At 69.1% G+C, this 57,671-nt stretch carries 39 protein-coding genes and 1 tRNA gene (2 of these 40 cut by a window edge); 21 read left to right on the top strand and 19 right to left on the bottom strand.

All coding sequences use genetic code 11. The annotated features are described in order from the left end of the window. The 7 genes from ACZ7OY_RS08400 to ACZ7OY_RS08430 all read right to left on the bottom strand — a co-directional run. A protein-coding gene (locus ACZ7OY_RS08400; protein WP_471910668.1) for an Hsp70 family protein crosses the window boundary here: on the bottom strand, window positions 1–99 show its 5' portion. Its footprint begins 1,662 nt before the window's first position; the window shows 99 of its 1,761 coding nt (coding positions 1–99); the start codon lies at window positions 97–99; its stop codon lies beyond the left edge, outside the window. Beyond that, window positions 96–1,271: a hypothetical protein gene (locus ACZ7OY_RS08405; RefSeq protein WP_471910669.1), complete on the bottom strand. Its 1,176-nt coding sequence runs from the start codon at window positions 1,269–1,271 to the stop codon at window positions 96–98. The genes ACZ7OY_RS08400 and ACZ7OY_RS08405 overlap by 4 nt, the downstream gene beginning before the upstream one ends. Continuing rightward, complete coding sequence (locus ACZ7OY_RS08410; RefSeq protein ID WP_471910670.1) at window positions 1,268–3,010, bottom strand: hypothetical protein; 1,743 nt, start codon at window positions 3,008–3,010, stop codon at window positions 1,268–1,270. The genes ACZ7OY_RS08405 and ACZ7OY_RS08410 overlap by 4 nt, the downstream gene beginning before the upstream one ends. Beyond that, window positions 3,010–8,475: a DEAD/DEAH box helicase gene (locus ACZ7OY_RS08415; protein WP_471910671.1), complete on the bottom strand. Its 5,466-nt coding sequence runs from the start codon at window positions 8,473–8,475 to the stop codon at window positions 3,010–3,012. The genes ACZ7OY_RS08410 and ACZ7OY_RS08415 overlap by 1 nt, the downstream gene beginning before the upstream one ends. After that, window positions 8,472–9,464: a hypothetical protein gene (locus tag ACZ7OY_RS08420; protein ID WP_471910672.1), complete on the bottom strand. Its 993-nt coding sequence runs from the start codon at window positions 9,462–9,464 to the stop codon at window positions 8,472–8,474. Before ACZ7OY_RS08420 ends, ACZ7OY_RS08415 begins: the two co-directional genes overlap by 4 nt. Further along, the gene (locus ACZ7OY_RS08425) at window positions 9,461–11,515 is read right to left on the bottom strand and encodes a hypothetical protein (protein WP_471910673.1); all 2,055 of its coding nucleotides are present in this window, start codon (window positions 11,513–11,515) and stop codon (window positions 9,461–9,463) included. Before ACZ7OY_RS08425 ends, ACZ7OY_RS08420 begins: the two co-directional genes overlap by 4 nt. 429 nt (window positions 11,516–11,944) lie before the next feature. Next, window positions 11,945–13,582, bottom strand: a complete 1,638-nt coding sequence (locus tag ACZ7OY_RS08430; protein ID WP_471910674.1) for an RNase H family protein — start codon at window positions 13,580–13,582, stop codon at window positions 11,945–11,947. Between the two features lie 333 nt (window positions 13,583–13,915). Between ACZ7OY_RS08430 and ACZ7OY_RS08435 the strand changes: the two genes are divergently transcribed. From ACZ7OY_RS08435 to ACZ7OY_RS08470, 8 genes are all read left to right on the top strand, one after another. Then, window positions 13,916–16,159, top strand: a complete 2,244-nt coding sequence (locus ACZ7OY_RS08435) for an N-6 DNA methylase (protein ID WP_471910675.1) — start codon at window positions 13,916–13,918, stop codon at window positions 16,157–16,159. Further along, window positions 16,156–18,147, top strand: coding sequence for a type I restriction-modification system subunit M (locus tag ACZ7OY_RS08440; RefSeq protein ID WP_471910676.1), 1,992 nt, complete (start codon window positions 16,156–16,158; stop codon window positions 18,145–18,147). Before ACZ7OY_RS08435 ends, ACZ7OY_RS08440 begins: the two co-directional genes overlap by 4 nt. Beyond that, window positions 18,144–19,436 carry a hypothetical protein gene (locus ACZ7OY_RS08445; RefSeq protein ID WP_471910677.1) on the top strand — a complete coding sequence of 431 codons (1,293 nt, stop codon included), beginning with the start codon at window positions 18,144–18,146 and terminating at the stop codon, window positions 19,434–19,436. Before ACZ7OY_RS08440 ends, ACZ7OY_RS08445 begins: the two co-directional genes overlap by 4 nt. Further along, window positions 19,433–22,615, top strand: a complete 3,183-nt coding sequence (locus ACZ7OY_RS08450; RefSeq protein WP_471910678.1) for a type I restriction endonuclease subunit R — start codon at window positions 19,433–19,435, stop codon at window positions 22,613–22,615. The genes ACZ7OY_RS08445 and ACZ7OY_RS08450 overlap by 4 nt, the downstream gene beginning before the upstream one ends. A gap of 157 nt (window positions 22,616–22,772) precedes the next feature. Beyond that, window positions 22,773–23,045: an ATP-binding protein gene (locus ACZ7OY_RS08455; protein ID WP_471910679.1), complete on the top strand. Its 273-nt coding sequence runs from the start codon at window positions 22,773–22,775 to the stop codon at window positions 23,043–23,045. Between the two features lie 192 nt (window positions 23,046–23,237). Next, window positions 23,238–24,830, top strand: a complete 1,593-nt coding sequence (locus ACZ7OY_RS08460) for a serine/threonine-protein kinase (protein WP_471910680.1) — start codon at window positions 23,238–23,240, stop codon at window positions 24,828–24,830. A 79-nt stretch (window positions 24,831–24,909) separates the two neighbouring features. Beyond that, the gene (locus ACZ7OY_RS08465) at window positions 24,910–27,051 is read left to right on the top strand and encodes a UvrD-helicase domain-containing protein (protein WP_471910681.1); all 2,142 of its coding nucleotides are present in this window, start codon (window positions 24,910–24,912) and stop codon (window positions 27,049–27,051) included. 275 nt (window positions 27,052–27,326) lie between these two features. Beyond that, window positions 27,327–28,058, top strand: a complete 732-nt coding sequence (locus ACZ7OY_RS08470; protein WP_471910682.1) for an EcsC family protein — start codon at window positions 27,327–27,329, stop codon at window positions 28,056–28,058. A 187-nt stretch (window positions 28,059–28,245) separates the two neighbouring features. On the opposite strand, the gene ACZ7OY_RS08475 is transcribed toward ACZ7OY_RS08470, so the two are convergent. Next, window positions 28,246–28,662 carry a protein kinase family protein gene (locus ACZ7OY_RS08475; RefSeq protein ID WP_471910683.1) on the bottom strand — a complete coding sequence of 139 codons (417 nt, stop codon included), beginning with the start codon at window positions 28,660–28,662 and terminating at the stop codon, window positions 28,246–28,248. A 707-nt stretch (window positions 28,663–29,369) separates the two neighbouring features. Continuing rightward, the gene (locus tag ACZ7OY_RS08480) at window positions 29,370–30,137 is read right to left on the bottom strand and encodes an IclR family transcriptional regulator (RefSeq protein WP_471910684.1); all 768 of its coding nucleotides are present in this window, start codon (window positions 30,135–30,137) and stop codon (window positions 29,370–29,372) included. Window positions 30,138–30,417: 280 nt separating this feature from the next. On the opposite strand from ACZ7OY_RS08480, the gene ACZ7OY_RS08485 reads away from it, so the two are divergent. Then, window positions 30,418–30,939 (top strand): hypothetical protein, encoded by a 522-nt coding sequence (locus ACZ7OY_RS08485; protein ID WP_471910685.1) that lies wholly within the window; start codon window positions 30,418–30,420, stop codon window positions 30,937–30,939. Window positions 30,940–31,150: 211 nt separating this feature from the next. Here ACZ7OY_RS08485 and ACZ7OY_RS08490 read toward each other — a convergent pair whose 3' ends face one another. Beyond that, complete coding sequence (locus ACZ7OY_RS08490) at window positions 31,151–31,471, bottom strand: helix-turn-helix domain-containing protein (protein WP_471910686.1); 321 nt, start codon at window positions 31,469–31,471, stop codon at window positions 31,151–31,153. A gap of 21 nt (window positions 31,472–31,492) precedes the next feature. On the opposite strand from ACZ7OY_RS08490, the gene ACZ7OY_RS08495 reads away from it, so the two are divergent. Together ACZ7OY_RS08495 and ACZ7OY_RS08500 are read left to right on the top strand one after the other, a co-directional pair. After that, entirely contained in the window at window positions 31,493–32,497 is a 1,005-nt protein-coding gene (locus ACZ7OY_RS08495) for a hypothetical protein (RefSeq protein WP_471910687.1), read from the top strand. Continuing rightward, complete coding sequence (locus ACZ7OY_RS08500; RefSeq protein ID WP_471910688.1) at window positions 32,494–34,392, top strand: hypothetical protein; 1,899 nt, start codon at window positions 32,494–32,496, stop codon at window positions 34,390–34,392. The genes ACZ7OY_RS08495 and ACZ7OY_RS08500 overlap by 4 nt, the downstream gene beginning before the upstream one ends. A gap of 246 nt (window positions 34,393–34,638) precedes the next feature. Here the strand turns inward: ACZ7OY_RS08500 and ACZ7OY_RS08505 are convergent. From ACZ7OY_RS08505 to sucC, 4 genes are all read right to left on the bottom strand, one after another. Then, window positions 34,639–34,726, bottom strand: a tRNA-Leu gene (locus ACZ7OY_RS08505). Between the two features lie 130 nt (window positions 34,727–34,856). Beyond that, on the bottom strand, window positions 34,857–36,452 hold the full coding sequence (locus tag ACZ7OY_RS08510; protein ID WP_471910689.1) for an aldehyde dehydrogenase family protein: 1,596 nt from the start codon (window positions 36,450–36,452) through the stop codon (window positions 34,857–34,859). A 284-nt stretch (window positions 36,453–36,736) separates the two neighbouring features. After that, window positions 36,737–37,678, bottom strand: coding sequence for a succinate--CoA ligase subunit alpha (gene sucD / locus ACZ7OY_RS08515; protein WP_471910690.1), 942 nt, complete (start codon window positions 37,676–37,678; stop codon window positions 36,737–36,739). Between the two features lie 14 nt (window positions 37,679–37,692). After that, window positions 37,693–38,823, bottom strand: coding sequence for an ADP-forming succinate--CoA ligase subunit beta (sucC, locus tag ACZ7OY_RS08520; RefSeq protein ID WP_471910691.1), 1,131 nt, complete (start codon window positions 38,821–38,823; stop codon window positions 37,693–37,695). A 233-nt stretch (window positions 38,824–39,056) separates the two neighbouring features. On the opposite strand from sucC, the gene ACZ7OY_RS08525 reads away from it, so the two are divergent. The 5 genes from ACZ7OY_RS08525 (at window position 39,057) to ACZ7OY_RS08545 (ending at window position 47,043) form a co-directional block, all read left to right on the top strand. Next, a complete protein-coding gene (locus ACZ7OY_RS08525; protein ID WP_471910692.1) occupies window positions 39,057–40,742 on the top strand; it encodes a thiamine pyrophosphate-binding protein in 1,686 nt (561 codons plus the stop codon). An 11-nt stretch (window positions 40,743–40,753) separates the two neighbouring features. After that, complete coding sequence (gene frc / locus ACZ7OY_RS08530) at window positions 40,754–41,986, top strand: formyl-CoA transferase (protein ID WP_471910693.1); 1,233 nt, start codon at window positions 40,754–40,756, stop codon at window positions 41,984–41,986. Window positions 41,987–41,990: 4 nt separating this feature from the next. Then, entirely contained in the window at window positions 41,991–44,135 is a 2,145-nt protein-coding gene (locus ACZ7OY_RS08535) for an acetate--CoA ligase family protein (protein ID WP_471911191.1), read from the top strand. A gap of 123 nt (window positions 44,136–44,258) precedes the next feature. Continuing rightward, window positions 44,259–45,647 carry an OFA family MFS transporter gene (locus tag ACZ7OY_RS08540; protein ID WP_471910694.1) on the top strand — a complete coding sequence of 463 codons (1,389 nt, stop codon included), beginning with the start codon at window positions 44,259–44,261 and terminating at the stop codon, window positions 45,645–45,647. Window position 45,648: 1 nt separating this feature from the next. Continuing rightward, entirely contained in the window at window positions 45,649–47,043 is a 1,395-nt protein-coding gene (locus ACZ7OY_RS08545) for an OFA family MFS transporter (RefSeq protein WP_471910695.1), read from the top strand. A gap of 124 nt (window positions 47,044–47,167) precedes the next feature. Here the strand turns inward: ACZ7OY_RS08545 and ACZ7OY_RS08550 are convergent, their stop codons facing one another. The 4 genes from ACZ7OY_RS08550 to ACZ7OY_RS08565 form a co-directional block, all read right to left on the bottom strand. Continuing rightward, window positions 47,168–47,845, bottom strand: coding sequence for a GntR family transcriptional regulator (locus tag ACZ7OY_RS08550; RefSeq protein ID WP_471910696.1), 678 nt, complete (start codon window positions 47,843–47,845; stop codon window positions 47,168–47,170). A 100-nt stretch (window positions 47,846–47,945) separates the two neighbouring features. After that, window positions 47,946–48,893: a beta-ketoacyl-ACP synthase III gene (locus ACZ7OY_RS08555; RefSeq protein ID WP_471910697.1), complete on the bottom strand. Its 948-nt coding sequence runs from the start codon at window positions 48,891–48,893 to the stop codon at window positions 47,946–47,948. Window positions 48,894–49,056: 163 nt separating this feature from the next. Further along, window positions 49,057–49,194 (bottom strand): MFS transporter small subunit, encoded by a 138-nt coding sequence (locus tag ACZ7OY_RS08560; protein ID WP_471910698.1) that lies wholly within the window; start codon window positions 49,192–49,194, stop codon window positions 49,057–49,059. Next, entirely contained in the window at window positions 49,160–50,530 is a 1,371-nt protein-coding gene (locus ACZ7OY_RS08565) for an OFA family MFS transporter (protein ID WP_471910699.1), read from the bottom strand. Before ACZ7OY_RS08565 ends, ACZ7OY_RS08560 begins: the two co-directional genes overlap by 35 nt. Window positions 50,531–50,775: 245 nt before the next feature. Between ACZ7OY_RS08565 and ACZ7OY_RS08570 the strand changes: the two genes are divergently transcribed. Genes ACZ7OY_RS08570 through fdhD form a run of 5 tightly spaced genes read left to right on the top strand, consistent with a single transcriptional unit; the run spans window position 50,776 to window position 57,209 of the window. Continuing rightward, window positions 50,776–51,747, top strand: a complete 972-nt coding sequence (locus ACZ7OY_RS08570) for a 2-dehydropantoate 2-reductase (RefSeq protein WP_471910700.1) — start codon at window positions 50,776–50,778, stop codon at window positions 51,745–51,747. Continuing rightward, a complete protein-coding gene (locus ACZ7OY_RS08575; protein WP_471910701.1) occupies window positions 51,744–53,663 on the top strand; it encodes a molybdopterin oxidoreductase family protein in 1,920 nt (639 codons plus the stop codon). The genes ACZ7OY_RS08570 and ACZ7OY_RS08575 overlap by 4 nt, the downstream gene beginning before the upstream one ends. Window positions 53,664–53,672: 9 nt before the next feature. Further along, window positions 53,673–55,496 carry an NADH-ubiquinone oxidoreductase-F iron-sulfur binding region domain-containing protein gene (locus tag ACZ7OY_RS08580; protein ID WP_471910702.1) on the top strand — a complete coding sequence of 608 codons (1,824 nt, stop codon included), beginning with the start codon at window positions 53,673–53,675 and terminating at the stop codon, window positions 55,494–55,496. Next, window positions 55,493–56,353, top strand: coding sequence for a 2Fe-2S iron-sulfur cluster-binding protein (locus ACZ7OY_RS08585; protein WP_471910703.1), 861 nt, complete (start codon window positions 55,493–55,495; stop codon window positions 56,351–56,353). Before ACZ7OY_RS08580 ends, ACZ7OY_RS08585 begins: the two co-directional genes overlap by 4 nt. A 7-nt stretch (window positions 56,354–56,360) precedes the next feature. After that, on the top strand, window positions 56,361–57,209 hold the full coding sequence (gene fdhD / locus ACZ7OY_RS08590) for a formate dehydrogenase accessory sulfurtransferase FdhD (RefSeq protein ID WP_471910704.1): 849 nt from the start codon (window positions 56,361–56,363) through the stop codon (window positions 57,207–57,209). 109 nt (window positions 57,210–57,318) lie between these two features. Here fdhD and ACZ7OY_RS08595 read toward each other — a convergent pair whose 3' ends face one another. Then, window positions 57,319–57,671 carry the 3' portion of a MarR family winged helix-turn-helix transcriptional regulator gene (locus ACZ7OY_RS08595; protein WP_471910705.1) on the bottom strand. Its footprint extends 88 nt past the window's final position, so only the last 353 of its 441 coding nucleotides appear in the window; its start codon lies off the right edge, out of view — the gene reads right to left on this strand; the stop codon is at window positions 57,319–57,321.

Consider the following 57,671-nt stretch of genomic DNA (forward strand, 5'->3'; position numbering starts at 1 on the left):
GGGCACGTTGTCGCCGTCGACCGGCAGCACTTCGGTGGTGTGCCCGTTCCAGCGAGCAACAACCGAGTTACTCGTGCCGAAGTCGATACCGAAACTCATCGTGGTCCTCTCTGATTCATCTGCTTGCTAGCCGCAGCGCGCAACGACTGTCGATAACTCATCTTCTTCTGCTCACGGCCACCGGTTGTCATACCCTCCGAACCAGTTGGAGACCAGGAACCGCCACGCGATCCCTCCTCGGGAACTTGCCGATCGCTGCTTTCCTCAGAGCGGGGAGACATAATACGCGGCTCTGACTGCTTACCCCTAGGCCGCTGCCGAGACGAATCCACTGCTTTCTTCACTTGCGAGCGATGACTCGCGCTGGCGGTTTCCGCAACCTGACTTTCTTCAAAATTCCCGCCACCGTCCGCACCTCGGTCAAGTTTACCGATCTCCCTGACTGACGAATCCCTGGGATCCTGTTGAACATCAGGCGCCTGACCCCGATGAGCGTTCTTCTTGTGCAGAGAATCACCAGGACTCACATTGAGGTCCTTCTTCCGTTTTTCCCCCGTCTCCGCATGTGTGGCCCTACGCTTCTGCCCTGGCTTCATCTTTTCCGCTACGGACATAGGCAGCGAGTTCTTGGGAACGGCTCTGAGCCATCCGCGCTCGACAAGCTTCCCAGATTCCCTGTCGACATAAGCCGGCGCTGCAACTTCATATGCAACCGGTCCGCAGCTCATCGCCCCAGGTGGATCTTCCACCACATTGAACTGTGAATGATCACCGGCCTTCCGGACAATTTCCAAGCCGGCCCGCGACAACTCATGGTCGATCCGCGCCAATACGACCCTCAGGCTCTTAGACTCCAGAGTCTGGCGATGAATAGTAGCCAACTGGGCCAAGTGCATTTGACGGGTCCTCATTCCCTCCATCACGCCGCTCCGCACAGCATCGGAAATTTGAGGAAGGACACGTCTCATCAACTCAGCCCGGATGACACCGACAGGGTCACCCTCTGCCCCCTTGCCTTCAATAAGGACACCCAAGGTCTCAGCTACGCGCTCCAGTTCCTCTTCCACCGCCGGCAGGAGTGCTTCGTTGATGGACTTGAGGATCGCCGGCGCGTCCAGGGCCCCCGCGGAAATCTTAGGGATGTCACTAGCGGCAAACTTCCAAGGTTGCATATCGGCTGCTTTGGGTTCACCGTTACCGAAATTCTGTTCCCGCCCTGCAAAAGATGCTCGCTTTTGCCGGGCTTCGCGCGCCCTACGACTTTTACTCACGATGTGCTGCTCCCTGGATCTTCAAGGGCTGCAGTATCTTCAGCAGCCGGGGAAAGGCGTTCTGTCGCCCTGGTGATTATTTCTCGGGCCGCCTCGGTACGAGACCACTCGCGGTCGCTGTCGGTGGGCGGCTCGGTGAGCCTCTGCAGAGGTTCGGGCGGAAGTTCCAGCCGGTGGCTCGTGCCGGTGGGGTCCTTCCAGCGGTGCGCGGCGAGCGGGACGGCGAACGAGCGTACTTCCTGCTGCTCCCGCTCGGCCTTCTCGATCATGTCCTTAGCGCGGTTGATCCGGACGCGGCCGCTGTCGTCGAGTTCCTTCCTCAGGGCTCGCCAGGCCTTCTTCCAGTCGTCCGCCCCGTCAGGCACGCCGAGCACCAGACACGGATTGAGTGGCTGGTCGCGTTCCCCGGGGGGACGGTTTTCCAGGAAGTCCCGATTCTTCCGCAGCACGGCTACGGCACCTCCGCCGAGCTGCTCCCGCACCGGGGGACGGCCTTCAGCGTCCTGTTCCAAGAGTCTGAGCGACTCCGTCATCTCCTGGCCGGCGCGCAGGTAAGCCTGAATGTTCTGGGCCTCCCAGCGCACTGGCTGCGAGTGATGCCGGAGCCTTGCGGCCATGGTGAGCGCCGCTTTCCTCCTCTGCTCCGCCGTCTCGTCGTCCCCGCGGAGGAGGGCACGGTGCATCTGCCGCACGGCTCTGATCAGGGTCCGTACGCCGATCCAGCCGTTGAACTTCTTGTTGCTCGCGCTGTGCACATGGGGGTGGACCCTCTCCAGGAGGACCCACAGCCGCTCGTCGGCGACGAGGCCGTCCGGGACTTCCCCGGTCCGCCGCACCTCGCGCAAGGCGTCAAGGAGCTTCTGTGTCGGCGGAAGGAGCTCGGTCCACTCATCCGCGATGGCCTTGGCCTCGTTGGCCTGCAGTCTCACCAGCAGGCGCCAATCCTGCGGCCAGCCATGGCCGGGGTCCGTTCCCGGGCCGGCCTCTCGGCGTTCCCGTTCCAGGGGCCAGGCCAGCAGGTCCATCTCTTCGTCGGTGAGGGACGCCGGGTCCAGGCGGGCGCGGAAGTAGGCGGCGCGGGAGGTGCCGTCGCGCTCGGGGACCGCGCCGATCCACTCCTCGTCGATGCAGTCGTCGAGAAGCGGCCGGGGAAGCTTCGCCAGGAGCGCCCTCTGCCGAGGGGCCGGCAGGTTGGTCTCCGCCAGGCGACGGTCGTCCTGGTAAATCTGCCACATGCTGCCCGGCTCCCCCAGGAGTGGCAGCGGCTTGTCCTCCAGCAGGGCGCGGGCGCGGTCGTCGAGCCGGCCGTTGAAGACGTCCAGCCCGTGGTCTTGTGCCATGACGAGCAGGGAGACGCCCGAGACCGGATCATCCTGCCGGGACGCCGCATCGGCCGCGGCCCGCGCCAGCTTCTGCGCGGAAAGCGTCCCGGTCTCCGCCTTCAGCGTGTTGGGCAGCATGATTTCGGCGAATGAGCGGGCGCGCTCCCAGGCCTCCCGGTCGGCGAATCCTTCGGGGACCGGCTGGGGCACGGCCGGTTCCGGCTCCGGTTGCTTCTGCCGCGGAACGACTGGAGCAGGGCTGCCGGGGGCTTCCGCGCCCTGCGGAGCTTTCCCGACGGTCCGGCCCTGGGCGCGGGCCTGGCGGAGGGCGAGGCGGCGGGCGATCTCGCGCTGTCGCAGCTCCTCCAGCCGGGCCTGCTCGTCGTGGCCCGCTTCCAGCGGGATTCCGGCCGTCATCAGAACTCCTCCGCGAAAATGCGCACCTGCTCGATTACCGCAGCAGGGGTCCGGTCCAGGCTGTAGGAGTCGGCGAAGGCGATCCTCTCGGCGAGGCCATCGGCACGGACCTCGTTACGAAGTACCTGGAGCCGTTCGTTCCCGCACTCCTCGGCGGCGGACTCCAGCGGATGCTTGACGGCGACCGCGACGGGCTCGCCGGTGAAGTCCGAGGTGAAGAGCGCCACCGGTCCAGCAGCGGTTTCCTTCAGGCTGACGTTGGGCTCCTCGTCCGCCCATCCCTTCAGCAGAACGGCGTGCTCGTTCGGGTCGATCTGCAGTTTCCGGCCGCGCAGGGCGTCGGTCAGGTCGCGGGCGAGCCGCCAGTCGTACAACGGGTGGAGGCGCATATTGGAGTAGTCGCGCAGGCAGGCGTAGCAGGAGCTGCGGCAGTTCTGCGCATGATGGTCGGCTTCCAGGTCGTGCACGTACCGGTCGACCGCCCGGAGGAACTCCTCGATGTGTTCCTCCGAACCGAGATAGGTGCTGAAGCCCGCGCCGTTGTCGAGGCTGTCCGCCAGGTAGGCCATAACGGGAGCAGCCACCGGAGCGTCCGAGCCGTGGATGCCGCTGAGGAGTTCCTCCGGCTGCACATCCAGGTGCGGGGCGGCGGCACGGCGCAGCAAGGCCGCCAGCGAGTACCAGGCGGCCCGTCGACCGTGGTAGGCCTCGGGGAAGCGGTCGATCTGCTGGGACTTCGAAATGTCGAAGCGGAGGCCCCGGCTCGTGTCGAGGGCGTCTTTGGCCCCGATGAAGAGCATGTCGGTGTGCTGGGTGGCGCCGAGGGCGATCTCCAGGTCAGCTTCCGCCTTGGGGTGGTCCAGAGCGACGTATCCGCGCCACGGGCCGGTGTTCTTGGCGAACCGGAAGAGCTTTCCGGCATTGGTGTTGACGATGTAGCGGTCTCCGCTGCCGGTGTGGACGACCATCCAGTCGTCGGCGGCACGGTGGATGCGCGGGGCGGTCTTCTCCAGGTCGGTGGCGGTCCGTGCGCTGGTGGCGTTGGAGCCGAACTCCCGGTAGCCGTCGTAGTCCCGTACTTCGTGGGCGGCCCGGAAGCCTGCGGGCTCCCGGAAGGGGACGGCCCTGTAGTACTTGCTCTCCGCGCCGCAGGCGGGGCAGGTGCCCGCGCTCCCGGTTTCCGGGTCGACGACGGCCTGCGGGTCCACATGGGAGCAGATCCGGCACATGGCGACCAACTGTTCAGGTCCGAACGGGTCTTCGGCGGCTTGTACTCCGCGACCGCTCGGGACGAGGGAGACCACTCCCCTGGAGCGCAGCAGACGACCGTCCTGCGGGGTTTCACTGCCCGGTGCGAACTTGCTGAGAGCGACGGCCAGGTCGCGGTTGACGGAGTCTGCCGGCGGCCAAGGGAAGGTCTTCTGCGGGATGCTCCGGTAGAGGAGGCGGGAACGGGTCGGGAAGCCGAACATGGGCAGTAGACCCGCCTCTGCCAGACGCTGGCTGAGGTCGGAGTGGCCGACCGTCTTGGCTGCCACCTCGTCGACCTGACCGAGGAGTTCCTCGATGGCGGCCACCGGCTCGATGGCGGCGATGCTTTCCGGTGTTCCGGCCCGGAGGGCGGCGGCAGTGGCTCTGACGCGGTCCGGGCGCTCGGCTATCCAGCGGCGGACGGCACCCCGGTACGTCGGCCAGTCGCCGGCGAGGCCGAACTGTCCGTGGACGTTGGTCGTCATGTCCGGCCCCTTCCGGCGGTCCTCCGGCTGCAGGGGCGCGAAGGCCTGGCGCAGGACCTCTCCCAGCAGGACCCGCCGAAAGACGGAGACCATGCCGAGGACCAGGTAGGGCGGCGGAGTCGGGTCGTTGGTGATGGCTTCCGGGCGGGCGAAGTAGTGCTCGTCGTGACTGCGGCCGCGGCAGACGGTGAGGGCCACGGCGACCGGACTGTTGCGGCGGCCCGCGCGTCCCACCCGCTGCTGGTAGTTGAAGCGGGTGGGCGGCATGTTGGCCATGATCACGGTGTTGAGGGGGCCGATGTCGACACCGGCTTCCATGGTCGTGGTCACGGAGAGCAGTTCCAGACCGTCCGCCTGCGGGACGTCGTTGTCGCCGAGGAAGACGTCCTGGAACAGGCTCTGCCGACGCTGGGCCTCCAACCGGTCCGTCTGGCCGGTCAGCTCCGCCGTGCGCAGGGGGAAGTCACCCGTGCGATGGGCGGCCTTCCATGCGTAGTAGTCGCCTTCGAGGACTCCGCTGTACTGCTGAGGAACGGCGGGCAGCGGGGTCAGGCACTTGGTGCACAGCCCCGTGCCCGGGTGAAGGTGTGGCCGGTGACAGGAACGACATGTCCAGGTCTTGTTCTCCCCCGGGCGGAGCGCCACCTTCTCCGGCTTGATGACGTAGTCGACCACGGCGTCCTTCCAGACGCCGAGCACTCGGTCCTCGATCGTCTGCAAATCAGTGCCCTGGCGTTCGGCGGCCTGCTTCCAGAAACGCTTCAGAGGCGCAGGTGGCCTCTGTAGAGAAGCACGTATCCGGGTGAAGCGCCGCATCAGGCCGAGAATCCGCAGACTGGCGCGCGCCACGGCCTGATCGCTGTCCGGGCCGGTCTCCAGCGGCAAGCGGTCGTCGCGCAGGCAGAGCCAGCCGAGTCCGAGCGATTCGAAGTCACGGCCGCCGCCGGAGAAGAGGCTTCCGATCGTCTCGAGGCGGAGGCGGGAACGGACGCGGTTGAGCAGTTCTTCCTGTGCCTGGGTCTCCACCACCGCTTCCCGGTCCCGCTCCCAGTTGTAGAGCGCGGTCCAGGGCTGTCCGGCCGAGGTCTGCTGGAGCGAGGCCGCGGGACCGGCAGGGTTGGTGCCGTACTTCAGCAGCATGCCTTCGAGATCGGAGGCGAGGTCGTCCAGCGAGGGCAGTTCGGAGAACTTCCGCTCCAGGTCGGGCAAAAGTTCCGGTTCGGCGTCGAGGTCGTCGGCGAGGATCGCCTTCAGGCGCCCCCAGTCCGCCGGGCTGCGGTCCCGCAGCCGTTCCATCGCGGCACGGGCGCCCGCACGATCGGTGGGCTCCCCGGCATAGTGGGCCTTCACCAGCTGAAGGTCTCCGAATGGATCACCTTGGTTCTCGACGGCCTGGGCACTGAGCAGGCGGAGAAGGTCCTGGTGGTGGCGGAGGGCAAGGCCGCTGGCGAGCTCGGAGGCGTCGTCACGGCTGTCGGAGAAGGCGATCGCCTTGCGCTGGCCGTCAGGGAGGTGGCCAAGGGCTTCGGTCACCAGCACCTGGTTGATCTTGTAGAAACCGGTGCGCATCCGCCGGACCGGCGCGTTGCGCAGCCGGTCAGGAGATTCCAGCGGGATGAATCGGCCGTCCCGGTCGTATCTGATCTCCCAGTCGTCGCCGCAGGCGGGGCAGCGGGTGGGGAAAGCCTGCAACCGGGCCGGGTCGTATGCCGGCTTCTTGCCTTCCTTGTCCAGGGGCACGGAGATGTGGAAGGACCATCCGGTGTGCTGGACGTCCCGATTCTCCAGGCGGCCGGTGGCGGGCTGGTAGGCGCTGCGGCGGAACTCGAACTCGACCTGCGGCCCACCGTCGGACAGGCCCGCGTGCCAGCCGTGGTCGTCAAGGCCGAGGCCCTTGGTACGCGGCCAGTACACGACGTAGTTCGCCGCGGTGGGTGCGCCGCTGGCCTCGTCGGGGAGCAGGTCCATGTCCGGGAAGTCGGTGTGGAGAGCACCGGTGAACTTGCGCCGCTGGGTGTCCTTGGGACTGGCGTACCCGCCGAGCATGAGGTCGCCGCAGGCCTGGCAAGAGAGGAGTTCCAGCACGCGGGCGCCGCAGGTGCAGCGGGACGTGGGATCGGCGAAGAGTCGGCCGACTCGCCGTTCGGGGCTGTGCTCCACGGGAATGTCGGGGCAGTTCGGGTCGGAGCAGGCCCAGATGCCCTCAATGTTACGGAAGAAGAAGTGGGCGCGGAGCTGGGGAAGTCCGGGGTCCTGGGCGGAGCCGAGTATGCGCAGCACGCCGTGGAGTGCGTCCTGGCGTTGTCTCTCGGGGACGCCCGGGAAGAGGTTCTTCGCCAGTGCGGGGGCGGGCAGAGCACGGGGCTTGTCGTTTGGAGTGAGCGCGCGCTGGAGTGCCGGGCCAAGACCGGTCTCCCGGGCCAGGGCTACGGCTTCGTCCTGGGTGACGGGGGCCTTCGCGGCCTGCGCGAGGCGTTCGGCGTGTGCGGCCAGTCCTCCCTCGCCGTGGATCTCTTTCGCCTTGCCGGGGATGATCACACGCCGGGAGCCTGGCAGGGCGAAGAACCCGTCGAGGAACTCGTCGTCCCGGCCGGCCTCCAGAGAGGCGGACGCGGCGAGCACACGGAACTTCTCGGGGCTCTTGTCGAGGCCGAGACGGTGGCGGAGGTTGCGCAGCAGGTAGGCCACCTCGGTGCCAGCCGTGCCGCGGTACATGTGGAGCTCGTCGAGGATCAAGGTGAAGCGGGCGTCCGGGGTCTCCTCCAGCCACTTCCTCGTGGTGCTGAAGATGTGCTCCTCCTGCTTGCGAAGCAGCATGATGTTCAGCATCGAGTAGTTGGTGACCATGATGTCTGGCGGCGCGGCCTGCATGTCCCAGCGGGCGTGCATCTCCGCTCCGCCGAGGCGCGGGATGAAGGGCCGCAGTTCCTCGTCGAGCTTCTTGTCGGCCTTGCGCTGCCGTTCCTGGACCTCCCTCAGGTACTGCCGGAGACGGAAGTTCGCCGGTTCGGAATCGCGGCTGCCGGAGACGGGGGTGGCTCCGGTGTAGCGGCCGAAGTAGAAGCGGTGTCCGTTGCGCTTCCGGTCCAGCCATGCGTGGGCCTCGCGACTGTCCAGCGACTTCCGGAGCCGGACCAACTGGTCGTCGGCGAGGGCGTTGGTGGGGTAGAGGATCAGCACGCGCATGGCGGCGGGGTGTCCGTGCTCGCTCTGTCGGCTGGGCACGTAGTCGCCGTCTCCCTGCCACCATTCCCGCTGTACAGCACGAGTGCCCTGCCAACGGACGGACTCGGCGACCAGGTCGGCGAGGACCGGCAGCAGGAAGGACTCCGTCTTGCCGGAACCGGTGCCTGCGGTGACCACGAAGTCCTTGCCCTCGCAGGCGGCGACCAGGGCGTCGTGCTGATGCTGGTAGAGGCTGGTCACGCCGTCGGGAAGCGTGAAGCGGGCGAACTCGGCCGCGTCGGGGTGCGCCCCCGCTTCGGCGAAGGACTCCGCGATGCCGACGTCCCGGGAGGCATACCGCGGGCGCAGTTCGATCATCGGGTCGCGCCAAGCCCCGTTGTCCCGGTCCAGGAGGTTGCGCCGTTCCTCCATGACGGAACGGTCATCGACGCCGAAGGGGGTGTCGTAGTAGCGGAAGAGTGCGCTGCGCAAGTCGTCGAAAGTGCCCATGACGTCCTGGACATGGGTGTCCGTCACCGCTGCTGTCGGCTGTTCGACGCTCACTTGTTCCTCCTGCCGGTGGCCGCCACCGGTCGCGGCACGATCTCCAGGTTCTGCTGCAGCGAGGCCGCAATCGCCTCGGCGAGCGCCCTCGGCACGTTGTCGTACGCGCGGGTCTGCGTCTGCTTGCCCACTGATGGCGGGAAGCCGCTGCACAGGACGGCCGCGCGCTCGTGCAGCGCGGGCAGGGGCGCGTACCGGTCGACGAGGAGCCGACCGGTGCTGGTACGGCCCTTGCCGGATTCCGGCTGCCAACGCATCGCGCCGGCGCGGTGGCGAGCGAGCTCCAGGTAGACGCCCGTCTCGCGTTCGACTGTATGGAAGACACCGTTGCGGCGGACGCGGGTCAAGCGCGCGTAGTCGGCTCCGCGCCACCGGTACAGGCCGTCCTCGTCGTCCCTTTCCACGGGGACGAACCGCTGGAGGCGCAGCTCGTACTTCTCCAGCGTGTTGACGGTGCTTCCACCGGGCGGTGCCGACTCGGGGCCCGGCGCCGCCTGCGGCAGCAGCTCCATCAACTGCAGAGCGGCGCAGGGAACGTAGCGGGCCCCAAGGAACTCCGCGGCTTCCTGCAGGATCAGCGGGTCCTCGTATTGGAACAGGAGAGTGTCGGGCAACGGGGCCTCACCGGTCTCCGGCGCGTTACGGACGGTGATCAGCTCCATCCACTCTCGTGCCGCCTCCTCGACGCGCTTACTGATCTGCGCCGTGCGCGCTCCGGTCAGCACCGCCAGGCCGTCGGCGTGGGGCAGCCTGGTCAGCACCGGCGGGGCCACCGACCAGCGGTCGGCGCGCAGGTCCACGTCGATGAAGCCGAGGGCGGCGACCCTGCGCATCCAGTCCCAGTCGGCGTACTCCTTCAGCTCCAGGCCCCGTGTCTGGGCCTGGCTGCGGACCCCGTCGCGCAGTGCGGACGCCTTGCCGCTGCGGCTCTCGCTCAGCCAGCGCAGGAGGATTCCGCCGAACTCGTTGCTGCTCTTCGGTCCCGTCATCGGTCAAGCTCCTTCGCTGCCTGCACGTACGCGGTCCACGAGGGCTCGACGGACGCCTGCTGGGCGCTCAGGACGGCACGGGCCCATGCCCGCAGGTTGCCGGCGCTCTTCGGCTTCGGGGTTCCGGGGTTCACTGGGCGGCCCTTCCAACGTCCGCTCCGGCGCTCCAGCAGCCAGCCGCCGACGCCGTGGAAGCCGGCCTCGAAGCGGAGCGGAGCGGGAGCATCGGGGAGACGTTCCGTCCACCAGTCCGGTCGCTCCGGGGCCTCCAACGTCCACAGCCGTCCGTCGGCCGACGCGAACAGCACCTCGTCCGCGTCCCGACGGCACAGCTCCATGACGGCTGTCGTGTCCTGGACCGTGGCACCCATGCAGTCAGCTCCCGTGATGCCGGTCGACGAGGTCTGCTCGACGAGGACGGAGGGCGACTCCGAGGCCTTGCCGTCCACGACGGTGAAGCCGCAGGTCTTGGTCACCTTCGGCTCGACGACCGCCTGGTCCGCGGTGGCGAAGTCGATCCCCACCCCCGCACAGCTCACCGTGTGACGGCCCGGCTCCAGCCGGAGCACGGCCAAGGGGACGGGGCGGCCCGCGGCAATCGCCTCTTTGAGCTCGGGCCGCTCCTTCCCGTCGACCAGCAGCGTGTCGTCCATGGCGTTCGGCAGAACCACATGGGGTTCGCCACCCCGCAGATACAGGTGGGGATCGAGCGAGGGCGCGAGTTTCAGGCCGCCCTCAAGACGAAGCTTGAACTGGGCCGGAGGCTGCAGGAGACCGACCGCGCCCTGGACCTCCTGGAGCGCCCGGCGCAGGGTGACCGCGTCGTCGAAGGTGACGGGCTTGTGCAGGGACCAGCCCCGCGGCACCCAGGCCAGCTTGCCGGTGTCGGCGCTGCGGCCCGTGGTCGCGGCCTTGTCCAGCAGCCGCTGCACATCCCGCTGCGCGGTCGGGGCGGCGAGCACCACGTGTGCCTCTCCCGGGCGGAAGCCGTCGGTGGCGGCCCAGACGCCGAGCACGTCGTCCCGTGCGAGCACCAGGACGGAGCAGGAGGGGCGGCTGAGCACCAGGTTGTCCCCGTCGCGGCGGATGCTCCTGGCGAGGGTGTCCGCGCTCGGGGCGGGCAGGCCCGTCACTTCGTAGTAGGCGGTGTCTCCGAGCTGCTCAAGGACGACGCCGTCCTTGAACTCGACGCGCTTCTTCGGTTCCGCGGACCGCAGACGCGCCACCCAGCCGAGACGCCCCGCGTCCAGCCGCACCAGGAGTTCGGCCCGGGTGACACCGGTGGGCACCAGCTCGTCCGAACCGTCCCAGGAGGCGGCGTAGTTGCCGATAAGCTTGGCGAGGAAGGGACGGAACTCATCCTCCTGCAGAGCGTTGCGGAAGCCCTTGGAGAAGTGCTGCTCCATGGCCCGGATCTCGATCTGGGCCAGCAGCGTCTCGCCCGGCAGGGGCCAGGTCGTGCCGTGTTCCCGCAGCGACCGGAAGAACTTCGGTATGAAGGACCGGTCCGCACCGCTGAGGAGTGCCTGGGACTGGGCGAACCCGATCATGCTGCGGTTGGAGGGCAGGTCGGCGGGGGTCGGAATGGTGCAGAGGCCCCGCGCGCCCTTCTGGCGGTGCTGCCAGGAAGCCAGCACCTGCCACATGCGGGAGACGGGTTCGTACTGGTGGCTGCCCAGTTGCTTCTCGTCGCCGGTCATCAGCTCGGAGAAGCGGGCATGGTAGGCGGTGCCCCGGTGGTTCCGGTCGTTCACCATCCGGGACGCGGCCATCACCGAGCAGGCCAGCAGGGGCAGGAAGGCAGGCACGCCGTTCTTGTCGTGCTGCCGCTTGCGCCACCGATAGTCATCCAGCGCGCCGTACGGTTCCGCGGTCCCCAGCCGCAGGAACTTGCCCACGCACCGCGCGAGGGGTTCCTCCATGCCGTATCCGTGCCTGAGCTCCTGCTCCACGTCGTCGTCCACGTAGAACAGCGTCGGGTGACCGGCGTGCTGCCGCCCGAAGAACTCCTCGGCCAGTACTTCCTGCCACGCCTGATAAGAATGGTCCACTCTGTCCCCACAAAAGAGGTTTCGATGCCCTGCGCGTGATACGCGATATCCCCTGGACACGGAACGGTCTTACGCATCACTCGAGTCCGCCGCAGACAACGGGCTGCCGCCGAACGCCTACTGACGCGCCGGCCCTTCAGACCGACAGCCCTCGGCCGTCACCGCCCATCGCGACTTAACGCCGCGCGACAAGCGAAGGCATGTCCACCCATCCCCCACCACGTTTTCACAAGCGACCCATCACAGCGCCTGCACGATGCACTAAAAGCCGGACATCAAGTGCAGGTTCCCTGCAACGAGAGGCTACCTGTGAAGGTTATGTGTGCGAGCGGGGGATAACCAACTGTTCTGCTGTCGGGCGGCGCGACCGGGAGGGCGAGGCCCACCGTCGTGACACTTGTCGCCCGCCTGCCGGATCGAGGCATGCACTCAAGCAGCGACCGAGAAGGGGCCTGCTCCAGAGCCGAGCGAGCGCAGGATCCGCGCCTCTTCCTTCCGCGCTGCGGAGGAAGGGATCCGGCCGTTGGCACGGCGGAGGGCGAGGCCTGCGAAGGCGTCAGCGGTCTCGTTGAGGTCGTGTCCGATGTGGCCTTTGAGCCAGCGGACCTGGACACGGTGACGGTGGCGCACCAGGCGGTCCATCAGTTTCCGGCTCTCCGGAAAGAGGAGGGTGCGGTAGGCCGCTGCCGGGTCGGCAGAGAGCAGGGCCGCGTTGACGGCGTCGACTGCCTCGGTGCTGTCGCACAGGAGGACCACGGGTACGTCCTCGTGTTGCTCGATGAGGCCGAGGGCGGCAGCGCAGATGCCGATGACTTCGGCTTCGCCGCTGCTTGATGCCAGGGAGTCGCCGTATCCGACGGTCCCGTCTTCGGCGGCCCAGCCATAGCCGCACAGTGCGGACTCGTCACCGACGGCGGCGTCGGCGACGGCCACGACGGCAATGTCGGGAAGGTCGGCGAGCATGGCGTAACGATCCCCGTCGGCCGGAACCGTTGCCGCCGGACGTCCACCGTCCCGGCCCTCGCCCGTGTCGACAGGGTGGACGTCAGCCAGGACGGCTGCGAGAGCGCGGTGGCAGTGCGGGCAGCCGTCGGCCTGTTCGGGGCAGCACTCCTGGTGCCTCACGGTCAGCTCGCACACGCTGTGCCACAACTTGGGTTCGGCGTCGGCGAAGCGCGCCAGCGCCGCGGCGCGACACTGCGCGATGAGTTCCGCGAAAGGCCCCGTGGTCATGCAGGCCCGCATCCGGTCATGGAGGTCCGTGACCCGGAGCTGGGCTTCGCGTGCGCGGGCGGCGAGAACCGCGGTGTCCTGGTAGGCGTCGTCGAGAGCGTCTAGTCGACTGCGCCGTACGGAGGAGGTGAGGGCGAGTACGTCCCGTTCCGCCTGACCGATCACATAGCGGCCCCAGGCCAGCGCGGCACGGGCGTGACGGCCCCAACCTTCGACCACCGCGTCGTGCGAGAGGTACGGGTTCTCCTCCTCCTGCGCGTCGCGCAGGAGGGCCTGAACGAAGGCGTCGTCGTCGCAGTCCCGCAGTTCACGCACCGGTGCCGGCAGATCATCGCCTGCGCCCTCCGCTGTCCGGCCCCACGCCCACCGGGCGAGATCGCTCTCCGGCGCCTGCGGTGTACCGTCCGGCAGCCCTCGGTCGCGGAGTTCCTGCCGCAGCGCCTCAGCGAAGGCCGCCGGGGACGCTGTGCGCGCCACCCTCAGCTCCAGCATCTCCACAGGCCGGGGGCGACCGGTGAGGCGGCGGGCACGCTGCTCCTTGTACAGGGCCTCCGCCTGCGACCGGGCCCGTCGCACCTTGCGCGCGTGCGCTCGGAGCCGTCGCAGCCGCTCCGGGGGCTGGACCGAGAGTTCCGCGCGCCGGACGGCCCCGCGAGCGAGGACATCGGCGTGAGCGAGAACGACGGTGATGGGACCGGCGAGCGAAGCGTGCTCCAAGGCCGCGACGGTCTCCGCAGCGCAGATCCCGTTCATTCGCGCAAGGACGGCCTCCTGCAGGGCGGTGAAATCGTCGGCGAAGCGACGGACCAGCTCTATGCGCTCGGTGATCGTCACGATGGCCTTCCAGGTCGCGGGTGGTGTTGAGCGGGGTCGCACATGTCAGGTGCATGGCCGCCCCCTGGGTGGTGATCGATCGCCCGATGCCTGGCCCGAGACACCGCACCCCTCGGCTTCCCGCCGAGAGGAGTAGTGACCGGACAAGGAGTGGGGGCGCTCAAAGACATGGCTATGGCAAGGAAAGTTCGCGCCTCACGCCGGGGAGCATCGCTCACCATCGGAAGCGACTACATCAAAGCATGACCGTGAAAGCACTGTCCAACGGTATTCGTGAGTTGACTCATGCTGTAGGTTGTAACCACGCCGACGACCGGAGCCAGGACCACATCCATGTCACAGCCACCCACAGCACCCGCCCAGGTGACAGCCGCCGAGATCTCCCGCATCGCGGGCGTCACGCGCGCCACCGTCAGCAACTGGCGCCGTCGGCACGAGGACTTCCCGGCACCCTCGGGCGGCACGGACAGCAGCCCGCTGTACGACCTGGAGGTGGTCCGTGCCTGGCTCGCCTCACGCGGACAGCACACGGCAGCCACGCCCAGCGCGGAGCTGCGGACCACCCTGCGCCTTCGCGAACGGTCCGGCGCCGGCACGTCCGACCTGCTCCTGCTGGTTCTGGCAGCCGCCCGCCGCCCCGCCGACGGCCTCACCGGCCTGCTCGCGCTGCCCGACGACGAACTGGTGAAGCAGGTGAACGACGCGGCGGCCGGAGTCGCGGACGTGGTGCCGGACACGGAACCCGTCCGGTTCACCGACGCCGACACAACGATCCTGCGCGCTCTGCTGCTCTGTGTCCGCGACGAGAGCGCGCAGACGACGCTGGGCGTACTGGCGGAGAGGGAACTGGAGGACAGCGCCGCCAGTGGTGCCTATCGGACCCCGGCCCCGCTCGCCGACCTACTGGCCCGCCTCATCCCTGGCTCCCCCGCCCGCGTCCTCGACCCGGCGTGCGGCAGCGGCACCTTGTTGTCGGCCGCCGCCGCGCGCGGCGCGCGCGAGCTGTACGGGCAGGACAGCCTCCCCGTCCAGGCACGGCGGACCGCGGTCGGCCTGACCTTGACGGCCGAGGAAGGCGCGAACGTGACCGTGCGCACGGGTGACAGTCTGCGCGCCGACGCCTTCCCGGACCTCACCGTCGACGCCGTGCTGTGCAATCCGCCCTATGGCGACCGGGACTGGGGCCACGACGAACTGGGCTACGACTCACGCTGGGCGTACGGTCACCCGCCCCGCGCCGAGTCCGAACTGGCCTGGGTCCAGCACGCGCTGGCCCACCTCGAACCGGGCGGCCACGCCGTGCTGCTCCTCCCGCCGGCCACGGCGTCCCGCTCCTCCGGCCGCCGCATCCGCGCCGAGCTGATCCGCAGCGGCGCGCTGCGGGCGGTGGCAGCTCTGCCGTCGGGGGCGGCGATCCCGCTGCACATCGGCCTGCAGGTGTGGGTGCTGCAGCGGCCGGAACCGACCCGGCCGGCGTACCAGACGGTGCTCTTCGTCGACACCGTGGGCGAGCCCGCGGCACCAGGGCGCGGCGGGAGCCGAACCGGTGCGGTGGACTGGGCGCGGGTCACCGAGCAGATCCTCTCCGCGTGGACGACGTACGCCGAGGACCCGGACGGGTTCGAGGCGCAGGCGGGTGTGGCGCGGTCAGTGAGCGTGGTCGACCTGCTCGACGAGGTCGTCGACGTGACCCCGGCTCGGCAGGTGCGTGCGTCCCAGGCAGACATCGACCCGCAGGAACTGGCCGGTGAGGCCGCGGCGACCCGCGAAGGGTTGGCGGCGGCAGTACGGACGGTGGCCGAGCTGGCTGGCAGGGCGTCGTGGGACGCCGCGGGGGCTTCGGCCCGCGAGTGGCGCACCGCCACGGTGTCGGACCTGGCCCGGGGCGGGGCGCTGAAGGTTCTGCGTGCGGTCCCGGTCTCACCACGGGCGATGGCCGCGGAGCCTGAGGGCGCTGAGGCCGGCGCCGACAGCGGGGAACACTGGCCGGCTTTGACGGGCGGCGACATCGCCCGCGGAACCGAGCCGACAGGACACGTCCTGGACGTGCAGGCCGAGCAGATGCCGGAGATCGCCGTGGGCGACGTCCTGGTCCGCAACCTGGTCGGCGGCACAGGCGCCGTGGCCCGGGTCGCGGGCGAGGCGGAGGCCGGCGTCCTGCTCGGCGCGGGCGTCCACCTGTTCCGGCCGGACCCGGCGCGTCTGGACCCCTGGTTCCTCTTCGGCTTCCTCAGCTCCGAGGCCAACCTGGCGGGCGCCTCGACCGGCAGCTCGACGCTCCACCTCAGCCCGGGGCGGCTGCGCGTACCGCTGCTGCCGCTGGCGGAGCAGCGACGCTATGGCGACGCGTTCCGCCACGTCGAGGCGCTGCGTGAACAGGCACGGCGCGCAAGGGACCTGGCCGAGGAGACGGCACGGCTCGTGAGCGGGGGGCTCACGGGCGGGCAGTTGCTGCCGGACCCCACCGAAGCTTTCGAACTCCCCCCACACTTGATGCGGACGGACGAGGAACGAACCCTCCCTCCGCGCTCGCAGTCATCCGTACCGGCCCTGGAAGGGAAGCGGAAGAAGTCTTGAACAGCAGCAAGCACACGGAGTTGGCGAACCACGCGTGGTCCGTCGCCGACCTCCTGCGGGGGGACTACAAGCAGTCCGACTACGGCAAGGTCATCCTGCCGTTCACAGTGCTGCGGCGGCTGGAGTGCGTGCTGGCACCGACGCGCGACAAGGTCGCGGAGATCGCGGAGCAGCACAAGGACAGCGACATCGACCCGGACCGCTTCCTGCGCCGGGCCTCGGGTCACGCCTTCTACAACAGGTCCAGCCTGACTCTGAAGAAGATCGCTGCGGACCCGCAGAACGCGGCCAAGAACCTCGCGGTGTACGTGGGGGCGTTCTCCGACAACGCCCGCGGTGTGCTGGACCGGTTCGAGTTCGCCCAGCAGATCAAGCGGCTGGACAGCTCGGGGCTGCTCTACCAGGTCATCGGCAAGTTCACCGACCTGGACCTCCGTCCCGAGGTCGTGCCCAACCACAACATGGGTTACATCTTCGAGGAGTTGATCCGCCGCTTCTCCGAGCAGTCCAACGAGACGGCCGGTGAGCACTTCACGCCGCGTGAGGTCATCCAGCTGATGGTGCGGTTGCTGGTCGCACCGGACGGCGACGCGCTCCAGCTTCCGGGCGCCGTACGGACGGTCCTCGACCCCGCCTGCGGCACGGGCGGCATGCTCTCCGCGATGGACGACCTGATCACGGAGCTGAACCCGGACGCCACGGTGGAGGTGTACGGGCAGGAGCTCAACCCCGAGTCGTGGGCGATCTGCCGGTCCGACCTCATGATCAAGGGCCAGGACCCGGAGAACATCGCCTTCGGCAACTCCTTCTCGGACGACGGCCACAAGCGCAAGACCTTCGACTACATGCTGGCCAACCCGCCGTTCGGTGTGGAGTGGAAGAAGGTCAAGGACGAGGTCGAGGCGGAGCACAACTCGCTCGGCGACGCGGGACGTTTCGGTGCGGGCCTGCCGCGCATCAACGACGGCTCGCTGCTGTTCCTCCAGCACATGATCGACAAGATGAAGCCGGTGGACGTCGACGGCGGGGGCGGTTCGCGTCTGGCGATCGTCTTCAACGGCTCGCCGCTCTTTTCGGGCGGCGCTGGCTCGGGCGAGTCGGAGATCCGCCGCTGGATCCTCGAGAACGACTGGCTCGAAGGCATTGTCGCCCTGCCGGACCAGCTCTTCTACAACACCGGCATCTCGACATACTTCTGGATCCTGACCAACCGGAAGAGCCCTGACCACAAGGGCAAGGTTGTCCTGCTGGACGCCCGCGACCAGTGGCAGAAGATGCGCAAGTCTCTCGGCGACAAGCGCAAGCAGCTGGGCACGGACCACATCGCCACGGTGGTCAAGCTGTACGGCGAGGCCCTGGCCGTGGCGAGCGACGCGGAGCACCCGTTGCACGGCAAGGTGAAGGTCTTCTGTAACGAGAACTTCGGCTACCAGCGGATCACGGTGGAACGCCCGCTGAAGCTGCACTTCGAGGTGTCGGAGGAAACGCTGGCGGCGTTGGAGGCGTCCAAGGTCATCCAGAAGCTGCCGCAGGCTCCTGCCCTTGCGAACGCCTTCAAGTCCCTGATGAGCACGGGCTGGGGTACAAAGCAGGAGGCTTGGCTGGCGCTGAAGGACGCGGTGGTCCAGGCCGGCGGGACTTGGCCTACGGGAGCGCCGTTCAACAGAGCATTGCGGGAGGTCATCGGCGTCCGGGATCCGGAGGGTGAGGTCCAGCTCGTCAAGGGGCAGTCCGAGTCGGATGGGGAGCTGCGGGACTACGAGAACGTTCCACTTGGTGAGGACGTCGAGGAGTACCTGGCGCGGGAGGTTCACCCGCATGTACCGGACGCGTGGATCGACCACAGCAAGACGAAGGTCGGGTACGAGATTCCGTTCACGCGGCACTTCTATGTGCATGAGCCGCCGCGGCCACTGGCTGAGATCGATGCAGAGCTGAAGGCGTTGGAGGCGCAGATCCGGGGGCTTCTTGAGGAGGTGACGGAGTGACTTTCGATCTGGCCATTGAAACAGCAAGTCGGCGGTTGCCCAACACTTGGCGGTTCGAGCCGTTCCGACGGCATGCCATCCTCGTAAACGAGACGAACGCGAACAGGTCCATGCCCCTACTTTCGCTTGCTTCAACCGGTGTGATCCAACCACGAAGCGAGGACGGCGGTTTGGGAAAGCAGGCACCGTCGGAATCAACCATCGAAAGATACTGGATCGCCAGGCCAGGAAACCTAGTGGTTAATCCCATGTGGCTGACCGGTGGCGGCATCGGCGTGTCACACATCACCGGCGCAGTCAGCCCTGACTATCGCGTCTATCGACTCGGAAACGACCTACACCCAAACTTTGTACATCACCTCCTGCGAAGTGCCCCATACCGCGATCAGTACCGCCTGTATACTCGAGCGGACACAACCTTCGATCGTCGGGTATCCAAGGAGAATTTCCACCCCATGCCCCTGCTCATTCCTCCACTGGAAGAGCAACGTCGCATCGCTGAATTCCTTGACGTCGAAACCGACCGAATCGACGCGTTGAGGTCGCTGAAGCTGAGCCAGCAGATACTCATTCGCGAGAGGTTCAACACGGAGTTGATTCACCGTGTACTCCCGCCTGATACCCGCTCTAACTGGCGCGCAACCCGTGTAAAGTACATGTTCACGGAAGTACGCAACGGCGTATGGGGCGATGAACCGCTCGGTGATGGAGCCGATGTCCATTGCGTTCGGGTCGCCGACTTCGTTCGGGACCGGTTGCACAGCACTTCACATGCCCCGACGCTGCGTCACGTAGAGCCCAATCTGCTGCGCGGGAGAATCCTGTCTCACGGGGACGTACTGCTGGAGAAGTCTGGCGGCGGCGAAGCCAGCCCCGTCGGATTCGCTGTGACTTTCTCTTCTCAAGAGCGATCCATTTGCTCAAACTTTGTTTCCGTCCTACGTCCAGCAAATGACGTATACCCCAGATATGCTGGCCTTCTCATGGCCGCTCTCTATAAGGCTGGCCGGAACATTCCATTCATCAAGCAGACGACAGGGATCCAGAACCTCGACAGTGAGGGGTACCTCGCACAAGCCGTTGCAGTTCCCGACTTCGCTCAGCAGCAAGCGCTGTCGCGTCAAATCGATCACGATCTTGAGCTTGTCAACGGCGTCGGAGACAGGCTAAGCAAACAAATTTCTCTCCTCCAGGAACGCCGCCAATCCCTGATTACTGCCGCCGTAACCGGCCAGTTCGACGTATCCACCGCCAGCGGCCACAACGTAACCGAAGGAGTCTCCGTATGAGCCCCGTGCACGACGAGTCCTCCTTCGGGTCTCACATTGTTGCCGCCCTCTGCGAGCGAGGCTGGCGGGAGGCCAACCCCGAGGACTACCGGGCCGACCTCGGGCTCGACACCAACGAGTTGTTCACCTTCATCGGTGCGACCCAGCCCGACGAGTGGGACGAACTCCTCACCGTCTACAGCGGCAACCCCAACGAAGCGCAGCGCGGTTTCGCCCAGCGCCTCGACCGGGCCATCGCGGACGACGGGCTGCTCCACGTGCTCCGCAACGGCGTGAAGGACCGCGGAGTGCGGCTGCGCGTCGCCTACTTCGAGCCCAACCTCGTCTCCGACCCCTCCGTCCTCGACGGCTACCGGGCCAACCGTCTCTCCGTCGTCCGGGAACTCCCCTACGCCACCAAGCAGGCCGACTGGGGGCACCGGCTCGACCTGACCCTGTTCCTCAACGGCATCCCGGTCGCCACGGCCGAGTTGAAGAACCCGCTGACCGGGCAGGGTGTCGAGCAGGCCAAGGAGCAGTACAGGACCGACCGCGACCCGACCGAGCTGATCTTCACGCGGCGCGTCATCGCTAACTTCGCCGTCGACCCGGACCTCGTTTTCGTTGCGACGCAACTGCGCGGCATGAGCACCCGGTTCCTGCCCTTCAACACCGGCTCGGAGGGCCCCGGCCAGCCCGGCGGGACGGGGAACCCTCCATCTACGACCCCCTTCGCGCACAGCACCTCGTACCTCTGGGAAAAGGTCTGGCAGCGGGACAACTGGCTCGACCTCCTCCAGCGTTTCGTGCACCAGCAGAAGCACAAGACGCCCGGCGGAAGCACCACCAAGTCGACGATCTTCCCTCGCTTCCACCAGTGGGACGTGGTCCAGAAGCTCACCGCGCACGCGTCCGTGCACGGCGCCGGCCAGAACTACCTGATCATGGCCTCCGCCGGGTCCGGCAAGTCGAACACCATCGGCTGGCTGGCCCACCGCCTGAGTGACCTGCATGCCCGCAGGGACCCGGCCGTCCTGCGGCCCGACGCGCTCGCGAGCGGCCGTATCAAGCCCGGTGAACCCGTCTTCGACAAGGTCATCGTCATCACCGACCGCCGGGCCCTGGACGCCCAGCTCTCGGCGACCGTCGGCAGCTTCTCGCAGACCGACGGCCTGGTCGTGAAGATCGACGAGAAGCACGGGGCGAAGAGCGAGCAACTGGCCCGCGCCCTCTCCCGGGACACCGGGAAGATCGTCACGGTCACCCTGCACTCGTTCCCCGCGCTGCTGGACTACATCAAGCGCAACCCCACCGAGATCAAAGGCACCCGCTTCGCGATCATCGTCGACGAGGCGCACTCCTCGCAGTCCGGCGACGCCGCCACCGCCGTTAAGTCGGCACTGCGAGATCTCGGCCTGGACGCCGACTCGGACGACGAGGGCGCGACCACCGTCACCATCGACGACAAGCTGAGGGCGAAGGCGGTCGAGCGCTCCCAGGCCGCCAACCTCTCCTATTTCGCCTTCACCGCCACGCCGAAGTCCAAGACCCTCGAACTCTTCGGCACGGAAAACGTGGAGAACGGCAAGACCGTCTACCGCCCCTTCCACACCTACTCCATGCGCCAGGCAATCGAGGAGGGATTCATCCTCGACCCCCTGCGCAACTACGTCACTTACAACACCTACTGGAAGCTCGCGAACCTCAACCACGACGAGAAGGAGGTCGACCCCTCCAAGGCGAACAGCCTGCTCGCCCGGTTCGCGCTCATGCACGAGCACACGGTGTCCCAGCACGCCCAGGTGGTAGTCGAGCACTTCGTCGCCCACAGCCGGGGCCGACTCGGCGGACGGGCCAAGGCGATGGTGGTCACAGCCTCCCGGCACTCCGCCGTACAGATGGCCCGCGCCATCCGCAGCTACATCGCCGACCGCGAGTACGACACGAAGTACCCGGACCTCGGCGTCCTGGTCGCCTTCTCCGGGTCCCTCACCATCGACGGAGAGGAGACCACCGAGAGCAAGGAGAACGGTGGCCTCTCCGAGAGCGCGTTGCCGAAGGCATTCGGCTACACCCGCGCCGACGACAAGGCCGCGAAAGCCGGCGGCAAGGGCCAGCAGGAGTACCGGATCCTCGTCGTCGCCGAGAAGTACCAGACCGGCTTCGACCAGCCGCTGCTGACGACGATGTATGTCAACAAGACACTGACCGGCATCGCCGCCGTGCAGACGCTCTCGCGTCTCAACCGCACGGCCGACCGCAAGTCCCAGGCCGACCTCGCCGTCCTGGACTTCGTCAACGACGCCGAGGACATCAAGAACGCCTTCCGCCCGTACTTCGAGGAGGCGCACACCCTGCCCTCCGACCCTAACCTCCTCTACACGGCACAGAGCCGCGTCATGTCCGCGCCGATCATCTCGGAGCAGGACATGGACGAGTTCGTCGCCGCGTACCTGGAGGCGCAGGAGAAGGCCGTCGGCTCCCAGGTCAAGTGGGAGAAGCTGCATGCCGAGTTGTACCGGCTCCTGTCCCCCGCGGTCGTCCGTTTCACCGCCCTTCTGGAGAGCGATGAGGAGGACGACGTCGAGGCCGCCGAGAAGTTCCGGGCCAACCTCAACGACTACGTCCGCAAATACGGCTTCCTCGCGCAGATCGTCCCGTACCAGGACCCGGAGTTGGAGCGCCTCTATCTCTACGGGCGCTACCTGCTCAACCGGCTCCCCCGTCTCGCGGACGGCGGGGTCGACATAGGCGAGGTCGACCTCAGCCACCTGCGCGTCGAGAAGACCGGCGAGCACGACGTGTCCCTCAACTCCGAGGGTGCGGCCGAGCTCAAGGGCTTCGGTGACGGGGCAGGCGGCGCCAAGGACGCGGAGAAGTCACTGCTGTCCGACCTCATCGAGAAGTTCAACACGAAGTTCGGCACGGAGTTCACCGAGGAGGACGTCCTCCCGGCCTTCAACGCCACCAAGAAGGACCCGAAGGTCCGGGCCGCCGCCCTCGTCAACGACGAGGAGAACTTCGGCATCGTCTTCGACAAGAAGTTCGAGGAGAACATGATGGACCATGTCTCCACGATCGACACGCTTGGCAAGCGCTACTTCGGCGCGGACCGGGACTTCAAGTCCAACCTCGACCGCAGTGCGCGCCGCGCGGCCTGGCGGATGATCCGCCGGGAGGAAGGGCTGGACGACTTCTGAGGGGATCGGGGCCCGGCGCGGATGCTCGCACCGGGCCCTGAAGCCTGCGTTTACGATTCAGCCGCAAGCAACGAGTCCCACGAAGTGGGTCCACGCTTGTGCCCCGACCGCCAGTCGCTCCCCTTGGCTCTGCGCGGAACGGCTCGACTCCTGGAGCGTGCCGTACGGCAGCGAGGAGCACGACGTGCCGAGCCTGCTGCTTTCCGAGCTCACCGCCAACGCCGTCACCCACGGCCATGTGCCCGGCCGCGACTTCCGCGTCCACCTCCTTGCCCTCTCCGTGCCTGCCCCTCAATCCCTCACCGTCCGCGTGGAGGTCACCGACACGCGAGGCGACGAACTCCCCGCGCCCGCTGCCGATGCCGCCGTCGGCTCCGTCCGCACCGGCGGACGTGGACTTCCCCTGGTCGGGGCCCTCGCCGACCGGTGAGGCTGCGAACCGCGCCCGGACGGTCCCGGTAAAACGGTCTGGGCCAAGTACGCGCTGGCGCGATGCAACCTGTCCGCCATGTCTTCGTAGGACCAGACTGGACGCAGTGATCCCTTTCCGGGGAAACTGGCCGCGGTCAACGGGGCTCGGTGGAACGAGCGAACCGGAGTGCAGGACGCGGGGCGGGGACAGGTGCCGGACAGACCGATCGCGGGCCGCTACGAGTTGTTGGAGCGGCTTGGCAACGGCGGTATGGGTGACGTGTGGCGGGGCTACGACGCGGTGCTGGACCGGCCCATCGCCGTGAAGCGAATCCGGCCGCAGGCCGTCGCCGCCACGCCCCGACTGGCCGAGGAGCTCGAACGACGCTTCCGCCGCGAGGCCCGGATCACCGCCCGCATCCAGCACTCGGGCGTGCCGCAGGTGTACGACGCCGTGCTCGACGCCACGTACGAGCACCTGTTCCTCGTCATGGAGCTGGTGGAGGGCGTCCCCCTCACCCGGTACGTGGACGAGGAGCGGCCCCTGCCGGTCAGCTGGGCCGTCGCGGTCGCCGCGCAGGTCGCCACCGTGCTCTCGTACGCGCACGACGTACCTGTGGTGCACCGCGACCTCAAGCCGTCCAACATCCTGGTTGCGCGGGACGGCACGGTGAAGGTCCTCGACTTCGGCGTCGCGGCGATCCTGCAGACCGATGTCACCAGGCTGACGGCCTCCGGCCACCCCATCGGCACGCACCAGTACATGTCGCCCGAGCAGGTGCGCGGCACCCGGGTCACCCCGCGCACCGACCTCTACGCCCTCGGCTGCGTGCTCCACGAACTTCTCTGCGGCAAGCCGCTGTTCAGCGCGCGCAGCGACTTCGAGCTGATGGACCAGCACGTCCGTGCCGCACCCACCCCGCTACGGCGGCTGCGCGCCGACGTGCCGGAGGAGCTGGAGGCGCTGGTCCTGCACCTGCTCCGCAAGACCCCGGAGGGCCGGCCTGTGGACGTGCAGGAGGTGTACGAGCGGCTGATGCCCTTCCTCCCGGCCCCCGGGGAGTCCTCCGCTCTCGGGGAGGCCGGGCCGCCCGGGGCGCCGGACCCGACGGGGCTCTACCGGCGCCCCTACGCACCCCGCGCCCGAGCCGACAGCCGTCCCCGTGTCGCCCAGGACCCGGCGACGCCCGGTCAGGTCGCCGGGTATATGGTCTCGGCGCCCGAACGGGAGTTGCTGCGGGCCCAGCTGCGGGAGGTCGACGAGCACTACATCGCCCTCATGGAGGAGGAGCGCTACACGCAGGCCGCCGAGGTCGCGGGGGAGATGATCGAGCCGCTGGCGCGGGCCCTGGGCGCCGAGAACAAGGCTGTCCTGCGGCTGCGACGTCGCCGCGCGGTCAGCCGACAACTGGCGGGCGACCACCGGGCGGCCCTGCCCGAGTTCGAGGCGCTGGCCGAGGCGTTCGCCCGCATCAACGGACCCTCCGACGAGGCTGCCCGTGACTGCCGTGCCCAGGCCGCCCGCTGCCGCAGCGAACTCGGCCAGGTGACCGAAGCGCTGGCGGAGCTCCAGGAGGTGCTGGAGGTGGAACGGGCCGTCGAGAGCGACGTCAGCGACGCGGCTGTGGAGCTGCGCCGTGACATCGGCGTGCTGCTGCTGAGCCAGGGCAACCCGGAGGAGGCACGGGCATGCCTGGAGACCCTGTACGAGGACGTCGTGCTCGTACAGGGCCCGCGCCACGAAGTGGCCGTCGAAGTCGCGGAGGTCCTGGCCGTGCTTCGCCGGGAACTCGACGGCGAGTGACCGGCAGAGCATGGCCGGAAAGCCAGTGAACCGATACCCGAACGGCCTGCGGCACGCCATGACGGCCTAAAATCCCGACATGCCGCACCTCGCCTTCGACATAGCCTTCTGCCAGCAGCTGGAGAAGCTCGAGAAGCACGTCAGGAACGGCGTGTTCGACGCCTGGGAGAAGTTCGAGCGGCTCACCCTCGACCAGCTCTTCAAGGACCCGGGCCTGAAGCTGGAATCCCTGAAGGGCGCCAAGGACCGGCAGATCCGGACCATCCGGATCACCCAGGGATACCGAGGTGTGGTCCTCGCACCCGAGACCGGGGACACCTTCGTGCTGCTCAGGGTCGGCCCGCACGACGAGGCCACCGAGTGGGCGGTGAAGCAGAAGGCGACCATCAACTCCGTCATCGGTGCCGTGGAGCTCCGGGAGATCGCCACCCTGGAAGAACTGACCCCGGCATACGAGCGCATCGCGCCCGCCGAGGAACAGCGCCTCTTCGCGAAGATTTCCGACGGGGAGATGGCCGCACTCGGCATCGACGCCACCACCCTCGGGCAGGCGCGTGTGCTGACCAGCCTGGAACAGCTCGACGTCTTCGGGCAGTTCTTCCCTCCGGACCAGTACCGGGTACTGGAACACCTGGCCCTCGGCGCGAGTGTCGAGCAGACGTGGCAGGAGGTCGTCGTGCCGGCGCTGGCCGACGCGGCTTCGCAGGAGCCCGTCGACACCACCGACTACGCGACCGCCATCGCGCACACCCGCACCCGGATCGCCGTCGTCACGGACGCCGACGAACTGCGCGACATCCTCGACAAGCCGTTCGCCGCCTGGCGGGTCTTCCTGCACCCCGCCCAGCACAAGGTCGCCTACCGTCCGTCGTACTCCGGTCCCGCGCAGGTGACCGGCGGACCCGGCACCGGAAAGTCTGTCGTCGCCCTCCACCGGGTACGGCACCTGCTGCAGCATCTGCGCGACGGCGACCGCATCCTGCTCACCACCTTCACCAACGCCCTCGTGGACTCCCTGTACGAAGGACTCTCTCTACTCGTCGACGACGCGGACCTGCGTGACCGCGTGGACGTCATGACCGTCGACGCCTTCGCCGGACGCGTGGTCAGCACCTCGCGTCGCCCGCTCACCGGGTACGAGGAGACTTCCCGTTGGGAACAGGCCGCGGAATCCGTCGGCTTCACCGGCACTCCGCAGTTCCTCGCCCAGGAGTACAAGCACGTCGTCCTCGCCCAGGACATCCGCGGCCGGGAGGAGTACGAGCGCTGCGAACGCCGGGGCCGCGGCAGCGCGCTGCCGTCCTCCGCCCGGCCGCTGGTGTGGCGGACCGTGGAGGAGTTCACCCGGCGGCTGGCCGAGGACGGGCTGCGCACCTACCTCGGCACCTGCGTGGAGGGCACCGACCTGCTGACCGAGCAGGGCCCGTGCTACCGGCATGTCGTAGTCGACGAGGCCCAGGACCTCCACCCGGCCCAGTGGCGCCTGCTCCGCGCGGCCGCCCCGCGGCGCCCAGACGACCTGTTCGTCGCTGGCGACCCGCATCAGCGGATCTACGACAACCGGGTGTCGCTGAAGTCCCTCGGCATCAACGTCGCCGGCCGCTCGACCAAGTTGCGCAAGAACTACCGTTCCACCCAGGAGATCCTCAGCTGGGCGACGGGACTCCTGCTCGGCCGCCCCTACGCCGAACTGGCCGACAGCGGGCGACACGACACTCTGATCGGATACAGCTCCGCCCTGCACGGCTCCGGTCCGCGCGTCCACTCGGCGGAGACGGAGGAGGCCGAACTCGACGCCTTGGTCGAGCAGGTGCGTGAGTGGATGGACGGCGGTGCCCTGTACGGGGAGATCGGGGTCTGCGCACGGTTCAACAAGACCTGCGAGAGGGCCAAGGACCGTCTGATCGCGGCTGGCATCCCAGCCAGCCGGGTGCGTGCGGGAGCCGCCCGCACCGACGACGCGATCAACGTGGGCACCATGCACACCTTCAAGGGGCTCGAGTACCGCTACACCGCCGTCCTCGGCGTCAACGATCGCGCCCTGCCGAATCCTTCGGCCATCACCTCCGAGGAGGACGACCGGCTCCAGCACGAAGCCGACCTCGCCGCGGAACGCTGCCTGTTGTTCGTCGCCTGCACCCGAGCCCGGGACGGCCTGTACGTTTCATGGACCGGGCGGCCGAGCCCGTTCCTGGTGGAGGCCGGCTGCGGTCCGCAGTAGCGAGCACAGCTTCCTCACCATCACCGACGCAAGCAAGCGCAAACATCAGCAAATTGTTTGACGATGCTTTCACTTCCATGGGAAGGTGTGGTCGTTTCAGCTGGTGCAGCGGTACGGCGAAGAGCGTCGTGGCGTGAGGGGTGGACGGGTGGTAGCGAGGGAATGCGGCTTCAACTCCCGCGGCTTTGCCGGGGACGCCTGCGACTGGAATCCCTCTCCTGCCCGCAGCGATGCGGGGACGCCCCTCGACGGGGTGCTCGCGGAAGGGGGGCGTGATGGCCGACAAGGAGACTCCCGACGAGGGGGCGGGCGAGAAGACGGGGCAGTGGGTTGCCGATCTCGCGGAGAAGGTCATGGTGACCGGTGTGGGACCGATGACGGGGTCGATGCCCTGGGCCGAGGCCCGCCTCTCGCGTCGGCAGGGTTCCGACTACAGGGCACCCGGTGACGACGAGCGCCGTTCCCCCGAGGACATGAAGGTCGACATCGATGCGGTCATAGCTCGCCTCATCAAGGAGTCCGTGGCCGCGGCTGGGACTCAGGGGTTCGTTACCGGGCTCGGAGGTCTGGTCACTGCAGGCGTGATGCTCCCTGCGAACGTGGCCGCGTCCGTCGCCATCAACATGCGGATGGCCGGTGCCATCGCGCACCTTCGGGGATGGGACATCCGTGATCCGCACATGCGGACCGTCGCGATGATGCTCGCGATCGGAATGAGCACGCAGAAAGTCCTGGCGACCTTCGGCGTGAAGGTCGGCCAGAAGCTCGGCGAGCAAATAATCAAGAAGATCCCGATCGCGATGATCCGGGCGATCAACAAGAAGGCCGGGACCTACCTCATAGCGAAGTACGGAACCCAGCGTGCCGCCATCACTCTCGCCAAAGGTGTTCCGATCCTGGGAGGCCTTGTCGGAGGTGCTGTGGACGCAGGAGCGACGGCCGCCATCGGACGGGCCACGGACAAGGCCTTGCGCGGCGACATCCCGCGAGCTGAGGAACCGGAGTAACGAAGAAGCGAGCCTGGTGGACGAGCGCTCGCCCGTTCCTCGCTGCGCACGGAGAGGCAGACGGAGGACTTCCGGCTCTGCCTGCGCTCGTCGCCGCCAGGCCTCATCAGATCTCGCCGAGAACGCGAGACTTACGATGCTCCGCACATCACGATCAACCAAGAAAGTGCCACGAGGACTGCGACCGTCAGGTCAAGTTGAGCACCACCGGACCGTTGGGGCCGAGAACCACGTTCCCTGGCTTCGAGTCACGATGCAGCAGATCTGCACCGTGGACCGACTCCAGCGCCTCGACCAGCCCGAGTCCCAGCGCGACCCACGACCCGAGCTCTGTGATAAAGCCACCCATCTCGACCTGGGTGTCCAAGGACGGGCCGGGGATGCACTCCATGGCGAGCCACGGCTCGACGGCCTTAGGCGAGGCTTCGAGGAACGTGGGAACCCGGGGACCGACCACGGTACGAATCGCATCCACCTCGGCGATGCGCCGCGCCCGGATACGTTCCAACCTGTCCGCGTTGTCGTCGGCCTGCAAGGCGGGCCGGATCGTCTTGACCACGGCCAGCGCGCTCTCCCTTATGGCCGGCACATCCGGATCAGCCATCCGGTGAGCGGACTGCCAGGAGCGGTCCCAGCCTCGAGCAGCAGGCGTCGTACCAAGTGCGCCCGGCCCATGCCGCCTTCGCCCAGCACGGAAAGTGTCACGACTGGCTTGGAAGCCGTGGAGAGCCCGAAACTACAAGTGGCCGGTTAAGCGGCCATGCGTCAGGATTGGTCCGTGCCTGTTTTCCTGGATGCCGTTAGGGGCTTGGGGCGCCCTGTTGTGCCAGCGCCCAGGATGCGGCGAGTGGTGTTCGTCGCGGTGCTGAATATGGAAGGGCGACTTGCCCTAGTGGCGAACGACCTTCCTGGAGCCCGTCCCCAATGGGTGCTGCCTTCAAGATCCGCCCGAGCCACGGAGTCCTACCGCGAGGCAGCAGTGCGCGTGCTGCACGACGTAGTCGGCGCGATGCCGGTGCGCGGGGGCGCCGTCGAAGGATGTCGGTGGGCTCAGGTTCCTGTGCCTGTGAGGCGGAGCCGTCGAGAGGCACACGTGCTCATATTTCGTCTCACTGCGACTGGTGACCCACCCGAACCTCTGTTGCGGAAGGGAGCGACACACTGGGTGGGACCCGAGGAGTGGCCGGAGTTGGGCACACGGTGCGATCTACCGAATGTAGATGTGCTGCTGACGGGATACATGGAAGGGTGGATCCCAGATGGGCGGATCACACTGGAGCCTTAATGCCTCATCCCTTCGGTACCCGTTTGTCACTCTGCCCTGGCGATCGCGGTGACGGTCTCCTGCAAAGCCGCGGCAACCGCCGGCATATCCTGTTCTCGTAGGCGTACAGCGGGTGCGTGCACGGCGATCGCGGCGAGTGGCTCCCCGATGCGATTCCGGACGGCCACCCCTACGCTGTGCAGGTCGTGTGCGCTTTCTTCGAGGTCTGCCGCCCATCCTCGGACTCTGATTTCCTGCAGCTCCACCTCAAGCAGCGGCCATTCGGTGATGCTCGCTGCTGCCGTTGCGGCGAGTGCAGCCGGAAGAGCCGCGCGCACCTGTGCCGGGTCACGGAGCGCAAGAAGGGCCTTGCCCGCCGCTGTGACATGCGCGGGAAGGGACTGGCCAAGCGGAACGCTGACGCGCAGAACCTGCCGACACTCGACTCCGTCAAGCAGCCGGACGACGGCGGCGTCCAAGCTATACAGGCATACCGTCTCCTGCAGCTTCTCGGACAGTTCTTCGAGGGGTCTGCGGGCCTGCCGCCGGACGTCCAGCTGGGCGATGGCGTCCAGTCCCATACGTACGAGTTGTGGACCCAGTGAGTATCCACGCTGTCCCGGATCATGGCGCAGGAAGCCTGCGTGCGTCAGGGTGACCAGCACTCGGTGTGCGGTGGAGCGGGAAATACCAAGTTCCCGGGCGGTCTCGGTGACACCGACCCCTCCCCGGTCATGAGCCAGGGCGAGAACATCCAGAGCCTTTGTCGCCGACGCTAAGGCTTCGGTCGCCGACAGATGATTTACATCCACCATGAAGGAACGGTAGCGCCCATGAGCTCCCACAGACCGGGAGCTTCGCCAAAATCCACACCGTCAGATTTCCGCGCTGACACGCCTCACGGCTCCAATGCGGTTCCGCAGAATTTCGACGAGCCACTTCTCCGCCATGACAGGTCGTTTTCTGCGATAAATCAGACTGAATTTAACTCACTTGGGTGTGCTGCTGACCGCTTTATGGCACCTCACAAGAACTGTGCGCGTGCCACAGTGTGGCGTCCCTAGACTGGCAGCGGCCTTCCTTGAGGAGTTCACCATGGCGGGATACCGGGCAGGCGCACCTGCGTCGAGCAAAGGTGTCTATGTCGGCTTGGCCCGGCATGCCGTGGAGGAACTGATCACTTCACTGCGTGGCGAGTTGGCCACGCTGGAGGCGGTCCTCGCGATGATGTGCCAGGAAGTCGAATTCGCCAATGTTCACGAAGAGCGGCCAGCCACCGAGAAGGACATGACAACCGCCCAGCCCTCCGGGGAGGCACGGTCCGAAGATTCTGTCTCCGACGAGGATCCGTCGACAGAAGAGGCGCGTCCGAGCTCTGGTACACAAACCCTGGGACCTCCACGCAACGGAAGTATGCGCGATGCGATCCTCACGCTCCTGTGCGCCACCCAAGAGGCGATGTCGATCACCGATATCGCGGCGGCCGTGCGCCCGGGTGCGGACGCGACGGTCCGCTCATCCGTAGGGAAAACCCTCAACCGCATGAAGCAACTTGGGGAGGTGGAAAACGTAGCGCCAGGGATGTTCCGGGCCGTGCTGACATCCCTAGTTTCTTGATCCACCTGAGCGTGACCCCAACCCAATAAGCAGGCCTCCCTCGATTATCGGTCGAGGGAGGCCGCCCAAACGCACGAACGGACGCTTCTCCTAGCAGGGTTCCGGTCCGTCGTGCACGTTCACTCTAGCGCCGCCGACGGTCGCGCTAGAGAGAATCTGTGCCGTCATGCGATGGACCGTGCACGACTGACCCCAAACGAGCAATTGAGGATCAGTCATGGGCACATTGAGTCGCATTCGATCCGGGCCAGAGTGCAAGGCCCAGAGCGCGCTCCAGCCGGCAGACCGTCAGGACATCCGGCCAGCTGGCGCCCGCCAGCAGATCGCCGATGGTCTGCCTGCCGACGTCGCTCTGGGCGGCCAGTGCACGCAGCGAGAGTTCCGGTCGCTCTCCCAGGGCGGCGGCGAGGCGGCGGGCAATCGTCTGAACCACCGCTGCAGCGGGCTCCCCAACGATCCGGGCATCCGGCCACTCATCCGGGTCGACGGCGTAATTCCGTGGCGACGCCGTGCGCGCTCGACCTCCGGTCATGAAGATGCGCTCCTTCAGATCATGATCGACACTGACATCAGCGGCCGGTTAACCGGCCAGATGTCATGGGCCTTGCGCCTGGAGGTCGCTGTGTCGAATCGCCTGCTGGCGTACGCACCGAAACCGGAGACGGTGCCGCCTGCCCAGTGGCGCTGCATCGCGCCGGTCGTCCGCTCGCTGGGATTCCTGGCGGTTGCGTCCGGGCCCTACGGCCCAGATGTGATCATGACGCCGCTCGCGCGGCTGGTCGCCTGGACCGAAGCCCAAGGCCTCCCACTGGAACCCTCGGTGATCCTTGACCAGAGCACCGTCGAGCGGTTCATCCTTGTCGGCTGCCGCGACATGGCCGCCAACAGCCGACGTACCTGCAGCAGCCAGCTGCGCCGGGCATCCGAGGCGCTCCTGCTGGATCAGCTCGGACAGCATCCGCCGATCCGGCTGAAGGCTGCCGCGAGCCCAATGACGCCTTACCCACCGGCGGAAGTCGCCCACTGGCTGATCTGGGCGCAGAGCCTGCCCACCGCGGCACAGCGACGCAATGCCTGTCTGCTCTTCTGCCTCGGTGTCGGGTGCGGCCTCGCTGTCGAGGATCTTGTGTACGTTCAGGGGCGGGATATCCACGCGGGCCCCACCGGGCGGGCACTGGTCAAGGTCCACGGGCGCAGGCCGCGCACCGTCGTGTGCCGTTACGCCTACGAGGAACTGCTCCTGGCGGAGGCTGTAGACATCCCGGGAGGCGCGTACGTCTTCCGGCCGGACTGGCAGGACCGCACCAGCAAGCACATCGCATCGGATTGTCTCGCCAAGTACCCACGGATCATCGGCCGTTGCGACGGTGCGGTGCTGCAGACCCAGCGGCTGCGCACGACCTGGATCGTCGATCTGCTGAACGCGGGCATTCCGCTGAAGGTGATCCTCAAAGCGTCGGGGCTCGCGACGCTGCACAGCCTCTCGCGCTACCTCGTCTTCCTCCGCGACGTACCCGAAGCAGAGGCATCCGATCTGTTGCGGGGAGCGGCGGCGTGAGCAGGAAGAACCCGGAGAACAAACCCTGCCGGCGCACCGGCCTCGCCCTACGCCCCGCACCGCAAGCCCCCGGCCGCACCCTCAACGATCGCGTTGTGAACCAGGTCTTCCACCTTGTGCGGCACAGCGGTGTACTGGAACGCCTCCCTTCCGACGACCACAGGCCGGGACCCAAGGGCATGCCCTTCCGCACTGTATTGATCGGCCTGATCCTGTCGCAGTACATGGGCAAGAGCGCAAACATCGATGACGCCTGGGAGACTCTCTTCTTCGCGCTGTCTCCCGGGGCCAAAGCCCTGCTGGACGTTCCCGACATCGACCTGGACATCCCTGAAGGGGCCACCGCCGAAGAGATCGACCACATCGCGCACAAGCAGTACGCGATGTCGAAGCGGGTCTACCGGTCCTGGACCTCGATGACCAAGCGCCTCGACCCGGCGCCGCACGACCGCCGCAAACGACTGACACTCGGCGAGGCCAAGAAGATCCGACGGCAGTGGAATGCCCGCGCCAACAGGGACACCGTGCGCAACCTGGAAGCCATCGCCCAGGACTTGGTTCTCGCCCCGGTCATGGCCTCCTACCAGCGCGGCGACTTCGCCCGCTGGCACGGTCATATCGCGGTCGACGACACTCCGGTTCCGGTCTGGGGCAAAGAGCCTGACTACCGCAGAGACCGGGCCTCGCTTGAGATCACCGCCGGGATGTACACAAAGGGAAGAGCGCCGAAGCGGCCGGTGTATCCCGGCGGAGCAGTGGCCCCCACGAACACCGGCACCCGACGCGGCGCAGCCAACAAGCCGGCGACTCGCACGATCAAACCGACGCAGAAGAAGACCAAGGCACCGGAGAAGAAGGAGTTCCGCTACGCCATGATGGCCGCGTTCCCCGGCCACGGCCACGGCGACCTCGCCGGCGCCTACCCTGCGGTTTGTCTCGGCATGATCCTTCATACGCCGGGCACTGAACCAGGGCCCGCCGCCCTCCGGGCCATCCAACCGGCCTTCGAGCGGGGCCTGGTCAAAGATCTCTTCTGCGCCGACCGGGGCATCTCTCAGGCCAAGTCCCACAACCTGCATCTGCAGCTGCTCGAACTCGGCCTCGACGTGGTGAAGCACTACAACGACGACAAGGTCGACCGGCAAGGGGAATTCCGAGGCATGGAGCTGGTCGGCGGCGAGTTCTACTGCCCGATGATGCCCACTCCGCTCGTCACCGCAGGCACCGCTTACATCAACAGCCGCACGGACGAGGACCGCGCCCACGCTCTCAATCTGATCCAGTCCCGAAAGGACTTCCAGACCAAGGTCAAGGAGTACGGGCCCGCGGGTGACCAGCGTCGGCAGTGCCCGGCCCTCGGACCACACGCCACGGTCACCTGCTACCGCCGCCCCCAACCGCGCCCGTCCACCATCGTCGACCTCGACGCCCCTGCTGTCCGCACCCCGGCCGCCCTGCCCTCCATCACCAAGCCCAAGCGGGACATCAGCGCCTACCCCGACATCTGCACCGGGAAGAGCATCACTGTCCCGGGCACCGTGCTGGCCAAGTGGCGTCAGAAGTACGCCTTGTTCACCCCCCTGTGGCAGGAGGCATGGTCCGGACTGCGCAGTCAGAACGAGGGCGGCAACGGAAACCTCAAGAAGTCTGCCCTCGACAGCATCGACAACCCCCAGTTCCGCCTGCCCCACGGACGCGTCGCGCAGACGCTGCTCAACGCCGTGATCATCTTCGTGGCGAACCTCAGAGCCATTCGACGGTTCCGCCGTGACCAAGGCATCCAGCCGCGCAAAAACAGCACGCCGCATACAGCACCCACAAGCGGCCAGCCCATCGAGCCATCTCGGTCGCAACCGCTTGCGACCGGGCCGGCCGAGCCTCTGCCACGTGAGTGACGCGCCCCCGCCACACTCCGTCCCCTGAAAACCCCACATGCCTGCGTCACGGCCACGAGCCGTCGCGCAGGCATGTCCTGTTTCCGCAGGTGAGAGGTGCAGCACCCGGACTGTCACCGCACCAACCCCTCACCGAGCCGATCACGCGGCCCGAAGGCCCCAGGAACGACGAAAAACCGGTGAGTCATATGACTCAACCGGTAATTCGTGAACGCATCGGAGACGATCTCGTGAACGTCCCAATGATGGTGTCCGAGGGGGGACTTGAACCCCCACGCCCGATAAAGGGCACTAGCACCTCAAGCTAGCGCGTCTGCCATTCCGCCACCCGGACAAGGTGTCTGCCGCCTTGCGGGGCGTGTTCCCCGCGGCGACATGGACAACAATACCAAGGTTTCGGAGTGCGTTTCACCTGCATATCCGCACTGTGAGGCGGGGGCGGGTCCGGGCGGACCCGAGGTGGGTCAGGGCATGAGGTGGTAGTCCGGGAAGTTGCCCGGCAGCCGTTCGCCCGCCGGGCCCCGGGTCACCGCTCGCACCAGCAGATCGCCGCCGACGAACGCGCCGCGCCAGGACGCGCCGAAGCCGCCGAACAGCTCGTCACGGTCGCCGCGCGAGCGGGGCTTTCCGTGCCCCACCTTGAAGGCGCGGATCTGCGGCGCCAGCCGGTCGTAGGTGGCCCGGTCGTCCGTGGACAGCGTGGCGACCAGCGCGCCGTTGGACGCGTTCATCGCGGCGAGCAGCTCCGCCTCCGTGTCGACCAGGACGATGGTGTCGACCGGGCCGAAGGGTTCCGCGTGGTGCAGCGGGGAGGACGGGGGCGGGTTCAGGAGCGTGACCGGCTGGACGTAGGCGGAGGTGTCCTGACCGGGCAGGAAGCGGGCGTCGGCCGGGTTGCCCCGGTGCAGCGGGATCGCGCCGCGGTCGACGGCCTCGGCCACCTGGTCCGTCAGCTCCTTGGCCTTGGCCGCGTTGATCACAAGGCCGAAGTCCAGCGCGGGGCAGGGGTCGTCGGGCCGGTCGACGGCGAGCGGGTGACCGATCCTGAGCGTACGGACCGCCGGAAGGTACGCGGCGAGGAACGCGTCGAACAGCTCGCGCTGGACGACGAAGCGCGGGTACGCCGTGCAGCGCTGCTTGCCGTAGTCGAAGAGTTTGGGCACGGCGGCCGTCAGCGCGTCCCAGTCCGAGTGGTTCCAGATGCCCCAGGTGTTGAGTCCCTCCTGTTCGAGGATGTGCCGCTTGCCGAGGTCGGCGACCGCCGTGGCCACCGCGGCGCCGGTGTCGCGGCCGCCGACGAAGGAGACGCAGCCGATCTCCGGCGCCCGCACCAGCGCCTCCGACAGCTCGCCCCCGCCGCCGCTGACCAGGGTGACGGGGATGCCCTCACGGGCCGCCAGCGCGCAGGCCAGGGTCAGACAGGCGACACCGCCGTCGGTCGGGGTCTTGGCGATGACCGCGTTGCCCGCCAGCGCCTGGACCAGCAGGGCGTGGACGAGCACGCTCATCGGGTAGTTCCAGCTCGCGATGTTGGAGACCGGGCCCTCCAGCGGCGCCCGGCCGGCGAGCATCGGCTCGATGCCGTCGACGTACCAGCGCACTCCGTCGATGGCCCGGTCCACGTCGGCCCGGGCGAGCCGCCAGGGCTTGCCGATCTCCCAGACGAGCAGCAGGGCGAGGAGTTCCCGGTGCTCGGCGAGGGCGTCGAGGGTGGCGGCGACCCGGGCCCGCCGTTCGTCGAGCGGTACGTGCCGCCAGGCCCGGTGCTGGTCGAGCGAGGCCCGTACGGCCTGCCGGGCGGTGCCCCGGTCCAGGCGCGGCGCGCCCGCGATCGGGCTGCCGTCGACGGGGCTGGTGGCGGGCAGGGCCCGGCCGTCCGCCTGCCAGCCGGCCTGCCAGAGGTTGAGGACACGGTCGTCCCGGAAGGCCTCGGGGGCGACGGCCAGACAGCGCCGCCAGGCCTCGGACCAGGACGTTCCGGCTTTCACGGTGAGGGTCCGGGGGCCGGGAGCCCCACTGTCCGGATTCGGGTCGGGGTTCAGGTCGGGGGTGGGTGCCATGGTCGGACTCCGCTCTCGGTGCACAGTCGGGGGCGGGATATGGATGGCTCGCGCCGCACGCGGTTCGCACCACCGGGCACGGGCGGGCGTGGGGTACGCATGGACGCATATACGGACGTCCTGCGGATGACGGTTTCGTCCTCACAAGCGTCGCTCGTCCCTACACGACAAGCCTCGCTCGTCACTACATGCGTCTCTCGTCCTTATATGCGCTTCTCGTCCCTACAGCGTCTCGCACGGATGAACGTAGTGGCATCCACCCGGCGGGTGACAGTCACCTCGCATCAACTATGAGTGACATCACGGCCGCGATCGTGTCCGGCGAGCGTGGCCAGGACGAGCCGGGCCGTGTCCGTCGGCGTGTCCCCGACCCGCACGCCGGCCGCCTCCAAGGCCCGCTTCTTCGCCTGCGCCGTACCGGACGAACCGGAGACGATCGCGCCCGCGTGCCCCATCGTCCGCCCCTCGGGCGCGGTGAAGCCCGCGATGTAGGCGACGACGGGCTTGGTGACGTGGGCGCGGATGTGAGCGGCCGCGCGTTCCTCCGCGTCGCCGCCGATCTCGCCGATGAGGACGATCAGGTCGGTGTCGGGGTCGTCCTGGAACGCGGCCAGGCAGTCGATGTGCGTGGTGCCGACGACGGGGTCGCCGCCGATGCCGACACAGGTCGAGAAGCCGACGTCGCGCAGTTCGTGCATGAGCTGGTAGGTCAGGGTGCCGGACTTGGACACCAGGCCGATCCGGCCGGGCTCGGCGATGTCCGCGGGGATGATGCCCGCGCCGGACTGGCCGGGGGTGATCAGGCCGGGGCAGTTGGGGCCGATGATCCTGGTTCCCCGCCGCCGCGCGTGGGTGGTGAAGGCGACGGTGTCGTGCACCGGGATGCCCTCGGTGATGACGACGGCGAGGCCGATGCCCGCGTCGGCGGCCTCGATCACGGCCGCCTTGGCGAAGGGGGGCGGGACGAAGACGACGGTGACGTCGGCGCCGGTCGCCGCCATGCCCTCGCGGACCGAGCCGAAGACGGGAACCGCGACGGTGGCGCCCGCCCGGCCGTCCGGGCCGCGGGGGACGTCGAAGTCGACGGTGCGGCCCGCCTTGCGGGGGTTGACGCCGCCGACCACGTTGGTGCCGGCCGCGAGCATCCGGCGGGTGTGCCTGGTGCCCTCGCCGCCGGTCATCCCCTGGACGAGGACCCTGCTGTCCTTGGTGAGGTAAATGGCCATGTCGTCCCGTCTCCTCAGGCGTCGGTGGCGAGTTGCGCGGCACGGCGGGCCGCGCCGTCCATGGTGGTGGCCTGTTCGACCCGGGGGTGGGCACTCCGGTCGAGGACGGCGCGGCCGCGGGCCGCGTTGTTCCCGTCGAGGCGGACCACGAGCGGTTTGGTCAGCCGGACGCTCTCCAGAGCCCGCACGATGCCTTCGGCGACCGCGTCGCAGGCGGTGATGCCGCCGAAGACGTTGACGAGGACGGACTTGACCGCCGGGTCGGCGAGGACGACGGAGAGCCCGTCGGCCATCACGCGGGCGGACGCGCCGCCGCCGATGTCGAGGAAGTTCGCGGGGCGTGCGCCGCAGCCCGCGACCACGTCGAGCGTCGACATGACGAGGCCCGCGCCGTTGCCGATGACGCCGACCTCGCCGTCCAGCCTGACGTAGTTGAGGCCCTTCGCGGCGGCCGCCGCCTCCAGCGGGTCGCCGGGCGCGGGGGTGTCGGCGCCCCAGCGCTCCTGCCGGAAGCGGGCGTTGTCGTCGAGGGTGACCTTGCCGTCCAGGGCGAGGATGCGGCCCTGCCGGGTGCGCACGAGCGGGTTGACCTCGACGAGGAGGGCGTCCTCGGCGACCAGCACCTGCCAGAGGCGGACCAGCGTGTCGACGGTCTGCGGCGGCAGGCCGGCCGCCTCGGCGATCTCGCCGGCCTTCGCGGAGGTGACGCCCTCGGCCGGGTCGACGGGGACGCGTGCCACCGCCTCGGGCCGGGACGCGGCGACCTCCTCGATGTCCGTGCCGCCCTCGGCGGAGGCGATCGCGAGGAAGCCGCCGGCCGCGCGGTCCAGTACGTAGGAGACGTAGTACTCGGCCTCGATGTCGACGGGCCGGGCCAGCATCACGGCGCCGACCCGGTGGCCCTTGATGTCCATGCCGAGGATCTGCCGGGCGGTCAGTTCGGCGGCGGCCGGGTCCGCGGCGAGCCTCACGCCGCCGGCCTTGCCCCGTCCGCCGGTCCTGACCTGGGCCTTGACGACGGCCCGGCCGCCCAGCCTGCGGGCGATCTCGCGTGCCTCCTTCGGCGAGTCGGTGACCTCGGCCGGTGACACCGGGATGCCGTGTTCCTCGAAGAGCTGTCGTGCCTGGTGTTCGTACAGGTCCATCTCGGCTCCTGTCGTCTGCCTGCTGAGTCCTGCGGCGCCCTCGGACCCGCCGGTCCGCCTCCCGGCCCCGGCCTCCTGGCACCCGGCCCGAAAAGTGCCGCACGCCCCTGGACACCACCCACCGGATGCGGGATAACAAGCTTCATACAGTATTCGTCGACTGTATGCAATGTACCGCGAGAGCGTTCCCACCCCTACGAGCTCCCACCCCTACGAAGGGACAGGACTTCGCCATGCCCGACGACACGCAGGACGACGTGATCTCCGGCGGCCATCTCGTTGCCAAAGCGCTCAGGGCCGAGGGGGTCGACCGCATCTACACGCTGTGCGGCGGCCACATCATCGACATCTACGACGGCTGCGTCGACGAGGGCATAGAAGTCGTCGACGTACGCCATGAGCAGGTCGCGGCCCACGCCGCCGACGGCTACGCACGCATCACCGGCAGGCCCGGCTGCGCGGTCGTCACCGCGGGCCCCGGTACGACCGACGCGGTCACCGGTGTCGCCAACGCCTTCCGCGCCGAGTCCCCCATGCTGCTGATCGGTGGCCAGGGAGCCCTCACCCAGCACCGGATGGGCTCCCTCCAGGACCTGCCGCACGTCGACATGATGACGCCGATCACCAAGTTCGCGGCGACCGTGCCGGACACCGCACGCGCGGCGGACATGGTCTCCATGGCGTTCCGCGAGTGCTACCACGGCGCCCCCGGCCCCTCCTTCCTGGAGATCCCGCGCGACGTCCTCGACGCCAAGGTGCCGGTGGAACGGGCCCGGGTGCCGAAGGCGGGGCACTACCGGGCCTCGACCCGTTCGGCGGGCGACCCGGAGTCGGTGGAGAAGCTCGCCGACCTGCTGGTGCACGCCGAGAAACCGGCGATCCTGCTCGGCAGCCAGGTGTGGACGACCCGCGGCACCGAGGCGGCCGTCGATCTGGTGCGCGCCCTGAACATCCCCGCGTACATGAACGGCGCCGGCCGCGGCACGCTGCCGCCCGGCGACCCGCACCACTTCCAGCTCTCCCGCCGGTACGCCTTCTCCCACGCCGACGTCATCGTGATCGTCGGCACGCCCTTCGACTTCCGCATGGGCTACGGCAAGCGGCTGTCACCAACGGCGACGGTCGTGCAGATCGACCTCGACTACCGCACCGTCGGCAAGAACCGCGACATCGACCTCGGCATCGTCGGAGACGCCGGCCTGGTCCTGAGGTCGGTGGCCGACGCCGCGTCCGGGCGGGTGAACGGGGGCGCCGCCAAGCGCAAGGAGTGGCTGGACGAATTGCGCGCCGCCGAGCGGACCGCGCTGGACAAGCGGCTGCCGAGCCTGCGCTCGGACGCCTCGCCGATCCATCCGTACCGGCTGGTGAGCGAGATCAACGACTTCCTCACCGAGGACTCGATCTACATCGGCGACGGCGGCGACATCGTCACCTTCTCCGGGCAGGTCGTGCAGCCCAAGTCGCCGGGCCACTGGATGGACCCGGGCCCGCTGGGCACCCTCGGCGTCGGCGTGCCCTTCGTCCTGGCCGCCAAGCAGGCACGGCCCGACAAGGAGGTCGTGGCCCTCTTCGGCGACGGCGCGTTCTCCCTGACCGGCTGGGACTTCGAGACCCTGGTGCGCTACGACCTCCCGTTCGTCGGCATCGTCGGCAACAACTCCTCCATGAACCAGATCCGTTACGGCCAGGCCCAGAAGTACGGCCCGGAACGCGAGCGGGTCGGCAACACCCTGGGCGACGTCCGCTACGACGAGTTCGCCCGGATGCTGGGCGGCCACGGCGAGGAGGTCCGCGACCCCGCCGACATCGCGCCCGCGCTGCGCCGGGCCCGCGAGTCCGGCAAGCCGTCGCTGATCAACGTCTGGGTCGACCCGGACGCGTACGCCCCCGGAACCATGAACCAGACGATGTACAAGTGAGGTGAACGCCCATGACCGCAAGGGCACTTGAGGGCATCCGCGTCCTCGACATGACCCACGTACAGTCCGGGCCCTCCGCGACCCAGCTGCTCGCCTGGCTCGGGGCCGACGTCGTCAAACTGGAGGCGCCGACCGGGGACATCACCCGGGGCCAGCTGCGCGACCTCCCGGACGTCGACTCCCTCTACTTCACGATGCTCAACTGCAACAAGCGGAGCATCACCCTCAACACCAAGACCGAGCGTGGCCGGGACATCCTCACCGAGCTGATCCGGCGCTCCGACGTCATGGTCGAGAACTTCGGGCCGGGCGCGGTGGACCGGATGGGCTTCACCTGGGACCGCATCAAGGAGATCAATCCACGGATCGTCTACGCCTCCATCAAGGGGTTCGGCGACGGCCCGTACACCGGTTTCAAGGCGTACGAGGTCGTCGCGCAGGCCATGGGCGGGTCGATGTCGACCACCGGTTTCGAGGACGGGCCGCCGCTGGCGACGGGGGCCCAGATCGGGGACTCGGGGACGGGTGTGCACTGCGTGGCGGGGATCCTCGCGGCCCTGTACCAGCGTGAGCGCACCGGGCGCGGCCAGCGGGTGAACGTGGCCATGCAGCACGCCGTGCTCAACCTGTGCCGGGTGAAACTGCGGGACCAGCAGCGCCTGGCACACGGACCGCTCGCCGAATATCCCAACGACGACTTCGGCCCGGAGGTTCCCCGGTCCGGGAACGCCTCCGGCGGCGGTCAGCCCGGCTGGGCGGTCAGGTGCGCGCCGGGCGGCCCGAACGACTACGTGTACGTCATCGTGCAGCCCGTGGGCTGGCGGCCGCTCACCGCGCTGATCGGCCGGCCCGAGCTGGCCGACGACCCCGAGTGGGCGACCCCGCAGGCCCGGCTGCCCAAGCTGACCAAGATGTTCCAGCTGATCGAGGAGTGGTCCTCGACCCTGCCCAAGTGGGAGGTGCTGGAGCGGCTCAACGCCCACGACGTACCGTGCGGGCCGATCCTGTCCACCAGGGAGATCATCGAGGACGAGTCGCTGATCGCCGACGAGATGGTGGTCACCGTCGCGCACCCCGAGCGCGGCGAGTTCGTGACCGTGGGCAGCCCGCTGAAGCTCTCCGACTCCCCCGTGCAGGTGCGCAGTTCGCCGCTGCTCGGGGAGCACAACGAAGAGGTGTACGTCGGCGAGCTCGGGCTCGGCGACGAGGAGCTGCGTCTGCTCAAGTCGAACGGGGTGATCTGACGTGATGGCCGAGGACCGGCTGTCGAGGGTGCGCGCGCTCCTGGACGCCGTACGGGCCGAGGGCCGGACCGCGCTCACCGCGCCCGAGGGCAAGGTGATCGCGGACGCGTACGGGATCGCCGTACCGGGCGAGGAGCTGGCGGGCGACGTGGACGAGGCGGTGGCGTGCGCCGCGCGCTTCGGCGGACCGGTGGTGATGAAGATCGTCTCCCCGGACATCCCGCACAAGACCGACGCGGGCGGGGTGGTCGTCGGGGTCGAGGGCGCGAGCGCGGTCCGGGCCGCGTTCCACGAGATCGTCGGCAACGCGCGGGCGTACGACCCGCGGGCGCGCATCGTGGGCGTGCAGGTGCAGGAACTGCTGCCGCCCGGACAGGAGGTCATCGTCGGCGCGGTGACCGACCCCACGTTCGGGAAGGTGGTGGCGTTCGGGCTCGGCGGGGTGCTCGTCGAGGTGCTCAGGGACGTCACGTTCCGGCTGGCGCCGGTGACCGCCGACGAGGCGCTGGCCATGCTGGACTCGATCCGTGCGGCGGAGGTGCTGCGCGGGGTGCGCGGCGCGCCGGCCGTGGACCGGTGGGCGCTCGCCGAGCAGATCCGCCGGGTGTCCCAACTGGTCGACGAGTTCCCCGAGATCGCCGAGGTGGACCTCAATCCGGTGATCGCGACCGCGGAGGGGGCGGTCGCCGCCGACGTCCGGGTCGTCCTCGCCGGGTCGCAGCCGCCGCCGCGCCGCCGGTACACCCGCGACGAGATCCTGACCAGCATGCGCCGGCTGATGCAGCCGGGCTCGATCGCCGTGATCGGCGCGTCCAACGAGGCCGGGAAGATCGGCAATTCGGTGATGCGCAACCTGGTCGACGGCGGCTTCGCCGGGGAGATCCACCCGGTGAACCCCAGAGCCGACGACATCCTGGGCCGCAAGGCGTACAAGAGCGTCACCGACGTTCCCGGTGAGGTGGACGTGGCGGTCTTCGCGATCCCCGCCCGGTTCGTGGCGGCGGCGCTGGAGGAGGTCGGCCGCAAGCGGATCCCCAACGCCGTGCTGATCCCCTCCGGGTTCGCGGAGACCGGTGAACAGGGGCTCCAGGACGAGATCGTGGCGATCGCGCAGCGGCACGGGGTCCGGCTGCTCGGCCCGAACATCTACGGCTACTACTCGACGTGGCAGGACCTGTGCGCCACGTTCTGCACCCCGTACGACGTCAAGGGCGGGGTGGCGCTGACCTCGCAGTCCGGTGGCATCGGGATGGCCGTGCTCGGCTTCGCCCGCACCACGAAGACGGGGGTGTCGGCGATCGTCGGGCTCGGCAACAAGGCGGATCTGGACGAGGACGACCTGCTGACCTGGTTCGGCGAGGACCCGCACACCGAGTGCGTCGCGATGCACCTGGAGGACCTCAAGGACGGGCGGGCCTTCGTGGCGGCGGCGCGCGAGACCATCGTCAGGAAGCCCGTCGTCGTCCTCAAGGCGGGCCGTACGGCGGCCGGCGCGCGGGCGGCAGGCTCGCACACGGGTGCGCTGGCCGGCGACGACGCCGTGTACGACGACATCCTGCGGCAGGCGGGGGTGATCCGGGCGCCGGGGCTCAACGAGATGCTGGAGTACGCGCGCGGGCTGCCGGTGCTGCCCACCCCGCGGGGCGAGAACATCGTGATCATCACTGGGGCCGGCGGCAGCGGTGTGCTGCTGTCGGACGCGGTGAGCGACAACGGGCTGTCGCTGATGGAGATCCCGCCCGATCTGGACGCGTCGTTCAGGGCGTTCATCCCGCCCTTCGGGGCCGCGGGCAACCCGGTGGACATCACCGGGGGCGAGCCGCCGTCGACGTACGAGGCGACGATCCGGCTGGGTCTCGAGGACCCGCGCATCCACGCCCTGATCCTCGGCTACTGGCACACCATCGTCACTCCGCCGATGGTGTTCGCCGAGCTCACCGCGCGCGTGGTGGCCGAGTTCCGGGAGCGGGGGATCGAGAAGCCGGTGGTGGCCTCGCTCGCCGGGGACGTCGAGGTCGAGGCGGCCTGCCAGTACCTCTACGAGCGCGGGGTCGTGGCGTACCCGTACACGACCGAGAAGCCGGTGGCAGTGCTGGGCGCGAAGTACCGGTGGGCGCGGGCGGCGGGCCTGTTGGGAGGCGGGTCATGAGGTGACCGGACGCGGGGGCGGCCGACGGTGCGCGTCGGCCGCCCCCGGGGACCCGTGCGCGCACGAAACGCATTGGACAGGGGGCGCTGGCCAGAGCTTTCGACGCAAGGGGTGCTGAGTGACATGACAACCACCGACTACCCGGCCTCCGTCCCCTATCGGGAGGTGACGGACCGCAACGGCCGCGTGTACCGCATCGGCGAGACCGATGTCGACATCATGGGCCGCAGGCGCACCTGGATGGTCGTCCTGCCCTGGGTGGGCATGATGGGCATCAGCTCCGCCGAGTACGCGTTCACGTCGGCGGAGGACACGCTCCACGAGGCGCATCTGTGGAGCAGCGGGCACATCTTCTGGCTGATGGGCGTCTGGATATTCTTCCAGGCCGCCGTGGCCTTCCCGGCCGGGCAGCTGCGCGAGAGCGGCCGGCTCCCGGCGCGTACGGCGATGCTGATCGGCGCGGTCGGCACGATGACCGGCTATCTGTCGCTGGCCTACGCGCCGAACGTGCTCGTCGCCTACTTCGGCTTCGGCATGTGCAGCGGTATCGGCGCCGGTCTGGTCTACGCGACGTGCGTGAACATGGTCGGCAAGTGGTATCCGGAGCGCAAGGGCGGCAAGACGGGCTTCGTCAACGGCGGTTTCGCGTACGGGTCCGTGCCCTTCGTCTTCCTGTTCACCTCGTACATGGACCTGGGCAACTACAAGACCGTGCTGGCGCTGGTGGGTGTCGGGCTGTGTCTGGTGGTGGCGTCGGCCGGCTGGTTCTTCCGGGACCCGCCGAAGAACTGGTGGCCCGCCACGGTCGACCCGCTGCGGGCGACCGACGACCCGAAGATCCGCCGGGCCCTGGAGAAGAACCCGCCGGCGGTCCGGCAGTACACCCCGAAGGAGGCGGCCCGTACCCCCGTTCTGTGGATGATGTGGTTCTGTCTGCTGTGCACGGCCGGCATCAACATCTTCGGCATCGCCTTCCAGGTGCCGTTCGGCAAGGACATGGGCTTCGCGGGCGGCATCGTCGCCACGGCGATGTCCCTGAAGGCCGTCGTCAACGGCACCGGCCGGGGCGTGATCGGCTGGATCTCCGACCGCTACGGACGCCGCAACACCCTGGTGATCGTCTGTGTCGTGCTGGGCACCGCGCAGTTCGGGGTGCTGGTCTCCGGCCAGACGGGCAGCATGCCGTTCTTCCTGTTCTGCTCCATGGTCTCCGGCTTCGGCGGCGGGGCGATCTTCCCGCTGTTCGCGGCCATGACGGCCGACTACTTCGGTGAGAACAACAACGCCACCAACTACGGGATGGTCTACAGCTCGAAGCTGATCTCCGGGCTCGTCGGCTCGGGCGTCGGCGCGATCGTGGTCGGCGCGTGGGACTACCACGGCGCGTTCGTCCTCGCGGGCTCGATCGGGCTGGCCTCCGCGGTGCTGGCGCTCTTCCTGAAGGCTCCGGGCCGGCCCAAGGCCCGGAGCATCGTCCCCAACCCGCAACCGCTCGGCGAGGAGATGGCGTGAGATGACTGCGGATCCCGTCGCTACGAACAGCGCGTCGGCCGGCCCCGGCACGACGCACCGCCCCTACCGTGAGGTGACCGACTCCCGCGGCCGGGTCTACCGGGTCGGCGAGACCGACCGGGACATCCTCGGCCACTCCCGCAAGCTCATGGTGTATCTGCCGTGGATCGCCATGATGGCCATCAGTGTCTTCGAGTACGCCTACGGCTCGGCCGAGGACACCCTCTCGCACGCGCACGGCTGGACCCAGAGCAACACCTTCTGGATCCTCAGCGTCTGGGTGTTCTTCCAGGCCGGCATCGCCTTCCCGGCGGGCTGGCTGCGCGAGCGGGGCATCCTGACCGCCCGCCGGGCCATGCACCTGGGCTCCGGCATGTGTCTCGTGGGGTTCCTGGCCCTGTCCCACCTGAGCAACGTCCTGCTGGCGATCCTGGGCTTCGGCGTCGTCGGCGGCATGGGCGCCGGGCTGGTCTACGCGACCTGCATCAACATGGTCGGCAAGTGGTTCCCCGAACGCCGCGGCGCGCGCACGGGGTTCGTCAACGGCGGCTTCGCGTACGGCTCGCTGCCGTTCATCTTCATCTTCAACTACGCGTTCGACACCGGGAACTACCACCGGGTGCTGGACCTGATCGGCTGTTACATCATGATCGTGGTGTTCGGGTGCGCGTTCCTGTTCAAGGACCCGCCGAAGAACTGGTGGCCGGCCGACATCGACCCGCCGAGCCTCGCCGGTGACGGCGAGAGCGCGGCACGGATGTCCAAAAACCCTCCGGCGACACGGCAGTTCACCCCCAAGGAGGCCGTCAGGTCCGGGATGCTCCCGCTGATGTGGATCTCGATCGTGCTGACCGCCGGGGTGTCGATCTTCGGGATCTCCTTCCAGGTCGACTTCGCCAAGGAGGTCGGCTTCGGTCCGCTGGTCGCCGCCTCGTCGATGGGCGTGATGGCGGTCGTCAACGGCGTCGGACGCGGGGTCGTCGGCTGGCTGTCCGACCGGTGGGGCCGCAAGCCGACCCTGGTGTTCGTCATCGTCGTGCTGGGCCTCGCCCAGTTCGGCGTGATCCTGGCGGGCGACCTGAGGAGCGAGTGGCTGTTCCTGTTCTTCGCCTTCCTGTCCGGGTTCGGCGGCGGCGCGTTCTACCCGATGTTCGCGGCACTGACGCCGGACTACTTCGGCGAGAACTACAACGCCACCAACTACGGGCTGGTGTACAGCGGCAAGCTCGTCAGCGGCCTGTTCGGCGGCGGCCTGGGCTCCATGGTGGTCGCGGCCTGGGGCTACAACGGCGCGTACGCGCTGGCGGGCGGGATCTCGATGGTCGCGGCGGCGATCGCACTGCTGCTGCGACAGCCGGGCCGCGACACGCCGACCGCACCGCAGCCGGCGGTCTGACGACGGCAAGCACCTGCGACCGGCCCGCGGGCACGAACACCGCGTTCGGCCGCCGGACGGCCCGCATGCCACGAGGTGGCCCGCCCCTGCTCCCGGGGAGGGCCACCTCAGGTGCTGCCGGGCCTCAGGGTCTGGTGCGGGCGTGGTACGAGTTTCGGGTGTGTTCGGTGTGTTCGCGCATCAGACGGGTGGCCTCCTGCTCGTTGCCGTCGGCGATCGCGGCGATCAGGTCCCGGTGCTCGATCCACGACTGCTGTCCGCGCCGGCGGGCGACGGGCGTGTAGTACCAGCGCACCCGACGGTCGACCTGGGCCGCGAGTTCGGCGAGGACCGCGTTGCCCGCCAGCTCCATGATCTTGGCGTGGAAGCGGGCGTTGAGGGCCACGGCGGCGTCCACGTCGTCGTCGGCGACCGCCTGCAGCCCCTGCGCCAGCAGTTCCTCCAGCGCCTCGATGCCCGCGCCGGTGGCGTTGGCCGCGGCCAGCCGGGCCGCCTCGGCCTCCAACAGCGTACGCACGGTGAGCAGTTGGTCGGCCTCCTGCTCCGTGGGCTCGTGCACGAACGCGCCCTGCGCGGGGCGCAGATCGACCCAGCCCTCGGTGTTGAGCCGTTGCAGCGCCTCGCGCACCGGCTGCCGGGAGACCCCGAGATGCCCGGCGAGCTCGCTCTCGACGAGGTGCTGGCCGGGCTGGAGGGCCCGGGTGGTGATGAGTTCGAGCAGTGCCTCGTAGACGCGGTCACGCAGTGGACCGGGGCGTTCGAGCCTGGGCACCGCCCCCTGCGGCAGTCCTGTCGACAACATCGCGGTCCCCCTCCTCGGCGGGCCGTGCACAGCGGTCGGAGCGCCGGCCTGGATTGGCTTTCGTCTACAGTCTACGGCCCTGGCGCCCGCCGCGGGCGGCTCACGGGCAGCGGACGACCTGCCCGGCGTACGAGAGGTTCCCGCCGAAGCCGAACAGCAGGACCGGGTCCCCGGTACGGATCTCGCCGCGCTCCACCAGCTTGGAGAAGGCCAGCGGGATGCTCGCCGCGGAGGTGTTGCCGGACTCGCTGACGTCCCGGGCCACGACGGCGTTCGCCGCGCCGATCTTCCCCGCGAGCGGCTCGATGATGCGCAGGTTCGCCTGGTGCAGGACGACGGCCGCGAGGTCCTCGGGGGTGAGTCCGGCCCGCTCGCAGGCCTGCCGGGCCAGCGGCGGCAGCTGGGTGGTCGCCCACCGGTAGACGCTCTGACCCTCCTGCGCGAAGCGCGCGGGCTGCCCCTCGATGCGCACGGCGTGCCCCATCTCGGGCACCGACCCCCACAGCACGGGCGCGATCCCCGGCTCCTGGCCCTCGGCGCACGCCTCGACCACCACGGCCCCCGCACCGTCGCCGACCAGCACGCAGGTCGTACGGTCCGTCCAGTCGGTGACCTCGGACATCTTGTCGGCGCCGATGACCAGGGCCCGGGTGGCGGCGCCCGCGCGAATGGTGTGGTCCGCGGTGGCGAGGGCGTGGGTGAAGCCGGCGCACACCACGTTGACGTCGATCGCGGCGGGCGAGGGGACGCCCAGCCGGGCGGCGACCCGGGCGGCCATGTTCGGCGAGCGGTCCACGGCCGTCGACGTGGCGACCAGGACCAGGTCGATGTCGCGGGGGGTCAGCCCGGCGGCCGCGAGCGCCTTCGCGGCGGCCTGCGCGGCCAGGTCGTCGACGGGTTCGTCGGGGCCGGCGATGTGCCGGGTCAGGATGCCCACCCGGGACCGGATCCACTCGTCACTGGTGTCGACCATGCCCGCCAGTTCCTCGTTGGTGAGCACCCTGGCGGGCTGGTAGTGGCCGACGGCGGCGATGCGCGAGCCGTGCATGGGAGGGTCCCCTCGTTGCCGTGAGTAGCGGGATCCACCAGTCTGAACAGTGACTCACGGGTACGAAGACAGGTGATGCCACAGGAAACGCGCGCCCGGGTTGTCGGCTTCCGTCAGACCTCAAACGCCGCAACCCCGACAGCGCGCCCCCCGTGCCGTGGCGTCAGCCGGTGAACAGTTGTCGGGCCCGCTGTACGAGTTCGTACACCCCGTAGGCGAGCGGCGCGCCCACCCACAGCCAGGCGAAGACGATCAGTGCCCGCCGGTCAGGCGGACTCTGGCTGCTGTCGTTGCCGGACATCGGCGTCCTTTCCGGGTACGGGGAGGTGGTGGCGGGGGTGGACGGGCCGGACCAGTTCGTTGGCCACGAAACCGACCGCGAGCAGCCCGATCATGATGAAAAACGACAGCGAGTACAGGGCGGATCCGTGTTTCCCGGCCTCCTCCTGGCGGTCGGCGATCCAGTTGACGATCAGCGGACCGAGCACGCCGGCGGTGGACCAGGCGGTGAGCAGCCGGCCGTGGACGGCGCCGACCTGATAGCTGCCGAACAGGTCCTTGAGATAGGCGGGGATCGTGGCGAAGCCGCCGCCGTAGAAGGAGAGGATCACCAGCGCGCACCCGATGAACAGCGGTTTCGAGGTGTCGCCCAGCAACGCGATCAGGGCGTACATCACGGCCCCGACGCCGAGGTAGACGCGGTAGATGTTCTTGCGTCCGATCAGGTCCGAGGTCGACGACCAGCCGATGCGGCCGGCCATGTTGGCCGCCGACAGCAGGGCGACGAAGCCGGCGGCGGCCGTCGCGGAGACCGGGGTGGAGCTGTCGGCGAAGAAGTCCGCGATCATCGGGGCGGCCTTCTCCAGGATGCCGATTCCGGCGGTGACGTTCATGCACAGAACGACCCAGAGGCACCAGAACTGCGGGGTGCGCACGGCGCTGCGCGCCGACACCTGCACCGCCTCGACGGCACCGGCACCCCCGGCCGCGGCCGGCGCCCCGCCGTCACCCGGCGCCGCCGCGCCCTGCCCCGTACCGCGCGGCACCCGCACCAGCAGCACGCCGAGCAGCATGAACACGGCGTACGACAGCCCGTGCACGAGGAACGCGAGCGCGATCCCGGAACTGTCGGTGCCGAACGACTCCAGCATCTGCGCCGACCACGGCGAGGCGATGAGCGCGCCGCCGCCGAAGCCCATGATGGCGATGCCGGTCGCCATGCCGGGACGGTCGGGGAACCACTTGATCAGGGTGGAGACGGGCGAGATGTAGCCGACGCCGAGGCCGATCCCGCCGACGAAGCCGTAGCCGAGGACGATCAGCCAGTACTGCTCGCTCGCGGCGCCGAGGGCGGAGATCAGGAAGCCGGACGAGAAGCAGACCAGCGCCACGGTCATCGCCCAGCGCGGCCCCCTGCGCTCCACCAGGGTGCCGCCGAACGCGGCCGACAGACCGAGCATCACGATGCCGAGCTGGAAGGGCAGGGCGCTCTGGGTGCCGCTGAGGCCGAGCGCGGATTCGAGGGGCGGCTTGAACACGCTCCAGGCGTAGGCCTGCCCGATGGACAGATGCACGGCGAGGGCGGCGGGCGGAACCAGCCAGCGGCTCCACCCGGCGGGTGCGACGGGAGGACTCATGATCCCGGACGGTAGGCAGGGCTACGGGAGTTGAGAAGCGGTCGGGTCGACCGTATGCGGTGAACGGTATCCAGACTGCGCCGAGCGGTCGGGAGAGGTCAGGACACGGACCGCGACGGCGGGCTGACGCGACCCCTTGCCGGGACCATCTCCATACTGTAGACAATATTTCGTCGACATAGTGTGCGGCGTCGGCGTCTTCCCCACCTCCGCGGTACTCCCTCGACCGAACGGAGCGTTCCGAAGTGAAAGTCGCAGTCCTCGGCGCCGGCGCGATCGGCGCCTACGCCGGTGCCGCGCTCCACCGCGCCGGCGCCGACGTGCACCTCATCGCCCGTGGACCGCATCTGGCGGCCATGAGGCGGCACGGCGTACAAGTGCTCAGCCCGCGCGGCGACTTCACCGCCCGCGCCCACGCCACCGACGACCCGGCCGAAGTGGGCCCGGCCGACTACGTCTTCCTCGGCCTCAAGGCCAACTCGTACGCGGCGTGCGGGCCGCTGATCGAGCCCCTGCTGCACGGCACCACGACGGTCGTGGCCGCCCAGAACGGCATCCCCTGGTGGTACTTCCACCGGCACGGCGGCCCCTACGACGGCCACCGCGTCGAGAGCGTGGACCCGGCCGGCGCGGTCAGTGCGGTGCTCGCGCCCGAACGGGCCGTCGGCTGCGTGGTCTACGCGGCGACCGAGCTCGAAGCCCCCGGTGTCGTAAGGCACTTGGAAGGCACCCGGTTCTCGATCGGCGAGCCCGACCGCAGCGTCTCGGCGCGCTGTCTGGCCTTCGGCGAGGCCATGGTCGCCGGCGGGCTGAAGTGCCCGGTCGAGCCGGACCTGCGCAACGACATCTGGCTCAAGCTGCTCGGCAACATCTCCTTCAACCCGATCAGCGCGCTCGCCCGCGCCACCATGCGGCAGATGTGCCGGCACGGGGGCACCCGCGAGGTCATCGAGCTGATGATGCGCGAGACGCTCGCCGTCGCCGAGGCGCTCGGCTGCGAGGTCGGCGTCTCCATCGAACGCCGGCTCGCGGGCGCGGAACGCGTCGGCGACCATCGCACCTCCACGCTCCAGGACCTGGAGCGCGGCAAACCGCTGGAGCTCGACGTCCTGCTCGCCGCCGTCGTCGAGCTGGCACGGATCACCGGCGTGCCGGTGCCCACCCTGCGCACCGTGCACGCCATCTCGGACCTGCTCGCGCTGAGGAGCGCCGCATGAACAAACGCGACCGGACCCCGAAGACGTACACCCGGCTCACCCACCCGCTCGTACGGGACTCGCGTGACGAGCCGTTCCGGCAGGCGACCTGGGAGGAGGCGCTGCAGCGCACCGCCCGGGGCCTGGCGGCGGCCCGCGGCGCGTTCGGCCTGTTCTCCTGCGCCCGCGCGACCAACGAGATGAACTACGTGGCACAGAAGTTCGCCCGGGTCGTGATGGGCACCAACAACGTCGACTCCTGCAACCGGACCTGTCACGCGCCCAGCGTGGCGGGCCTGTCGGCCGCGTTCGGCTCCGGCGGCGGGACGTCGTCGTACGAGGAGATCGAGCACACGGACGTCATCGTGATGTGGGGCTCCAACGCCCGCTTCGCGCACCCGATCTTCTTCCAGCACGCGCTGAAGGGGATCAGGAACGGCGCCCGGATGTACGCGGTCGATCCACGGCGCACCAGCACCGCCGAGTGGGCGGAGAGCTGGCTCGGACTGAACGTGGGCACCGACATCCCGATGGCGCACGCGCTCGGCCGCGAGATCATCCACGCGGGCCTGGCCAACGAGGCGTTCGTGCGGCGGGCGACGAGCGGCTTCGCGGAGTACCGGCGGCTCGTGGAGCCCTGGACGCTGTCGCTCGCCGAGAAGGTGACGGGTGTACCGGCCCGTGCCATCGAGGAGCTGGCGCACGCCTACGCCCGGGCCGAACGCGCCCAGCTGTGCTGGACCCTGGGCATCACCGAGCACCACAACGGCACGGACAACGTACGGGCGCTGATCAACCTCTCCCTGCTGACCGGTCACGTGGGCCGCTACGGCTCCGGGCTCCAGCCGCTGCGCGGCCAGAACAACGTGCAGGGCGGCGGCGACATGGGAGCCATCCCCAACCGCCTGCCCGGCTTCCAGGACATCCTCGACCCCGGGGCGCGGCGGAAGTTCGAGGCGGCCTGGGACACCGTCATCGAGCCGCGCCACGGGCTGAACCTGACGGAGATGTTCGAGGCGATGGAGGAGGGCACGCTGCGGGCCGTGTACTGCATCGGGGAGAACCCGGCGCAGTCGGAGGCCGACAGCGAACAGGCCGAACGGCGGCTGCGCGCCCTGGACTTCCTCGTCGTGCAGGACATCTTCCTGACCTGCACGGCCGAGCTGGCGGACGTCGTGCTGCCCGCCACGGCGGGCTGGGCGGAGACCGAGGGCACGACCACCAACAGCGAACGGCGGGTCCAGCGGGTGCGCCGGGCCGTCACCCCGCCCGGCGAGGCCCGCGAGGACGTCGACATCCTCTGCGACCTGGCGGCCCGGCTCGGCCACGACTGGAAGTACGCCGACGCGGAGGCCGTCTGGAACGAGCTGCGCTCGGTCTCCCCGGACCACTACGGGATGACGTACGACCGGCTCGTCGAGCACCAGGGCATCCAGTGGCCGTGCCCGAGCACCGAGCGGATCGAACCGGGCTATCTGCACGGCCGGTTGTGGGAGGCGGACCCCGGACTGCGGGGCCCCAGGGCGCCGTTCGGGCTGGTGCGGCACGATCCGCCGGTCGACCTCACCGACGAGGAGTACCCGATCCGGCTGACCACCGGGCGGCGGCTGGACTCCTACAACACCGGCGTGCAGAGCGGGGGTTTCGCCTCCCCGCTGCGGCGCGGCGAGTACCTGGAGCTGTGCCCGGAGGACGCCGAGCGGCACGGGGTGGTGGTCGGCGAGGAGGTCAGGGTGTCCTCGCGGCGCGGCACGGTCGTCGCGCCGGTGTGGATCGACCCCGCGCTGCGCCCCGGGCTGGCCTTCATGACCATGCACTTTCCCGACGAGGTGGACACCAACCGGCTGACGATCGAGGCGAACTGCCCGATCGCGGGGACGGCGGAGTTCAAGGCGTCGGCGATCCGGATCGACAAGCTCCCGGTTGCGACCCAGTGAGGTGACGTGGTGGACCTGCACTTCGGCGACGGCAAGCCCACGGACGAGGAGCGGGCGGCCGTCGACGCCCTGCTCGGCCCGGCGCAGTCCTCGTGGGAGGGGGCGGACCGCTCCGACGGCGACCTGAGGTGGGCGCGCGGCGGCCGCCCGGCCCGGGACCGACGTGACCTGCTGCTGCCGGGGCTGCACGCGATCAACGACCGGGTCGGCTGGATCAGCGAGGGCGCGCTCGGCTATCTGTGCCGGCGGCTGACGGTGCCGCCGGCGGAGGCGTACGGGGTCGCCACCTTCTACGCGATGTTCTCGGTGCGGCCGCGGCCCGCGACCGTGCTCCAGGTGTGCACGGACCTCGCCTGCGCGGCCGCCGGGGCCTCGCAGCTGTGCGCGGACGTCGAGGCCGGGCTGGGCCCGGGCAGCGGGGTGGGCGTCGAGCGCAGCCCCTGTCTGGGCCTGTGCGAGCGGGCTCCGGCGGCGCTCGCGGTGCGGGCGGGGAATCCGGTGCGTACGGCGGTGTCGGCGCCCGCGACGGTGGAGGGTGCCGTCCTCGCGGCGAGCGCGCCGGACACGGCGCCCGCGCAGGCGCCGGTGGTGTCTGCTGTCCCCCAGGCCGGGGACCCGGCGCTGACGCTGCTGCGCCGGGTCGGCGTGGTGGACCCCGCCGACCTCGACGACTACCGCGCGCACGGCGGCTACTCGGCCCTGCGCCGGGCCTTCGCGATCGGGCCCGCCGCGGTCATCCGCGAGGTCACCGACTCCGGCCTGGCCGGGCGCGGCGGCGCCGCCTTCCCGACCGGCCGCAAGTGGCAGGCCACGGCGTCGCAGCCGGCCCGTCCGCACTACCTGGTGTGCAACGCGGACGAATCCGAGCCGGGGACCTTCAAGGACCGCGTGCTCATGGAGGGCGACCCGTACGCGCTGGTGGAGGCGATGACCGTCGCGGCGTACGCGGTCGGCGCCGAGCGCGGGTTCCTGTATCTGCGCGGCGAGTATCCGCGGGCGCTGCGCCGGATGCGGCACGCCGTCGACCGGGCGCGCGCCCGCGGTCTGCTCGGCGCGGACATCCTCGGCCAGGGCTTCGACTTCGACATCGAGATCCGGCGGGGCGCGGGCGCGTACATCTGCGGCGAGGAGACCGCCCTGTTCAACTCGATCGAGGGCTATCGGGGCGAGCCGCGCTCGAAGCCGCCGTTCCCGGTGGAGCAGGGCCTGTTCGGCCGGCCGACGGCCGAGAACAACGTAGAGACGCTGGTCAACGTACTGCCGATCCTGAACCTGGGCGCGCAGGCCTACGCGGCGATCGGCACCGGGGGCTCCACCGGGCCGAAGCTGTTCTGTGTGTCGGGCAGCGTGGAGCGCCCCGGCGTCTACGAACTGCCCTTCGGCGCCACCCTCGGCGAGCTGCTCGCCCTGGCGGGGGTGCGGGCGCGGCTGCGGGCGGTGCTGCTGGGCGGTGCGGCCGGTGGTTTCGTACGGCCGGACGAGCTGGACATCCCGCTCACCTTCGAGGGCACCCGCCAGGCGGGCACGACGCTCGGCTCGGGGGTCGTGATGGCCTTCGACGACACGGTCCCGCTGCCGCGGCTGCTGCTGCGGATCGCGGAGTTCTTCCGCGACGAGTCGTGCGGGCAGTGCGTGCCGTGCCGGGTCGGGACCGTGCGTCAGGAGGAGGCGCTGCACCGGATCGCCGAACGCACGGGCCCGGCGGCCGCCGGTGACATCGCGCTGCTGCGGGAGGTCGGCCGGGCCATGCGGGACGCCTCGATCTGCGGTCTGGGGCAGACCGCGTGGAACGCCGTGGAATCCGCCATCGACCGTCTGGGGGCTTACGAATGACCGTGACACCGCTGGGGATCCCCCGTCGGCTGCTGGAGTTCACCCTCGACGGGGAGCCGGTGCGCGCGCCCGAGGGCTCGACCCTGCTGGACGCCTGCCGGGCGGCCGGGAAGGACGTGCCGACCCTCTGCCAGGGCGACACCCTCACCCCGAAGAACGCCTGCCGGGTCTGTGTCGTGGAGGTGGCCGGCTCGCGCACCCTGGTGCCGGCCTGCTCGCGCAGGGCGGAGCCGGGCATGGAGGTGCGCACCGACAGCGAGCGCGCCCGGCACAGCCGGAAGGTCGTCCTGGAGCTGCTCGCCTCCTCGGTGGATCTGTCGACGACCCCGCGGGCGGCCTCATGGATCAAGGAGTACGGGGCGGAGCCGGACCGGTTCGGCCCCGGCGCGGCCCGGCTGGGCGAGGAGCCGCGGGTCGACAACGAGCTGTACGTGCGCGACTACGGCAAGTGCATCCTGTGCTACAAGTGCGTGGACGCCTGCGGCGACCAGTGGCAGAACACTTTCGCCATCTCTGTCTCCGGCCGCGGCTTCGACGCCCGGATCGCGGTCGAGCACGACGCGCCGCTCACCGACTCCGCCTGCGTGTACTGCGGCAACTGCATCGAGGTGTGCCCGACGGGGGCCCTGTCCTTCAAGTCCGAGTTCGACATGCGGGCGGCGGGTACCTGGGACGAGTCGGCGCAGACCGCGACGACGACGGTGTGCGCGTACTGCGGTGTGGGCTGCAACCTGACCCTGCACGTGCAGGACAATGAGATCGTCAAGGTCACCTCGCCGCACGACAACCCGGTGACCCACGGCAACCTCTGCATCAAGGGCCGTTTCGGCTACCAGCACGTACAGAACCGGGGCTGATCAGGACATGGGACGAGTCACGGAACGACGCAAGGTGATCCGGATCCGGGACGGGGCGGTCTCCAGCCGGCCCGACACGCTCGTCGCCGAGGAACCGCTGGAGATCAGGCTCAACGGCAGGCCGCTCGCCATCACCATGCGCACCCCGGGGGACGACTTCGCGCTGGCCGCGGGGTTCCTGGTGAGCGAGGGCGTGCTGGCCGCCGCGTCCGACCTGCAGAACATCGTGTACTGCGCGGGGGCCACGGCCGACGGTGCCAACACCTACAACGTGGTCGACGTGCGGACCGCGCCGGAGGTGGTCCTGCCCGACATCACCCTGGAGCGCAACGTCTACACGACGTCGTCGTGCGGACTGTGCGGCAAGGCGAGCCTGGACGCGGTGCGTACGACGGCCCGTTTCCCGATCGCCGACACTCCCCCGGTCCGGGTGGACCCCGGTCTGCTGGCGAGCCTCCCCGACCGGCTGCGCGCGGCCCAGCGGGTGTTCGACCGGACCGGGGGGCTGCACGCGGCGGCCCTGTTCACCGAGGACGGGGAGCTGGTCGACATCCGCGAGGACGTGGGTCGGCACAACGCCGTCGACAAGCTGGTCGGCCGCGCCCTGCAGAACGGCGATCTGCCGCTGTCGCGTTCGATACTGCTGGTCTCGGGCAGGGCGTCCTTCGAGCTGGCGCAGAAGGCGGTGATGGCGGGGATACCGATGCTGGCGGCGGTCTCGGCGCCGTCGTCGCTGGCGGTGGACCTGGCCGCGGAGACCGGTCTGACCCTGGTGGGCTTCCTGCGGGGCAGCTCCATGAACGTGTACGCGGGCGAGGCCCGGATCGCCCTGCGGGCCGCGGCCGCCCAGGGCTGACCCGGCTCCCCGCGACACGGCGGCGGGGCCCCGGCCGGCGGGGAGCGCCCCCTGCGCCGCGGGGGCCCCGCCTCGGGCCGGCCCCGGTCACCTCACCGTCGTGTCGTCATCACTCGTCCGGGCCCGCGGCGACGCGGACCAGCAGGGCGGTGAACCGGTCGCGTTCGGCCGCCGCCAGGGGCGCGAGCAGCATCTCGTTCGCCGCCCGTGCCGCGTCCTCGCAGCGCAGCAGCAGCTCCTCGCCCTGCGGGGTGAGCGACACGGCGTTCTTGCGGCGGTCCCTCGGATCCGGTTCGCGCACGATCAGGCCCCCCGCCTGGAGGTCGTTGAGGACCCCCACCAGGTCCTTGGGGTCGAGTCCGACACCGCGGCCCAGGTCGGCCTGGGCGACCGGGGCTAGGTCACGGACGGCCGACAGCACCACGTGGTGCCACATCTTCACGCCCTCGGCCGCGAGCGCCT

This window comes from Streptomyces sp. NPDC107559 (assembly GCF_055657365.1).

What these genes read in the sequence shown, in the direction of transcription:
- ACZ7OY_RS08410 (WP_471910670.1), bottom strand. Translation starts at nt 3,010, where the DNA reads ATGACGGCCGGAATCCCGCTGGAAGCGGGCCACGACGAGCAGGCCCGG.
- ACZ7OY_RS08420 (WP_471910672.1), bottom strand. Translation starts at nt 9,464, where the DNA reads ATGACGGGACCGAAGAGCAGCAACGAGTTCGGCGGAATCCTCCTGCGC.
- ACZ7OY_RS08435 (WP_471910675.1), top strand. Translation starts at nt 13,916, where the DNA reads ATGTCACAGCCACCCACAGCACCCGCCCAGGTGACAGCCGCCGAGATC.
- ACZ7OY_RS08450 (WP_471910678.1), top strand. Translation starts at nt 19,433, where the DNA reads ATGAGCCCCGTGCACGACGAGTCCTCCTTCGGGTCTCACATTGTTGCC.
- ACZ7OY_RS08465 (WP_471910681.1), top strand. Translation starts at nt 24,910, where the DNA reads ATGCCGCACCTCGCCTTCGACATAGCCTTCTGCCAGCAGCTGGAGAAG.
- ACZ7OY_RS08470 (WP_471910682.1), top strand. Translation starts at nt 27,327, where the DNA reads ATGGCCGACAAGGAGACTCCCGACGAGGGGGCGGGCGAGAAGACGGGG.
- ACZ7OY_RS08475 (WP_471910683.1), bottom strand. Translation starts at nt 28,662, where the DNA reads ATGGCTGATCCGGATGTGCCGGCCATAAGGGAGAGCGCGCTGGCCGTG.
- ACZ7OY_RS08480 (WP_471910684.1), bottom strand. Translation starts at nt 30,137, where the DNA reads ATGGTGGATGTAAATCATCTGTCGGCGACCGAAGCCTTAGCGTCGGCG.
- ACZ7OY_RS08485 (WP_471910685.1), top strand. Translation starts at nt 30,418, where the DNA reads ATGGCGGGATACCGGGCAGGCGCACCTGCGTCGAGCAAAGGTGTCTAT.
- ACZ7OY_RS08490 (WP_471910686.1), bottom strand. Translation starts at nt 31,471, where the DNA reads ATGACCGGAGGTCGAGCGCGCACGGCGTCGCCACGGAATTACGCCGTC.
- ACZ7OY_RS08495 (WP_471910687.1), top strand. Translation starts at nt 31,493, where the DNA reads ATGATCGACACTGACATCAGCGGCCGGTTAACCGGCCAGATGTCATGG.
- ACZ7OY_RS08510 (WP_471910689.1), bottom strand. Translation starts at nt 36,452, where the DNA reads ATGGCACCCACCCCCGACCTGAACCCCGACCCGAATCCGGACAGTGGG.
- sucD (WP_471910690.1), bottom strand. Translation starts at nt 37,678, where the DNA reads ATGGCCATTTACCTCACCAAGGACAGCAGGGTCCTCGTCCAGGGGATG.
- sucC (WP_471910691.1), bottom strand. Translation starts at nt 38,823, where the DNA reads ATGGACCTGTACGAACACCAGGCACGACAGCTCTTCGAGGAACACGGC.
- ACZ7OY_RS08525 (WP_471910692.1), top strand. Translation starts at nt 39,057, where the DNA reads ATGCCCGACGACACGCAGGACGACGTGATCTCCGGCGGCCATCTCGTT.
- frc (WP_471910693.1), top strand. Translation starts at nt 40,754, where the DNA reads ATGACCGCAAGGGCACTTGAGGGCATCCGCGTCCTCGACATGACCCAC.
- ACZ7OY_RS08535 (WP_471911191.1), top strand. Translation starts at nt 41,991, where the DNA reads ATGGCCGAGGACCGGCTGTCGAGGGTGCGCGCGCTCCTGGACGCCGTA.
- ACZ7OY_RS08540 (WP_471910694.1), top strand. Translation starts at nt 44,259, where the DNA reads ATGACAACCACCGACTACCCGGCCTCCGTCCCCTATCGGGAGGTGACG.
- ACZ7OY_RS08545 (WP_471910695.1), top strand. Translation starts at nt 45,649, where the DNA reads ATGACTGCGGATCCCGTCGCTACGAACAGCGCGTCGGCCGGCCCCGGC.
- ACZ7OY_RS08550 (WP_471910696.1), bottom strand. Translation starts at nt 47,845, where the DNA reads ATGTTGTCGACAGGACTGCCGCAGGGGGCGGTGCCCAGGCTCGAACGC.
- ACZ7OY_RS08555 (WP_471910697.1), bottom strand. Translation starts at nt 48,893, where the DNA reads ATGCACGGCTCGCGCATCGCCGCCGTCGGCCACTACCAGCCCGCCAGG.
- ACZ7OY_RS08560 (WP_471910698.1), bottom strand. Translation starts at nt 49,194, where the DNA reads ATGTCCGGCAACGACAGCAGCCAGAGTCCGCCTGACCGGCGGGCACTG.
- ACZ7OY_RS08565 (WP_471910699.1), bottom strand. Translation starts at nt 50,530, where the DNA reads ATGAGTCCTCCCGTCGCACCCGCCGGGTGGAGCCGCTGGCTGGTTCCG.
- ACZ7OY_RS08575 (WP_471910701.1), top strand. Translation starts at nt 51,744, where the DNA reads ATGAACAAACGCGACCGGACCCCGAAGACGTACACCCGGCTCACCCAC.
- ACZ7OY_RS08585 (WP_471910703.1), top strand. Translation starts at nt 55,493, where the DNA reads ATGACCGTGACACCGCTGGGGATCCCCCGTCGGCTGCTGGAGTTCACC.
- fdhD (WP_471910704.1), top strand. Translation starts at nt 56,361, where the DNA reads ATGGGACGAGTCACGGAACGACGCAAGGTGATCCGGATCCGGGACGGG.